This window comes from Anaerococcus kampingae, from assembly GCF_046365475.1.
Classification (GTDB): domain Bacteria; phylum Bacillota; class Clostridia; order Tissierellales; family Peptoniphilaceae; genus Anaerococcus; species Anaerococcus kampingae.
Genome location: NZ_JBGMEF010000017.1, coordinates 1 through 57671, shown reverse-complemented (window position 1 = coordinate 57671; position 57671 = coordinate 1). Strand labels below are relative to the sequence as shown.

Here is a 57671-nt window from a genome sequence, read left to right as displayed (position 1 = left end):
AAGATGGGACTTTTAGTCCTTCTAAGCGGGCTTTCATCCCTTACAGGAATTGTCTTTGGGATTTTTATTGGAGTTTCAAATAAAAAGTCAATCGAGTTTAAGATAAATCTAGGCATAGCCATATCCATGCTTATGAGCTTTTTGGCAGGCATGATGATGTCTGATATGAAAATTATAATTGAAGAAAAAATCCCTATTATAAATAGGATAAATCCCGTAGCTCTTGTAACAGATGCTATCTATGCCCTCTATTATTATGAAGAAACTGGTAGATTTTATCAAAATATAATCTATCTTGGCTTGGTGACCCTGGCCCTAATCTTAGGATCTATGTATTTTATGCGAGGTAAAGAATATGAGAGTCTTTAAAAATTATTTTAAGCTTGCAGCAGGCCACAAATTTGCCATAATCCTTTACTCAGCTATCTTTGGCCTCCTTCTGATTTTTTCGACAAGGTCTGTTAAGAGAGATTTTTATGTAAGTGTAAAACCTGACATTTACATAAATGATGAGGCTGAGACTGACTTATCAAGGGCCTTAGTAGCCTATCTTGATAAAAACACCATGATAAGGGAAATGGATGAAGACCTAGTTGAAGATAAGCTCTTTTACCAGATGATAAACGCAGCTGTCGTGATTCCTAAAGATTTTGACCAAACTAGGAAGCTAGACTTTAAAAATGCCCCAAATGATATGTATGGGATGGCTGTAAAGGAGAATATCAATCAATTTTTAAACCAGGTGGCCTCTTATGAAAGGGCAGGTTTTGAGAAAGCTCAAGCAATTGACTTTGCAAGTAAGGATTTGGATAAGAAGATAGAAGTGGATTTAAAGGATAAGAATAAGGTTAAAAACAAAGATGATTCCCTCTTTTATTTTAACTTTTTAAATTATCTTATCTTATCACAAGTAATTCTTATAGTTTCAACTATAGTTAAAATTTATAAGAAATCTACTATTGCCATGAGAAATGAGGTCTCTGCCATGTCAAAGGCTAGGATGAATTTGGAATTAATTCTGGGCCATATAGTGACAGGCATCGGAGTTTGGCTATTTTATGTCATTCTTTTTGCCCTAATCTACAAGTACGATTTTAAGGCAAGTCACACCAACCTCATGCTCTTAAACTCTTTGATCTTTACCATTACTGTCGTAGCCATGGCTGTTATGCTTGCAAATCTTATAGTAAGTGAAAATATAATGTCGGCTATCATGCAGGTGGTGGGCTTGGGTTCGTCATTTTTGTGCGGAGCCTTTGTCCCTCAGGAATTTTTGTCAAAGACTGCTTTAAATATAGGAAAAATCTTACCTTCTTATTATTATATAAAAAATAATAATATGCTAATAGAAAATCCAGCCCTAAGCACAATTCTGCCCAATATGGGAATAATGCTTGCCTTTGCCCTAACCTTTGTCTTAATGAGCTTGATTTTTAGGCCAAAAGCTAAAAGAAAGGTTTCTGACCTAGGATAAAATAAATACAGATTTTGACTCTGGCCTATGCCAGGGTCTTTTTTGTTAAAGAAAATCCATAAGAAGTGTAATTTATTAGCAAAAAGAAGTAGGATATTATTAGGAGTGAGAATATGAATTTTTTAGATAATTTTATTACATCTCTTATGTTAATAAGAGTCACAGATGTTATTGATATTGCAATTATAGCCTTTGTTGTTTATAAGCTTTTTTCCTTGCTTAGAAACACCCGTGCTGAGCAGGTTTTATATGGACTTATCTTTGTCCTAATTTTCGCCTCTATTGCTGATATGCTCAACCTAAATACGGTTTCCTGGGTTATGAACCAGTTTTTAACTGTATCTTTGGTATTTATTATCGTAGTCTTTCAGCCTGAGCTTAGGACTGGTCTTGAGAGGATTGGTAGGGGTAGGTCTATCTTTGGATCTGAGAAAAATATGAGAAATGAGGATTCTATCAAGGAAATAGTTTCTGCAATGAGCTCCCTTTCTCGTCAAAAAATTGGAGCCCTAGTTGTCCTTGAAAGGGAAGTAGGACTTTCTGATATAATTGAGTCAGGAACCATGCTTGAGGCAGATATTTCTAGTGAACTACTTATAAATATTTTTATACCAAACACCCCTCTCCACGATGGGGCAGTTATTATTAGAAAAAACACAATCACAGCAGCAGCCTGCTACTTGCCACTTTCCCAATCCAATACCATTGCCAAGGAGCTTGGCACTAGGCACAGGGCGGCTATAGGCATTACAGAAAAGTCTGATGCGGTTGTAATCATAGTTTCAGAGGAGACAGGCAATATATCTGTAGCTGAAAATGGTGTAATCAACAGATATTTTGATGAAGAATCTCTAACAATTAGACTAAGAAATGAAATCAGCGAAAAGGGGCTAAAAAAAGATGAATAGCTTTCTAGAAAAACTCAAAAAATTTGACGATAAAAGCGATAATAAACTGATAATCCTATCAATTATAGTGGCTGTAGTGATGTGGACCTTTGTCACAACTTCAACCAATCCAACAGCAAATAGGACTTTTAGAAACCTTCCGCTTATTATACAAAACCAGGATAAGCTTGAAGATAATGGCTACACCATTGTCAGCAAGGATGAGGCAAACACTGTATCAGTCAGGCTAACAGGCTCAAGAAATAACCTTATAGGCCTTGACCAATCTGATATTCAAGCCTCAATAAATGTTGCAAATGTCAAAGAAGGCATTAACTCCCTCGATGTAAACATTGATACTCCAACAGGAATCTATGTCGACCACATAGACCCAAAGAGTATAAACCTTAATATCCAAAGGATAATTACAAAGTCAATGCCAGTAAATATTGTCATAGATGATAAGTTAAAAGATGGCAAACTTGTCGAGGTAAATGAACAAAGGCCAAAGGAAATACAGATTTCAGGACCAGAATCTATAATAAATAAGGTCGACAGAATCGAAGCTTACATCAATGATGCCGAATATCTGGATGGCAAAATTCATAATGTAAATGTCAATGTCCTTGATAAGGGCGGAAAGACAGTTGAAGGAGTTGACCTAGACCATAAGGATATCAACCTTTCCTTCCTAGTTTATGAAACAAAAAAAGTAAAGGTAGAACTAAAGGTAAGGGGTGAACTTGCCGAGGGATATCAAGCAAGCCTTAAGACCCTAAGGCCTGATCAGATTGTAATAAAGGGCCAAAGCCTTAAAAATATAAGTAAAATCTCAACCTTCCCAGTAAATGTATCAAACATCAAGGCCAGCAAGTCCGGAGAAGTAAAACTAGATTTACCAGATGGTGTAGAAGTTTATGATGGGGAAGATGTTATAAATTACAGGATAGATGTAAATAAGAAAGATAGTTCCGAGGATGAATAAGGGATTTATCTTAAAAAGCCTAGAAGAAGCTGGCTTTAAAGCCTATCTTGTGGGAGGTTGCCTTAGAGATGAAATAATGGGTAAGCCTTCATCAGATGTAGACATAGCAACGACTGCAAGGCCAGATCAGATTAAGGAAGTCTTTAAGAATTTTACCCTAGTTGATATTGGCAAGAAGTTTGGAACAATCAAGGTTCTTGCAGGATTTGATGAGTATGAGATAACAACTTTAAGGTCCGACTCAATCTATTTAGACAAGAGAAGGCCTGTAGCTGTATCCTTTACTGATGATATTTATGAAGATTTGGCCCGCAGGGACTTTACCATAAATGCTATGGCTAAAAGGAGTGGAGAAATAATCGACCCTTTTGACGGAAGGACTGATATAAAAAACAAGATAATACGAGCTGTTGGCAATCCTAAAGAGAGGATTGAAGAAGATTACCTGAGGGCCCTTAGGGCAGTTAGGTTTGCAACTTGTCTTGATTTTACAATCGAGGATAGTCTAAAAAAGGCCATAATAGAAAAACAAGCGAATATTGAATTTATTTCAAAAGAGCGAATTGCAAGTGAGATAAATAAAATTTTGCTAGCTGATAATCCAGTTTATGGGATAAGACTCTTAGAAGAATTGGGTCTACTTGCTAAGATTTTCCCAGAACTATATAGAACTATCGGCTTTGACCAACATTCGCCCCACCACTACCTAGATGTCTATGAACATAGCCTAGAAGTCTTAAGAAATACAAAAAAAGACCTAATAACAAGGCTTGCCGCCATCTTTCACGATACAGGCAAGGTAGATTGCTTTTTTCTTGATGAAAAGGGCAATGGGAGATTTTTTGTCCATCAAGACCTGTCCGCAGACCATGCCATTGCAAGGCTTAGAGATTTAAAATATTCCAAAAAGCTTATAGGATCTGTAGAAAACCTTATTAGAAGGCATATGGATGCGGCCAATACCTATACAGAAAAGTCTATCAAAAGGCTTCTAAGAAAACTTGGTAAGGAAGACCTCTTAAGGCTCCTTGACTTGCAAAAGGCTGATAAGCTTGCAACAGTCCACAAGGACCTAGCAAATATAAATAAGGCCCACGAGCTTTTAAAAAATCTAGAAAAAGAGGACCTGGTCCTTAAAAGGTCGGATTTAGCAGTAAATGGCAAGGACTTAATAAAACTCGGTTACAAAGAAGGAAGGGCCTTGGGCGATTTGCTTAAATTAATAGAAGAAAATGTTCTTGAGGAAAAACTTTCTAATAATAAGTCCGCAATCCTTAAATTTATAAGAGAAATGGGCTAGTTTCTTGATAGCTAGATAAAAATGTAGTATATTATTTCAATGAGTATGAACTTTCACGGAGGAGAAAATGACAGAATTAAAATCACACGAAAATAACATAGCTAAATTTGAATTTAATGTAGCTTATGATGACTTTAAAAAAGCAACTGACACAGTATATAAGAGAAATAAGAAAAGATATAGAATAGACGGTTTCAGACCAGGCCATGTTCCAAGAAGAGTTCTTGAAAAAATGTACGGCCCAGAAATCTTCTACGATGATGCTATCCAAATAGTATTCCCAGAACCATACGAAAAGGCAGTAGAAGAATTAGGTCTAGAAGTAATCGACCAACCATCAGTAGACTTAGATGATATCGAAGAAGGCAAAGACATCACCTTCAAGGTAGAAGTAGAAACAAAACCACACCCAGAACTAGGTGATTACAATAATCTTGTAATAGAAGAAGTATCTGGTGAAGTAACTGAAGAAGATGTAAACCACGAATTATCTCACCAACAAGAAGAAAATGCTAGACTTATCTCAGTAGAAGATAGGGGAGCAAAAGAAGGTGACAAGGTAAATATAGACTTTGATGGCTACCTAGATGATGAAGAATTTGAAGGTGGCAAGGCAGAAGACTATGACCTAGTAATAGGCTCAAACACCTTTATCGAAGGCTTTGAAGACCAAATAATCGGTCACAAGGTAGGAGATAAGTTTGAAATCAACGTAACCTTCCCAGAAGATTACCAAGCAAAAGAATTCCAAGGCAAGGATGCTAAATTTGTCGTTGAAATCAACTCAATCACAGAAAAACAACTTCCAGAACTTGACGATGAATTTGCAAAAGACATCTCAGAATTCGATACACTTGAAGAACTTAAAAACAACCTAAAAGAAAAGCTAGCAGATGATAAGAAATCTTTTGCTGAAAGCCAAATGCAAAACCAAGCAGTAGCAGCTCTAGTAGAAGTAAGTGAAGTTAGCGCTCCAAAATCAATGGTAGACAGAGAAATCGACTTTGACCTTCAAAATCTAGATCAAAGACTTCAACAAATGGGTCTAACACTTTCTCAATATATTGAAATGACAAAGATGGATATCAACGCTATCCGTGACCAATATAGAGAAGGTGCTGAAGCTAGAGTTAAGGCAAATCTTGTAATAGATGAACTTGCTATCAAAGAAGGTATCGAAGTATCTGATGAAGAAAAAGAAGAAGAATTAAAAGAAACAGCTAAAAACTACGGTGTAGATGATTTTGAAAAATTCAAAGAAATCTTTGCTAAAAATGTTTCTGATGAGACTCTAGAAGAAAATATCAAGAGAAGAAAGGCTGTAGAATTACTAGTAAGTAAGGCTAAGGCTCTTCCTCATGAAGAATACCACAAACACGTAGAGGAAAACAAAGAAGCAAAATAATTAACCTAGTTTTAAGCTGAATATAAGGAAAATCCTTATAAAGGAGGCTTTATGTTAGCTAAAAATTATTTAGTACCAACAGTAGTAGAACAAACAAACAGAGGCGAAAGAGCCTATGATATATATTCAAGACTTCTCAAGGATAGGATAATTTTCCTATCTGGAGAGGTACGTGATGAGGTAAGTGATATAATAATTGCCCAACTTCTATTTTTAGAAAGTGAAGATCCAAACAAGGACATACATTTTTATATCAACTCCCCAGGCGGCGTTGTAACAAGCGGCCTTGCAATTTATGACACAATGAACTACATCAAGCCAGATGTATCAACAATCTGCATAGGTCAAGCAGCATCAATGGGAGCAGTACTTCTATCTTCAGGAGCCAAGGGCAAGAGATTTTCTCTACCTAACTCCAACATCATGATCCACCAACCATCAGGTGGGGCCCAAGGTCAAGCGTCAGATATAGTTATCCAAGCTGAGCAAATCCTAAAAATTAAGGCTAACCTTAATAGGATTCTAGAAGAAAATACTGGCAAAGACCTTGCCCAAATAGAGAAAGATACAGACAGGGACTTTGCCATGAGTGCACAAGAAGCCCTAGAATATGGTCTAATAGATAAAGTTATAGAAAGTAATAAGTAATATGGCAGAAATGGACAAAACGCAAGTGAGATGTTCTTTTTGTGGTAAAGATTCTAGCCAAGTAAAGAGGATAATTGCCGGAGCAAATGGCTATATATGCAATGAATGCGTGGAACTTTGCTCGGAAATTATCGAGGGTGAAGAAAATGCTATGAATGATTTTACCTTTGATTTTGAATTATCAAAACCAAGGGAGATCAAAGACTACCTTGACCAATATGTAATAGGCCAAGAAGAAGCCAAAAAAACCCTATCAGTAGCAGTCTACAACCACTACAAAAGAATTACATCCAATGTTGAAGATACGGATGTAGAATTACAAAAATCAAATATTTTAATGCTTGGACCAACAGGTTCTGGTAAGACCCTCCTTGCCCAAACCCTAGCCAAAAAGTTAAATGTGCCATTTGCAATAGCAGATGCTACAAGCCTTACCGAAGCAGGTTATGTGGGTGAGGATGTAGAAAATATTATCCTAAAACTAGTCCAAGCAGCTGATTATGACATAGAAGCGGCTGAAATTGGAATAATCTATGTAGACGAGATAGATAAGATTACTAGAAAAAGTGAAAACCCATCTATAACCCGTGATGTAAGTGGGGAAGGTGTCCAACAAGCTCTTCTAAAGCTAATAGAAGGCACAGAAGCCAATGTCCCTCCACAAGGAGGCAGGAAGCACCCATCTCAAGAATATATCAGGGTAGATACCACCAATATTCTCTTTATCCTAGGTGGGGCCTTTGAAGGCATAGGGGATATTATAAACCAAAGACAAGTCGATAAGACCATCGGCTTTGGGGCAGATATTTCCAAAAGAGAAAAGACAGACCTAAGCCTAGTCAACACCGAAGACTTGCTCAAATTTGGTCTTATACCAGAATTTATCGGTAGGGTGCCAATAATAGTAAGCCTTGATGCCCTAGATGAAGATTCCCTAGTGAGAATCCTAAAAGAGCCTAAAAACTCAGTCATCAAGCAATATCAAAAGCTGTTTGACCTTGATAATGTCAAGTTAAGCTTTGAAGATGATGCTATTGAGGCTATAGCAAAAAAGGCAATAGAGCAAAAAACAGGAGCTAGGGGCCTTAGGACCATACTTGAAAATCTCCTCCTCGATGTGATGTTTGACATACCATCCAGGAATGAAATAAAAGAAGTTCTAGTAACCAAAGAAGCTATAGATGATCCTAGCAAGCTAGAATACAAAAAGAAATAAGAGTAAAATTGGGGAATGCTAGTCATTTCCCTTTTTAAACGTAAGGAAGATTTATGAAAGAAACATATAAAATAACACAAGAAAACTTAGCATTGGTGCCACTTAGAGGCTACTGGGTAATGCCTACTACTATGCTTAATTTTGATTGCGCTAGGTCCATCTCAAAAAATGCTGTTGAAAATGCTAAGCTAAACAACGAAGATATATTTTTACTAAATCAAAAGGACATATTCGATGACAATCCTAAGCAAGATGGCCTTTACGAATATGGAATAGTTGCGACCATAAAAGAAACCTTCACCATGCCAAATGGTGAAATTAGAGTCTTTGTCCAGGCAAGAGGTGTGGGTAAGCTTGAAAAACTAAAGGTCGCTGAGGGATTTTTGAGAAGTGATGTCGAAGTTTACGAATACCTAGAAGAAAACCAGGAAGACACCGACACCTTACAAGCCCTCAAAAAACTCCTCCTAGAAGATTTTAAGGAATATGTCTCAATTAACGAAGATATCATGGATGAGATATCCTATGGCATGGTAGAAGTTGAAAATTACCACAGACTAGTAGATTTAATTAGCTTTCACCTAGACCTTTCTCCAAAGGAATACTATCAGCTTTTAAGTGAGCTTGATATTACTGAAAGGATGAAATTCCTCCACAGGACAATTGATAAGGAGATCGAGCTTAAAAACCTAGGTCTAGAAATTGAAAAGGAAGTAACTGACAATATCAACAAGTCCCAAAAGGAATACTACCTTAGGGAGAAGATGGATGTTTTAAAGAAGGAACTCAACCAAACAACAGGTCAGGCAGAAAATGAAGTGGACGAATTCCGCCAAAAAATTGCCAAGATTAAGTTTGATAAGGAAAGCAAGAAATCCCTAAATAAAGACCTAGATAGACTTGACTCCATACCAGAGATGAGCCCAGACTATGGGGTGATTATTTCTTACCTAGACTTTGTGGTAGGCCTACCTTGGAATAAAAAATCTAAGGAAAGCCTTGATATCAAAAAGGCAAGCCAAATCCTAGATACAGACCACTACGGCCTTGAAGATGTCAAGGAAAGAATCATAGAATCAATTGCCGTAAGGATTAAAAATAAATCTGTAAAGGGGTCAATAATCTGTCTTGTAGGCCCTCCAGGAGTGGGTAAAACATCTATTGCCAAGTCTGTAGCCCGTGCCCTAAATCGTGAATTTGTTTCAATGAGGCTCGGCGGTGTGACAGATGAATCAGAAATTAGAGGCCATAGGAGGACCTATGTAGGAGCTATGGCAGGTAGGGTTTTAGCCAATATCAACAGGGTAGGGGTTAAAAATCCAGTCTTCCTCTTAGATGAGATTGATAAATTAGGATCAGATTTTAGGGGAGACCCATCATCAGCCCTTCTTGAAGTCCTAGACCCTGAACAAAATGATAAATTTATCGACCGCTACCTAGACATTCCTTTTGACCTATCAGATGTATTTTTCCTAACCACAGCCAATGACATCAACGAAATCCCAGATGCCCTCTACGATAGGCTTGAAATCATCGAGCTATCAGGCTACACCATGGGTGAGAAGATGAACATTGCCAAGAAATACCTAATCGCCAAGCAAATGAAAAACACAGGCCTAAGCGATGAAGAGCTTGCTCTATCAGACAATGTTATAGAAAAAATCATTAAAAACTATACCAGAGAAGCTGGTGTTAGGGAGCTAGAAAGGCTAATTGGCAAGATTTGCCGTAGGGCAGTCAAGGAAATCCTAGAAGGTAAGAAGTCTGTCAGAGTTACTATGAATAATTACAGCAAATACCTGGGCCGTGAGAAATTTATAGACGATCACATATCTAAGGAAGAAAAGATAGGCGTTGTAAATGGCCTAGCTTGGACATCTGTGGGTGGTACTATGCTTACAGTTGAGGCCAATGTTATGGAAGGTAAGGGCCATGTAGAATTTACAGGCTCTCTTGGAGATGTCATGAAAGAATCTGGCCAAGCAGCTATTGTCTACATCAGGTCAAATGCTGACAAGCTTGGTATTAAAGATAAGTTTTATGAAGATAAGGACATCCACGTCCACGTTCCAGAAGGGGCAACACCAAAAGATGGTCCATCAGCAGGTATAACCATGACCACAGCTATCACCTCTGCTCTCACAGGCAAGAAGGTGAGAAATAACCTAGCCATGACAGGGGAGGTCACAATCACAGGTGATGTCCTAGCTATAGGCGGCCTTAAGGAAAAGGCCCTAGCAGCCTATTCTTATGGGGTCACAAATGTTATAATTCCAAAGGATAACGAGAGAGATACAGAAGATATACCAAAGGAAATCAGGGATAAGATTAACTTCATCCCAGTTTCAAATGTCTCAGAAGTCATAGAAAGAGCCCTCATATGAAGATAAAAGACATAGAATTAGAACAAGTTGCAGGTTTTAAGAGCCAATGGCCAAATGATGATTTGGCAGAAATTGCCTTTGTTGGTAGGTCAAATGTCGGTAAGTCCTCCTTTATCAATTCCTTTTCAAATAGGAAGGCCATTGCCAAGACCAGTTCTAAACCAGGCAAGACCAGAACAATCAATTTTTATAGGGTAAACAATGCCTTTAGGCTGGTAGACTTGCCAGGCTATGGCTATGCCAAGGTCTCCAAAGCCGAAAAAGCCAAGTGGGATAAGCTAATAAATGAATACCTCCACGAGAGGGAAAATCTCAAAGAGGTCTTCCTCTTGGTAGATATCCGCCATGAGCCAACAGCCTTGGATAAGCAAATGTATGATTGGATCCTAGAATCAGGCTACATGGGCTTTGTGATCGCAACCAAGTTTGACAAAATAAAAAAGGGCCAGGTCCAAAAACACCTAAAACAAGTCCAAAAAACCCTAGGCATAGAAGATGAGGGCTTAATCTTTGCCTACTCATCAGAAACCAAACATAACAAGGACGTCCTAGAAGAGCAAGTTGAAGTAATAATAAATGCCTAGTTAGTAAAACTCATCTCAATTAGTGAATTGATGGGATAAGCCCAGAAAGAAGCGAAAGGGTAGAAAAATTATAATAAATCAAGAAGGCTCCGGCCTTCTTTTTTTGTATTAGCAGAAAAAAGTGGGTATAAATATAAAAAGTAAGAAGAAAAGAAAGGAAATCTTATGGCTAGGAATTTATCTAATAAACAAAAAAATACATATTTAGGACTTATGCTTATCATGTACATCTTGATGGTCGGTGTAGTTTATGAAGTAAGGGTCTATGATACTTGGTACCTATTTGTAGCTACCCTAGTTTGGTCAGTTATAGCTTTATTTTACCAAAAAAGCCTAGGTATCAAATTTAATAAGGAAGCAAATTATTATTTAGAAAGCATTGATAAAAAATATAAGTATCTATTTTATGGGTCATTTGCCCTCATGGGTCTTGCTATCTCATTTTCTGTAAGCTTGAGCATTAAATTTTTAAACTTATTAGTAATAGCTGCGTGCTACCAGCTTTATATGACCAAAAAGATGCTTGATTATGCATACTAAAAAGTAGGTGATTTTAATTTCACCTACTTTTTTGATGTTTTATTTTGCTGAAAGAGTAAATTCTTCCACCTTTTCGTAGTTTCCGTCTGTTTCTTTGCCAGATTCTTGATTTCTTTTTGACCTTGATAGGCTAAAGTCTATTTCCCTGCCATCTTTTATCTCATCTAAGCTAAGGTCTGAGAAGTCTTTATTGTAGATAAAGGTAAATACTCCATCAGAAACTGTCCTTAGGTCAAGTTCGATTTTTTTGCCGTCCTTGTCGACTCCCTCAAGTTCGTAAACATAATTTGGATCAAGACCTTCAATTACTGCGGTCATGGTGATTGGGTTTAGCTTCATTAGTCTGATATTAGCTCCGTTTTCAAGCTTGTAATCCTTGGCTAAGACTTTATTTTCCTTATTAACTATATTTGAGCTTGCTTTGATTGATACAACCTCGCTAGCTGTTCCGTTTGATATATATAGGTCAATATCAGCCTGGTCTAATTCAGGAAAAACCTTATCAAAATCGGTCATTGATTCTGAAACAAAGGCCTTGCCATCGTCTGACATGCCTGTTGATCCACTTGAACCCCAAGCCTTGTAAGTCTCGCCGTTTATTACAACTTTGTAGATACTTGCTGTTTCATTTGATTCTTCTATGCTTTTTCCTTTTGGATCCATAAGAATAGTTGAGTAAATCTTGTTATCTTCTATTACAAGATTTTCAAGAACGATAGATTGATCACCTATTTCTATTGGCTTGTGAAGTTCTGTCACATATTTATAGGACTCAGGGCTTGCCCCGATTGTTTCCATCATGGTGACTTTTATGTCTGTGAAGGCCTTGGAAACTTGAGCCCTTACAGGAGGAACGGTAAGGCCTGCCGCAAGAAGTAAGGCTGCAGCCACTGCAATATATTTTTTCTTTGAATTTTTCTTATAAGATTTTGCCATTTTATATAAAGACTCCTTTTCTATATCATTTAATTTATATTCTTCGCTTTCAAATTCTAAATTATTAATTTCATCATAAACATTTTTCATTTTGAATCTCCTTCCTTATTTTTTTCTTACCTCTTGAAACCCTGTTGTAGAGATTTTCCTTTGATATGTCGTAGATTTTAGCCACTTCGTCGTAGGAGAAGCCCTCTATAAATAATTTCCTAAAAATTTCTCTATCCCTTTCATCAAGGACCTTAAGAATTTCATCTGTATTATCTAGGTAAATCTCATCATCATCTTCTAGATAATTTGAGATTTCATCTAAATTTACGCTTTTATGCCTTATTTCCTTTCTTAGGGCATCGATGGCCTTGTATCTAGCCACACCTGCGCACCAATTCTTAAAGGATGACTTTTCTGGGTCAAAGGATCCTATATTATCCCAGACTGCTAGGACTGCTTCATTTAAGACTTCCATCCTCAGATTATCATTAAAGGTCAAGACCTTGTAGATAGATGCTTTCATTACCGGGCCGTAGGTGTCGATGAAGATTCTAAGGTACTTTTCGTTTTTATTTTTAATTCCCTTTATTATTTTTAAATCATCCATCATTGCCTCCTTCACCTATATATTCGTACTAACCTTGCCTTTTCTATCATGATTTGTAAAAAAACAATTGTTTATTTATTCTACCTGCCTTATAAATTTATGCATTTAAGCATAAATTTAGGGTTTTATTAAATATTTATAAAAAATGCTTTAACTAATTATTTCAAAGCCTTGCACAAAAAGTAAATCTTTACTATAATATTAGCATAATACATATAAAGGAGACAATATGAATAAAAGTAAAACGTTAGCATTATTGTTATCACTATCTATGCTTTTTTCTGCTTGTGGATCTAACACAGCTGATAAGAAGGCAGGAGATAATCAAGATACTAAGGTAGAAGAGAGTGCAGGTAAGGAAACTGGAGAAGGAACTGCAGCAGGTATGAATGGAGACCTAAAGGCTGTTGTTACATTCGATGGAGATAAGATTGCAAAAATCGACCTTACTCACGAAGAGACAGAAGGTCTTGGAGATAAGGCAGCTGACAAGCTTGTTGAAGAAATTATAGCTAATAACTCTATCAATGTAGATACAGTTTCAGGTGCTACAGTTACATCTACTGCTCTTATAGAAGCTGTTAAGGCTGCTATAGAAGCAAGCGGTAGGGATGTTAAAAACTACGAAGGCCAAGTTGAAAAGGCCAAGGGCGAAACTACAGAAAAAGATGTAGACGTAGTAGTAGTCGGTGGTGGTGGTGCAGGTTTTGCAGCAGCAGTATCTGCCAAGGAAGCAGGAGCAAATGTAGTCCTACTTGAAAAACTATCAGCAGTTGGTGGTAATACCCTAATTTCTGGTGGTGAATACGCAGCCCCAGCCAATGAACTTCAAGAAAAAGAAGGCATCGAAGATAGTAAGGAAAAATTTGCAGAAGACGTAGAAAAAGCTGGTGGTAACCCAGAATTAATCAAGGTCCTAGCAGATAAGGCTACAGAAGATGCTTACTGGTTAAGAGATGACATAGGAGTTAAGTGGTTAGATTCACTAATGTTCTTTGGTGGTCACTCAGTAAAAAGATCTCTAATACCAGCAGCCCACACAGGTAACGAGCTAATCAAAAATTACACAAAGAAATGCCAAGAGCTTGGCATAGATGTAATTACAGAAGCAGACGTAAAAGAAATCTTAGCTAAAGACGGAAAGGTTTGTGGTGTAAAGGCTGAAACAAAAGATGGCGAACTTGTAGTAAATGCTAAGTCAGTAGTCCTTGCAAGTGGTGGTTTTGGTGCAAATGCTGAAATGTGCTACGAAAATGACAAGGAAGTTGACGAACACGTCCTATCAACAAACTCACCAGGAGCAACAGGTGATGGTATCACTATGGCTGAAAAACTAGGTGCAGACACAGTAGATATGGATAAGATCCAACTTTACCCAGTATGTGACGTAGAAACAGGAAAACTTCTATACTGCGGCGATACAAGACTAGTTGGTGGAGCTTTATTAGTAAATAAAGAAGGTAAGAGATTTGTAGAAGAGCTAGGTACCAGAAGAGAAATCTCAATGGCAATCAAGGCTCAAACAGACTATGTAGGCTATGTTCTTTGGGATGAAACATCAAACGAAAAGACAGGCACCATGGCATCAAACCCAGAAGAAGCAAAATCACTCTTTGACAGAGGCCTAATGGTAAAAGCAGACACTCTAGAAGAATTAGCTGACCACTTTGGCATAGACAAGGATGCCTTACTAGAAACAGTAAAAACCTTCAACGAAAACTCAGCCAAGGAAGAAGACCCAGATTTCAACCTAAGAATGCTAGGCTGGCAAGTAAAGGATGCGCCATTCTACATGATGAAGGCAGCTCCAGCAGTTCACCACACAATGGGTGGTCTAAAAATCAACACAGAAGCAAAAGTCCTAAACAAAGACGGACAATGGATAGAAGGCCTATACGCAGCAGGCGAAGTAACAGGCGGTATCCACGGCGAAAACAGACTAGGATCTGTAGCAATGACAGACATCACAGTATTTGGTAAGATAGCAGGCGAAAACGCAGCAGCAAATGCCAAAAACTAAGAAAATATCAAGAGAAGTCCCTCGGGGCTTCTTTTTTTATGACAAATCATTTAAGTCCAACATGCAAAGATTGCAAAAAATTGTTTAACCCTGCGAGCTAATAGGTATATATAAGATAGGATTAAGAATAAAGTTGGAGGAATTATGATAAATACAGAAGTTAGAAATAAAGTTGGACTGATATATCTAGATAGTCCAGAGACCCTCAATGCCATAAATGGTCAAATGGTCGATGAAATATATGAAGCCCTTAAAAAATTTGAAGAAGATAAAGAAATAAGGGCAATCCTTTTTGATTCTCATGCAGAAAAGGGTCTATCAGCAGGTGGAGACCTAAAAGAAATTTACTATAATTATCTTACAAATGATGAAGCACCTAAGAAGGAAGAATTTTTCAAAAAGGAATTTGACCTTAATAAATACATCATGGATTATCCAAAGCCAATCATAAGCCACTGGTTTGGCATAACCATGGGCGGGGGAATTGGCCTTACCATCCATTCTGACCTAATCATAGCAGATGAAACAACAAACTGGGCCATGCCAGAAACAAGCTTAGGCTTTGTGCCAGATGTATCTGTAGGCTACTATATATCAAGGCTTGACAGGGCCCTTGGCCAATATGTCGGCCTAATAGGATCAAGGCTATATCCAATAGATTTGGTAAAAAACGACCTTGCCCACATCCTAATAAATCATAAAGATTATCAAGAGATTTTAGAAATAATAGTAAGATTATCAGAAACAAGCGAAGATTTAATAAGGGACATAAAGAATGAAATTTCAGGCTTTGCCATAAAAGAAGGCACCAGCCCAAATATAGAAAATGAGGCCAAGATAAAGACCCACTTCGCTAAAGATTCTGTAGAAGAAATCGTAGCTAGCCTTAAAGAAGCTGATGATGATTTTGCAAGAGAAAGCCTAGAAGTCCTAGAATCAAGAGACCCCTTCATGGTTAAGGTCCAATTTGAAAAATATTTCCTAGGCAAAAAATTAACCCGCAAGGAGACAATCGACCTAGACCTAGATATAATCAGATACGGCCTAAAGACAGGCGCTATCAAAGAAGGCATCAGGGCCAAACTAATAGATAAGGACAATGAAGCAGTCTGGCCAGTATCAAGCCTTGCTGATGTAGATGAGAAAGAAGTAAAAAATCTTCTTAGAATAAAATAAGCACCAAAAAAGCGAGGAATTAAATCCTCGCTTTCAATGTTATATAATTAAGCTTCTATAGAGTTTTCCCATAGGCCGTGGATATTGCAGTAGCTTAGGGCATAAACTTCGCCAGCTTTTTCTGTTTGGATGCTTACTTCTACTTCTGGAATTGAGAAGACTTCATCTTCGCCATGAGCCTTAAATTCATAAGAACCAACTTCAATTGGGAATTTAGCTCCTTCAGCCTTGAAGAACACTTTGATCCAAGCGATATGGTGTTCAAGTGTATTTGGATGGGCAATTTCTTCACCTACAAATGCCTTGATGTGAAGTAGGTTGCCTTCTCTTTTAGCTTCTAGAAAAGGAACGTGTTTTTCAGCTTTCCAATCTGCAGTTTGAACTGTTTCGGTTAATTTCATATTATCCTCCATAAATTTACGTAATATCGTGTATTAAATATATACCCTTGCTGATAATTTGTAAACATATATTTATAATAAATTTCCTTTAACAAATAATATAAATATAAGAATAAATGAATTTTTAGCTAATTAACTTATTTTTGTGCTATAATATAAGTAAGTGATAAACTAAATTGTAAGAATGTCCTTATTTGATTTAAGTAAGAGAATTCTAGATAGAAAAGGAGTGAAAATGAAGGTATTAATAGTAGTGGATTTACAAAATGATTTTATAGATGAGGCACTCGGCAATGCTGGCAATGACGCAATAGTTGAACCTATTGATAGGCTAGTAGAAAATTTTGATGGGGAAGTTATCTTTACCAGAGATACCCACGATGATGATTACCTAGCTAGCCTTGAAGGCAAGCACCTTCCAGTAAGCCACTGTATAAGGGGGACTTGCGGCTGGCAAGTAAGAATTGACACCAGGGGCAAAAAAATCATAGATAAGCCATCCTTCGGCTCTTATGAGCTTGTGGAATATCTAGAAAACTTAAATAAAAAAGAAAAAATTGACCAGATTTATATGGTTGGAATTTGTACAGATATTTGCGTGATTTCCAACGCCCTTATGATCAAAAATGCCCTTCTTGATACAGAAGTCACAGTCATAGAAGACCTCTGCAAGGCCACAAGCGAAGCAGCCCACCAAACAGCCATAGATGCCATGAAATCTTGCCAGGTTAATATAATAAAATCCCAAGACCTTTAAAAATAAAAAGCTTAAGCAAAATCTCCTGCTTAAGCTTTTATTTTTATGATTTTTAGACCCTATAATTGGGTACTTTTATAAGAAGATAGTTTTTGCATAAAATTTTTATGAAAAATAAGGAGAGTAAGATGACATTTAGAGATGATTTTTTGTGGGGAGGAGCAACAGCTGCTAACCAATGCGAAGGAGCCTATGATGTAGATGGCAGGGGTCTTGCCAATGTTGATCTTTGCCCTGTGGGAGAAGACAGGGTCGCTGTAATTACAGGCAGAAAAAAGATGTTAGAATTTGATGATGACCACTTTTATCCAGCCAAGGAATCTATAGACATGTATCACAGATACAAGGAAGATATAGCCCTTTTTGCTGAAATGGGCTTTGGAGTTTATAGGTTTTCTATAGGATGGACAAGAATTTTCCCAAAGGGCGATGAAGAAAAGCCAAATGAAGCAGGTCTAAAGTTTTATGAAGACCTCATAGATGAATGCCTAAAATATAATATAGAACCTCTAATTACCATAACCCATTTCGATTTTCCAATGCATCTAATCCAAGAATATGGGGGCTGGAGAAATAGAAAAGTTGTCGATTTTTATCAAAATCTCGTAAGGACAATCTTTACAAGATTTAAGGGCAAGGTCAAATACTACCTAACCTTTAACGAAATAAATGTAATCCTTGCAGCACCATTTATGGGAGCAGGCTTATGCTTTGAAGAGGGTGAAGACGTTGAAAAGACCATGTACCAAGCCATCCATAACGAGTTCTTGGCAAGCGCCTATGCTACAAAAATTGCACACGAAATAGATCCAGAGATAAAAGTAGGTTGCATGCTAAATTCAGGAACAATTTATCCTGCTACATCCAACCCAAAAGACATATTCCATGCACAAAAGACAGCCAGAGATAATTATTTCTTCACAGATGTACAAGTAAGGGGCTATTATCCAACTTATAAACTAAGAGAGCTTGAAAGAAAAGGAATCTTGCCAGAAATAACAGAAGAAGATAAGAAAATCCTAAGGGAAAATCCGGTAGATTTTGTATCAATATCCTATTACACCACAAAAACAGTAAGTGCTGACAAAGATATCAAGCTTTCAGAATCCAACCTACAAATTACAGTAGATAATCCATACCTAGAAAAAACCGAATGGGGTTGGCAAGTAGATCCACAAGGTTTTAGGACAACCATAAACGAAATCTATGACAGGTATCAAAAGCCAATATTTGTAGTAGAAAACGGCCTAGGAGCTGTCGATAGGGCTGATGAAAATGGCTATGTGAATGATGATTATAGGATAGACTTTTTAAGAGACCATATCAAGGCCATGAAAGATGCGGTAGAACTTGATGGAGCAGATGTCATAGGATACACAACTTGAGGACCAATAGATTTAGTATCAGCATCCACTGGTGAAATGAGTAAGAGATACGGCTTTATCTATGTAGACCGTGATGATTACGGCAAGGGCAGTCTCAAGAGAACTAAGAAAAAATCATTTGATTGGTACAAAAAAGTCATAGGATCAAACGGCGAGGACCTTGACTAATGTATTTAGTTTTTGATGTAGGCGGCACCCACAGCAAATATGCCCTGATGGATGACAAAGCCGAAATTAAAGAAAGGGGAAAATTTGACACAGTAAGGACAAATAGAGAAGACTTTGTCGAATCCCTAGAAAATATTGTAGACAAATACAAGGACCAAATAAGTGGTATAGGCCTATCCATGCCAGGCTTTATAGATTCAGAAAAAGGTTTTATGGTAAATGGAGGCAGCCTTTCTTATATCAAAAATTGGCCAATAGTTGATGAATTAAGCAAGAGATTTGGCAAAGTTGTGACAGTAGAAAATGATGCTAGGTGCGCGGCCCTAGCTGAATATTGGCAAGGAAATCTCAAAGCCTATAAGAACTCTGTGACCCTAGTCTTAGGAACAGGAATAGGCGGGGCAATCATGATAGATGGAAAGATCTACAGGGGAAGTGACCTAATAGCAGGAGAATTATCCTTTATCCTTACAAATATTATGGCAGAAAGAAAAATGGAAAATTCTATGTGTGCCATAGCAAGTGTGCCTCAAATGGTGGGAAAAGTGGTAGAAAGGCTAAATTTAGCAAAAGAAAATGCAAATGGGGAATATGTATACTCCCTTGCAGAAAATGGCGATGAAGTAGCCCTAGAAGAAATAAGGGCCTACCTATCAATCATAGCCTTTTTGATCTATAACCTAAACCTAGTCCTAAACCCAGAAATCTTTGCCATAGGCGGAGGCATAAGCAGGCAAGAATTGACCCATACAATCCTAAAAGAAGAGCTAGAAAAAATCTACGACTCAATGGGACTTGACCTAAAGGTACCAAAGCTAACAAATTGCAAATTTTTCAACGACGCCAACCTCATAGGCGCTCTTTATAAACATATAAAAAATTAAAAACAAAAACGGAGTTAGGCCTTGGCTTAGCTCTATTTTTATGCCACAGGATTTGCTTATATATTAAAATAAATTTAAAGGGGGATATTAAAAGAAAGTTAATGGGGGATATTAAAGCAAACTTAAAAGAGAATATACAAGTATTAATAATACAAGATAGACTAAGACTATCCTTAAAGTTACTTCAATACCTATTAAATTAAATCGGGACATTTTAAGATAATTTGATATATATATAAGCAGGGAGAATATTATATAATAAAGTTAAGAAATCGTAAACAGAGGAGAAATCATAACTGAAAACTTAACAGCTACTGGCAATATCGACCCAGATTAGTCGATAGACATAAGCCAGGAAGCTAATTTTATATGGGTCATAGCCAATAAATTAAGGGGCGTCTATATACCTGACAAATACGGGAATGTCATCATCCAAATGACAATAATTAGGAGATTTGAATTCGTCCTTGAGCCGACTAAGGATGAAATTTTTAAAGACTACAAGGAAGAGTAGCAATAAAAATGCAATTTGTAGGAAAGGAGTATGGGCAAGGGTTTATGTTAAAAATAGAATCTAAAATACAAGAAAAAGTCATGTCTTTAGTGTATTGTGTATTTTTTCTCTTTACTTTTAGCTCTTCATAGCCTTGTGACTTGTATGCATTTACCCATCTTTTTACTATTTCCTGATGAGAAAGTTTATATTTTTAGATAAAGATTTATATGAGATATTTGTTTCTAAATATTCCTTTGCTACTTTTATTTTAAATTCTGTGCTATATTTTGCCATTAAAAAATTTACCTCCTTTGGTTAGTTTTTTGGTCTAACTTTTCGGGTCAGTACATTTTCGGGCTAGCTTTATTTTTTTCTTAGTTTAAGGCAGTAGATTATATATTTGAAAGGAACCAGTCTTATATGCTATAATGAAAGTGATAATTGATATCATGCGATAAAAGAAGGCCTTTAACTGTTACTTTATACAAGACTATATTGATAGGTCATTTGGGCTTCTTCTTGATGTTTTTGGGAGATATGACCTTATATTATGATCCTAATGATTATGATGGCAAGCCCTATTTACACCCATATTTCTTTTGATTCTCACTCCCCTTGTTGATAGATTTCCAAAGGGTTTGAATATGATTATTCGCGGTGGTTGGTTTAACTTAATATATTTTGTTTACTACCTAACCTTATTGATAAACTATACTAATATGAATTTATAAGCTTATAAGTCAGGGATTAAATTTATTATTTACAGGAGAAAATTTATGAAAAAATTAAATTTTATTGATAACAAGAAAACAAAAGCTGACTACAAAAACTGGGTTCCTGAAAGCTTGTTAAGGAATTTAATACTTGCAAGCCTCGTGGCTTTTATCCTGTTTATAGCCCTGGGTGTCAGTGATTTTGTACTTAGCGGAAGAACTCGTCTTATCTTTGCCATTATTCTTGGATATGCAACGCTGAAACTTACTTTTTTTGCAATTTGGATGAGATTACTATATAGGGCTTTTGATTACAATGGAAAAAGAAAGCTTGCCAAAATAATTATAGAAAAGACTGCAGCTTATGTAAAAATTCCTGATGGTGGACTTGGACTTGACGTAGGATGTGGTAGTGGAGCTCTTACTATAGCTTGTGCAAAGAGAAATCCAAAGGCGACCATGGTGGGCTGTGACATATGGAAAGGTTCATATAAAACTGAATTTTCTAAAGAACTCTGTAAAAATAATGCAAAATTAGAGGGAGTAGAAAATGTGAGATTTGAAGAAGGAAATGCAGTGGATCTTCCTTTTGAAGATGAAAGTTTTGATGCAGTAACAAGTAACTACGTTTATCACAATATAAGTGGGAAAAACAAACAAAAACTTTTACTGGAGACATTGCGTGTGCTAAAAAAAGGTGGAGTTTTTGTCATCCATGATCTGATGAGCAAGTCAAGATACGGAGATATGAATAAATTTATCGAAAAGCTTAAAAAAGATGGCTACGAAGATGTGCAATTAATTGATACAACAAAGGGGCTTTTTATGGGTCACAAAGAAGCCTTATTCTTGGGACTTTACGGCTCAACTCTTCTTATTGGGAGAAAATAAAATTGTATATAAATTATTAGACAAATTTAGAAAGTTGATAGGGTGTGCAAGATGAAATACAAAGCTTTTTATTTCTTATTATTTAAAGGTCCAATGAAGAAAGTTCTTACAGAAAAGTATGATAAAGTATATAGTTCAGAAATTATTAAGAAGAGTAAAAAAATTTATCGAAAATTAATAGAAGAGGCAGATGATATCGGCGATGACAATCCAATGGCATACAATGAGATGTTCGCCCTTGTCTTTGTTGCTCCATATATAGCAAGTGAGAAAAAAATTTCACCAGAAATCATTCAAGAGATGATGCGAAGAACTCTTTATTCTTTTAAATGGTATTTTTCCTTAGTCAACCTCAACACTAAGATAGGAAAACAGGCCAATAAGAAAAATATTCTTAAGTATTACAAGTGGTATACAGCAGAAAAAGAAAAGCTCTATCCTACATCCTTTAAGGTTGATTTTGTGGGAGAACCCTATGAGGGTGCTTGTTATTATAGAATTACACGCTGTCCCATTTGTGCTTACACAAAGAAGCTGGGTGTCGATGAATTAATGCCCCTATTTTGTGAGCTTGATGAGCTTATGATAAGTCTTGAGCATGGAATACTTCACAGAAAAGATACCATAGCAAATGGAGCAGATTGTTGTGATTATTTTATTACAGGCGATAGAGAATAAAGTTAAGTTACAAAAATAAGTATTGGTAAAAACTTATAAATGATTATTAATGAAGGTGTGAAATGAGTTTGACTTATAAAATTGCATCAGAAATAGTAAGACTTCTTGGGGTCAAAAAATGTTTTAAAGAACAAGGATCAGATGCTTGAGTATGCAAAGGTAGAAAATGCAAAGGCAGTATTTGAAGGAATGGGCCACGGACAATTTCTCCACGAACACCCTCAAGAATACGCTAAGAAACTAAAAAACTTTTTAGAAAATAAATAAGGAGAATATTATGGATATAACAAGAGCAATATTAGATGGAATTGCAATGGCTGCTATCTTTAACGGTTCAGTGGCAGCTTTTGTACTGATTAACCCAAGATTTTTCTTCGATTCTTATCCAAAGGCAATTCAAAATTCGGCTCCAGTAAAAATGACAAAGGGAGAAAAAAGAATAAATTTCATACTTACATATGTAATTTCAATAATATGTTTGATATATGGAGTGGCCTCTCTTTTACATACGGGAACAAGAGGACTTAGAGATCTTTTCTGGATGAGCTATATTCAGTGGATAATATTAAACTTTGGAGATTTCCTTTTGTTGGATATACTTTTATTCCAAGGAAAGTACAAGGATAGGATAGTCATACCAGGCACAGAAGGGCATGAGGACTACAAATTTGGAAATTGGATGAAACATTTGGCCATTAAGGAACATTTTATCTTGATGCCATTACTAATTCCAACAGTATCCATAGTCCAAGCTTGGCTAGTGGTGTTACTGGGATTATAAAATAAATTTGATTAAGAAATCTCGAGGAGAAAAATTTGGAAATTAGAAAAATATCAAAATCAGATTTAGAAGAATTAGCAAAGTTAATGGTAGATGTCTATAATGGTCCACCTTGGAATGATAAATGGACAGCAGAAACAGCCCTAGAATCTTTAACCGATATTTCAGATTTTCCTAAATTTTTTGGCAATCTAATTGTCGATGGAAATAAAATAATTGGTGCAATAATTGGTCATATAAGAAGATATGCGACTGAATCAACTTTTTATATTGATGAGTTTTTCATTTCTGAAGAATATAGGGGGACAGGTCTGGCAAAAAAACTTTATCAAACAAGTATAAAAGAATTGCAGGAAAGAGGTATAAGCGGTGCATTTTTCACTACTTTAAAAAATTCTCGAGCCTATAATTTTTATGTAAAACAAGGCGCTTGGGATTTGAAAGATTCTTCATGCTTCTACCATAAATTTTTCTAAAGGTAATTTAAAAATATAAGATGTTTTGAAGCAAGGATAGGCAGGGCCGAGAGCTGGCCTTTCACCTATATTCCATGAAGCAAGCCATCGAGGAGGGCTTTATCATCGATGTCCTCCAGTAATATGTGACCTATGAAACCATGAATATGGGTAGGGGAAGCCTAGGGTCTGATAATAAGAAAAAGCTTTCTGAAATAATTGATGATATAAATGCTAGGACTGGGTTGAATCTGGATGTGGATGAGGCATCAAGGGCTATCATGCAGATTAGGGACCTGATGATGAGGTCTGATGACCTTAGAAAGTCAGCGAGAAATAATAGCGAGGATGACTTTAGATTTTCCTTCTATTCTGATGTAGAAGATGCCTTGATTGCTGGCTTTGACCAAAATAGGGATTTTTATAGCTTGCTTTTGGACAATAAGGATATACAAAAAGAGGTCTTGGGACTATTTATACCAGGCCTTTATAAGAATTTGAGGCAGGATAATATTTAGGAGGGCTTATGAAATTAGAAGTGTGTATTGATTCTTATGATTCGATGATTTCAGCTGTAGTGGCTGGGGCTGATAGGGTTGAGATTTGTTCAGCTCTTGACCTTGATGGTCTTACTCCATCGGTGGGTCTTGTGAGGATGTGTGAGCCTTATGATATTGAAAAATATGTGATGATTAGACCTCGTCCTGGGCATTTTACCTATGATGGGCTAGAGCTTGCCCAGATGAAGGAGGAGATTATGGCCTTTAAGGATATGAAGATCCACGGCTTTGTCTTTGGTGTCCTTGATGCTGATGGCAAAATTGACATAGAAACTATGAAAGAACTTGTTTATCTGGCCTATCCAAAGTCTGTGGCCTTTCACAGGGCCTTTGATTATTCAATTGGTGGGGAAGATCAGGTTGAGGACTTAATTAAGATGGGAGTTGAGCGAATTCTTACATCTGGCAAGAAGCCTAAGGCTATAGATGGCTTAGATTTAATAAGAGATTTGCAAGAAAAATACGGTGACAAAATCGAAATTATGGCTGGTTCTGGAATAAATTCTTCAAATATCAAGGAGATTTACGAAAAAACTGGGATTGAGTCTTTCCATATGTCAGCTAGAGATTATTACCAAACAGAGACCTCCTATAATAATTTTGGAGGGGCTTTTTCTGATTATTCTTATGCGGTCGGGATAGAAATTGAGATGGCGAGGGAAGTTCTCGATTCTCTTTAAAAATTTTTTCCTTTTTGTGACCTAGGTCATAGTAAGTTTTTATATTTTTGATAAAATTATTATAGAAACGTTGAGTAGAATAGATTGAAAGGAAAAATAATGATTAAAGATAGTAAGATTATATTAATTGGTGATGGAGCTGTTGGTTCATCTTTTGCCTATGCTGCTACCCTTTGGGGTATCGGCAGAGAGCTTGGAATTATAGATATCAATGAGGATAAGGCTGAGGGAGATGCCATGGACTTATCTGATGTTTTAAGTTTTGCAAGACCTAAGAAGATTTATAAGGCTAACTATAGCGATTGTGCTGATGCTGAGCTTGTTGTAATTACAGCAGGTGCACCACAAAAACCAGGCGAAACTCGTCTAGACCTTGTAGATAAGAATTTGAAGATTTTTAAGGATATGATTGGCAAGATTAAGGATTCAGGATTTGAAGGAATCTACCTAGTAGCTGCTAACCCTGTTGATATCCTAACTTACGCTACCTGGAAATATTCAGGTGCAGACTGCAACAAGGTTATAGGATCTGGTACAAGCCTTGATACATCTAGGTTTAAGAAGGAAATAGCCAAGCTTGTTGGTATCGATCCAAGAAGTGTGGATACCTATATCCTAGGTGAGCACGGAGATACAGAATTCCCTGTTTGGAGCCATACAAATATAGGTGGCCTTCCACTATACGAATGGGTGTCTAAGCATTCGCAAGTCGATGAGATGGAGCTATTAGCTACTTTCGATAAGGTTAAAAATGCAGCCTATGAGATCATTAATAAGAAGGGGGCAACCTTCTACGGAATAGGAGCAGCCCTAGCCCGCCTAGCACAAGCTATAATTAATGATGAAAAGGCAGTTTACTCAACATCATCCTATCTTGATGGTGAATATGGCCAAAAGGATATCTATATAGGAGTGCCAACAGTAATCGGCAAGGATGGTGCAAAATGGGTAATCGACGTGCCTTTAACAGATACAGAGCAAGAAAGAATGGACAAGTCTGCAGCTACCCTAAGAAAGGTAATGGAGGATGCAGGCCTATACGATTAATAGGCTCATTAGTCTATGAAAATAGCCATAGCCAAGCTATGACTGGCAAATCCCACAAATACATTTAACTAAATATTAACTACTATTACACTATTAACCCTAGCTTGGCTAGGGTTTTCTTTATATTCTTTTTTATAAAATCTAATTTTTTAAAAATATTTTTCTTCTTGGACTTTTGGCTTAAATTAGGACTTTTTTTCAATAATAGATAAATATTTTTATTTTATTAATTATAAATCATATTATTTCAAAACTTGAATATTATGTTGGTAGGTGTATTATATAGCCAGGACATGAAAAATATATTTTAAGATATATAAGTTAAGACCTATTATTTCTTAAAAGATGGCTTAAAAACATTTACAATATTAAGTTTCTTAATAAAGTGTAAATAATATATTATGAATCATAACTTATTAAGTGCCTTTTACTAGTAGGAATATTTCATAAAAGCCAATTTTAAAGAATCTTTAGGTCTTAGCTTGTGGCTGAATTATTTAGTCCGAATTTAGAAAGGAAGTTAGAAATGAAAAAAATATCTAAATTTATTTCCTATCATCCAAGATTAGTTTTACTTATTATGACCTTATTGCTCATTCCTTCTTGGATAGGATATAAGTCTACTGGTGTCAATTATGATATCTTGTCATATTTGCCAGCTGATCTAGAGTCCACCCAGGGCCAGGAAATCTTGGATAAGGATTTTAAAAATGCTGCTACGGGCATGCTAATCCTTAAGGGGACTGACCATGATGCGGATGTGCTTAAAAATGAAATCCTTAAGATTGATGGGGTGGAGGATGTAATTTCCAAGTCTTCTATACTTGGCGATACGGTTCCAAATGAATTTTTGCCAGATGAAATCAGGGATGCCTTTTATGCGGAGGATTCTACCCTGCTTATGGTTAAATTTTCTGAATCATCTTCATCTATAAGGACTATGGAGGCTATTGATGCCATAAAGAGCCTTGAGTCTAAGGAAAAATACCTAAGCGGGATTTCTTCTTTGGTTAAGGATACTAAGGATTTGATTGATAAGGAAACTCCAATCTATGTGGCTCTTGCTGTTGCACTTGCCCTTGTGGTCTTATCCTTTGCCAACGAATCAACTATTATCCCATTTTTGTTTATGCTAAATATTGGCTATGCGATTTTGTATAACTTTGGGACCAACTTATTCCTTGGGGAAATTTCCTATATTACCAAGGCTATTGCAGCTGTTTTGCAGCTGGCTGTTACTACAGACTATTCGATTTTCCTCTATCACAGGTATGTAGAAAAGAAGAGGAAAAATGAAAGCAAAAACGAGGCTATGGCCAAGGCCATTGATTCAACCCTTGCGTCTATCTTTGCCTCATCCCTTACTACCTTTGCAGGATTTTTGGTCCTCTTACTTATGCAATTAGGCCTTGGTAAAGATATTGGCTTGGTAATGAGTAAGGGCGTACTTTTGGGCCTTATTTCAACAGTAGTTGTCTTACCACCAATGATTTTGATGGCAGAAAAACTTGTAAATAGGTTTAACCACAAGGTCTACCTACCTAGTTTTGAAAGAACAGCCAATTTTACAATTAAAAATAGGAAGAAACTCTTCATAGTATTTTTGCTCTTGTTCCTACCAGCTATCTACGGGTCAAGGAATACCGACCTTTACTACAACTTAGATAGGTCTCTCCCTCAAGATTTGGATTCAATAGTTGCGCTAAATAAGATGAAAAAGGACTACAAGATGGCTTCAAGCCACTTTATAGTAGTAAAAGATGACCTATCAAAGACATCTGTTAATTCCATGATTGAAGAAATTGAAAATGTGGATGGGGTTAACAATGTACTTAGTATAAATTCTATGACAGGCCTAACCCTACCTAGCGAATATTTACCAGATAAGCTTAAGAAGAATTTTGAGCAAGCTGGCTATCAGATGATAATGGTAAATTCCAAATATCAGACAGCCTCAGATGAGGTAAATAAGCAAATTTCAGCTATAGATAAGATTGTAAAGGCCCATGACCCAGAGGGCAAGCTCACTGGTGAAGCAGTTCTTACAAAGGATTTGACAATATTATCAGACAGGGACTTTAAAATGGTAAATATCGTATCAATCGCAGTGGTATTTTTAATCATTGCCCTAGTCTTTAAGTCACTTGCAATTCCAATAGTTTTGATTGCTGCAATTGAGTTAGCTATTTTTATAAATATGGGAATCCCATTTTATTTTGGCCACACCATCCCATTTATTACATCGATAATTATAGGGGTAGTTCAATTAGGTTCAACCATTGACTATTCAATCCTGATGATGGATAGGTTCCTCTTTGAATATAAAAAGCACAGAAATCTCGAAAAGGCCCTCGACCTTTCAGTCAGGGAAACTTCAAAATCAATTGTTACATCAGCCCTAGCCTTTTTTGCGGCGACAATTGGCGTTGGTATCTATTCAAAAATGGAGATTGTTTCGACTATTTGTATTTTCTTGGCAAGGGGTGCGATAATTTCAATGCTTGTAATTATTATCTTCCTACCAGCATTAATTGGAATCACCCTTCCATTTATAGAAAAAACTACTAAAGGATTAAAGAAAGGAAATGAAAATGAATAAAAAATTTACAAAGGCCCTTGCAGTTTTAAGCGTAAGCGCAATCCTTGGAGGTAATATAGCTTACGCTGCTGAGCCTAAGGCTAGCAAAAATGAAACAGTTTATGTAAGCAAGGAAGCAGGGGAGATTAAAGATAAGACTGTTTCTGTTTGGATAAATAAGGATGAGAAGGCCAAGCTTAAGGATAAATCAGACCTTAAGGATATCAAAAATCTAGAGACCGATGAGAAAATCGAGGCCAAGGATGGCCAGATTGACATAGATAGTGATGTCAAAGACTTTTATTACCAAGGTAAGACTGACAAGGACTTGCCAGTGGATGTGGAAATAAAATACCAACTTGACGGTAAGGATATAACTTATAAGGACCTAGATGGAAAATCAGGTAAGCTAAAAATCACCATAAGTGCCCATAATAAAGTAAAATCTAGCCTTAAGTCAGGAAAAATTATCTATTCACCTTACCTAGTTGCAAGTGAGATGACCTTTGCTGATGACCAGGTTAAAAATATTAAGGCTGATTCTGCAAAGATTATAAAAGATGGGAAAAACCAGATAGTTACAGGCATCCTAACACCTGGAATGAGGGATAATTTCGATGGAATACTTGATGGAGACAAGCTCGATAAGTTTAAAGATGAGATTGAAATTGAAATGGAAGTTGAAAATTTCAAGCCAAGCGAGGCCTATCTTGTAATTACCAATGAAATTTTCCAAGATGGCAAGACTTTGGATTCCCTTGATGACCTTGATCAAGGGATAGGGGAATTAACAGCAAATGCAGGCAAACTAGTCGATGCATCAGCTAAGCTTAAGGATGGATCAGCTAGCCTAAATCAAGGTCTAGGAGACCTTGCAGGTGGAGCTGATAAGCTAGCAAATGGTTCCCAAAGATTAAAGGATGGCTTTGATCAGATGAGTGGTGCCTTTGCAGGTCTTCCAGAAAAGATTGGCCCAATGCAAGAAGCCATAAGCGCCCTAAATAATGGAGGGGCAAGGCTAAATGCAGGCCTTGGCCAATATACAGGAGGAGTTGCTGAGGTAAATTCAAATATGACCGCCCTCTTAGAAGGGGCTGATGGCCTAAATCAAGGGGCCAATGACCTAGATGCTGGAATTAAGGATCTTAGCCAGGGCCTTGTAAGTATGAAAGAAAAAATATCTGAAGGATCTGATGGAAATGATTTGGCAGAATTTGCTAAGGGCATCAAGACCCTAAAGGCAGGAATCGATGATTTTAGCCAAAAAATAGATCCTATGGCTGATTCCTTAAATAAGTTAAGTGCTGGCTTAGAAGAGGCAAGCAAGTCTCAAGTGAGTCTTGCAGGAGGTCTTGAAAAACTAAATGAGGCAAGCCAAAATGCCCCATCTAGTCAAGCAACTCTAGCAAGTATAAATGAAAAGGCGTCTGCTCTTGAAAATCAAATAGCAAGCCTTGAATCGAAAAACCTTGACGGGTCATTGACAGGAGAGATAGAAAGCCTAAGAGCCATCCAAAGTGGACTTTATAAAGATGCTACAAATCTTACTGCAAGTGCCAAGGCAAATGCCAGTATCTCAGCTGGTTTAAATCAATTAAGTCAATCATCAAATGACCTTACATCAGGTCTGGGCAAATTAAATCAAGGATTAGCAGAGATGGCAAGTCAAGTAAATTCTTCTAAGGAAGACTTAAACCAGGCATCAGATGCTCTAGGAGCAGGACTTGCCAAGCTTGACCAAGGCTTAGAAAAAAGCGACTTGATGAAATTAGCTGAGGCCTTCGACCAATTAGACCAGGGACTTTCTAAATTAAAGGCAGGTTCCGAGAAATTAGCAGCAGGTACCAGTAGGAATAAGGAAGGTGTAGAAAAACTTGCCCAAGCCTTAAATCTTCTTGATTCAAAATCAGAAGAATTAAAGACAGGCTCAGAACAATTGGCAGGTGGTCTAAGTGAATTTAATGAAAGATCTAAGGCCCTAAAAGACCTAACATCTATAAATGACAAGGCCTTAAATCCAATGGCCCAAGGCCTAAACGACCTAAATAAAGGAATCCTGGACCTAAGAGCAGGAGCCTTAAAATTAAAAGAAGGATCTGACACCTATAAGGCAAAATATGACGAATTTGACTCAGGCCTTAGAAGATATAAGGCAGAAGGCATAGATAAATTAGAAGAAAAGACTGGCGATTTAGACAAGGCCAAAGAAGTCCTAGACCAAATGTCAAACCTTGCTAGGAAAAATAATTCAATCTCAGGCACAAGTAATGAATTTGAAACCAGATCAAGGATTATAGAAAAGATTAGATAAGAAAATTAATGTTGAAAAACAAGGGATTTGTTATATAATAATACCAAGAGAAGCCACCTCTTACAAAGCAGAGTAATTGAGTAACACAAATTCACAAAAAAGACCCTAGCTGGTGACTAGGGTCTTTTTAATTATTTGTCCATAGAATCTGATATCTTGCTTGTTAAAAGCAGAATTAGGCCTACAAACAATGGAAAATAAAAATTTTCCCATAGTAATTGAGTTAACATGAACTCACCTCCCTCCACCTAAATAATATATGGTGTTAGGCAAGTTTATTATATCATATCTTGATAAAAGTAGACAATAAGTAAGCTTGAAAAATGGGGGATTTGTTATATAATAATACCAAGAGAAGCCACCTCTTACAAAGCAAATGATGGTAGTCGTGATTAGACTCACGAAAAAAGACACTAGGCCTAAACTAGTGTCTTTTTGATTTAATTGTCCATAGAATCTAAAATCTTGCTTGCTAGAAGCAGGATTAGACCTACAAACAACGGAAAATAAAAATTTTCCCAAATGATGGTTGTCATTATAGACTCACCTCCCTCCACCTAAAAATATAGGGTGTTAGGCAAGTTTATTATATCATATCTTGATAAAAGTAGACAATAAGTAAGCTTGAAAAATGGAGGATTTGTTATATAATAATACCAAGAGAAGCCACCTCTTACAAAGCAAAGTATAAGAGTAGTGATATAACTCACTAAAAAATACCCCAGCTGCAATCTGGGGTATTTTTTGTTATTATTTGTTCATAGAATCCCAATACTTGCTTACAAAAAGCAGGATTAGTCCCACGAACAATGGAAAATAGAAATTTTCCCAAAGTATAAGAGTTAGCATTATAACTCACCTCCCTCCACCTAAAAAATATAGGGTGTTAGGCAAATTTGTTATATCATATTTATATATTTAAACACAAAAAAGCTGGTTAAGGTTATTTTTCTTACCAGCTTTTAATTTTTATTCTCCTACAAAGGTGATTTTGCCTTCTTCTAGTTTCGCAATTCTTGCTAGGGAATAGATATCAACTCCCATTTCTTCTACAAGGGCCCTACCATCTGAGAATGACTTTTCTACAACTATACCTAGTCCTACAGGGTTGGCGCCTGCTTGTCTGCAAAGAGCTACCATGCCTTTGGCTGCTTGACCATTAGCTAGGAAGTCATCGATCATGAGGATGTTTTCTCCTTCTTTTAAGAAGTTTTTATCTACTATTAGCTCATTTGTGACTTGTTTGGTAAATGAATATACGCTTGAGTGGTAGACATCTTCACTTGTTGTGAGAGATTGTTTTTTTCTTGCAAAAACACAGTTTACTTCTAGTTCTAGGGCTGTGGCAAGGGCTGGAGCAATACCAGATGATTCAACAGTTAGGACCTTATCGATGTTTTTGTCTTTAAAGTAGGCAGCAAACTCTTCTCCCATTTTATGTATAAGTTTGGCATCTATCTGTTGGTTTAAAAATGAATCTACCTTTAGTATGTTTGGACCAATAACAATTCCGTCTTTGAGAATTCTTTCTTCTAGTTCTTTCATCATATCTCCTTATCATATCAAATCAATATTTGTAAGCTTTTTATAATTATAATTCTTTTCTAAAATTAGTCAATTTTTGAGAAGTTATGATTGTTTTTGATTGACTTTGAATGAATTTGATGTTATAATATTAACATGATATTAGAAAAAAGATTAGATCTTATAATTTCAACCCTCAAGAAAGAGGAGAAGGTATCAAATAAGGTCCTAACTGAAAAGCTTAAGGTAAGCGAGTCTACTCTTAGGCGTGACTTAGATTATTTACAAAAGCAAGGCAAGATAAGAAGAGTGCATGGAGGTGCAGTTCTTAATATCAATCCTAGCGAGCTAAATTATCTTGACAATGAAAGGGTCCACACCAAGGAGAAGGCAGCAATTGCCAAAAAGGCGGGAGGCCTTATAGGAGATGCCAAATTTATTTATTTAGATGCTGGTTCTACCTGCCATCAAATCCTTGACTATCTGGATATGACAATGGATATAAAGATAGTAACAAATGGTCTTATGCATGTAGAAAAGCTGATTTCTAAAAATATCCCAACCCTCATTCTAGAAGGGGAGATAAAGCCATCAACTATGGTGATAACAGGGATTAAGACCTTAGAATCCATAAGCTCTTACAATTTTGACCTAGCCTTTATTGGGGCCAATGGTTATGATGAGGAGGGCTTTTATACAGCAGATACTAATGAGGCTGTAGTTAAGGCAAAGGCAATAGAAAATGCGACTAGGGCCTATGTCTTGGCAGATTCTTCTAAGGAAAATATCAAGTACTTTGCAAGGATAGCAAAAAGGGAAGATGTAGAACTAATAAGGGAGGAAGGATGATTTACACAATTACGACAAATCCATCAATTGACTATATCATGAGATTTGATAAGTTTAGCGATGGGGCCACAATCAGGGCTTATGAAGATGAAAAATATCCTGGTGGCAAGGGGATTATGGCAAGTAAAATCCTCAAAAACCTCGGAGAAGACCCTATAAATCTGGGTTTTGTGGGTGGTTTTATTGGAGAATATATAGCAAGTGGTGTAAGAGACTTGGGTCTTAAGGAAAAATTTGTAAGGATTGCAGACAATTCAAGGATCAATGTCAAATTAAAATATGACCACGAAACAGAAATAAATGCCAAGGGCCCAAACATTTCCAAGGAAGAAGTGGAAGAATTTTTTACAAGCCTTAAGGAAATTAGTGGAGATGACATAATAGTTATCTCAGGCTCCCTTCCATATAGCCTTGATGAAGATTTTTATAAAAAGGTCATAGAGGCTACAGGGGCAAAATTTACCATAGATATAGCTGATAAGAGGGTGCTTGATTATCTAAAATACAAGCCACTTCTAATTAAGCCTAACAAGGAAGAGCTTGGTAAGATTTTTGAAACAGAAATCACCGATGAAAATATGGTTAAATACGCCAAAAAGCTCAACCAGCTTGGGGCGCAAAATGTAATAGTTTCTCTAGGAGCGGAAGGGTCTATCTTTGTAGATGATAATATCGCCCTAAGAGCTAAACCTATCAAAGGAAAGCTTGTAAATTCAGTAGGTTCTGGAGATAGTATGGTGGGAGGTTTCGTCTACGGACTTGTAAATGCTTACGATAAGACAGATGCCTATAAGCTTGCAGCAGCCTGTGGAAGCGCAACAGCATTTAGTCCTGATATAGCTGAAAGGACAATGATTAACAATATTTTAAGGGAAATAGAGGTAGAAGAAATTGGAAATTAGAGATTTACTAAAAAAGGATCTGATGATCCTAGACTTAAAAGCAGACAGTAAGGAAGCTGCTATCGATGAAATCGCAGCAAAGTTTTTTGAAAAAGGCTATGTAAAAAGTGCAGAAGACTTTGCAGCTGGCCTTAGAGAAAGAGAAGCCCAAGGCTCAACAGCTCTTGGAGAATCAGTAGCCATCCCTCACAGCAAAAACGCAACAGTAATAGAACCTGCAGTTCTCTTTGCTAGAAAAATCGGAGGACTTGATTACGATGCCCTTGATGGGGAGGCGACAGAAATATTTTTTGCAATAGCAGCTCCAGACGGGGAAAATAACCTCCATGTTGCAACACTTGCAGAATTATCAAAGATGATAATGAAAAATGGTTTTATCGCTGACCTTAAGAAGGTAGAAAATCCTGAAGATGTATATGGAGTGATTGATAAATATTCAGAAGCTAAAAAAGAAGAAGTCGTTGAAGCTTCTCCAGCTGATAAAAAAGCTTGCCATATCCTAGCTGTAACAGCTTGTCCAAATGGTATTGCCCACACCTACATGGCCCAAGAAGCCCTAGAAAAGGCAGCTAAGGCTAAGGGAGCAAATATCAAGGTAGAAACAAATGGATCTGATGGAATCAAAAATAGACTCACCCAAGCAGAAATAGATGCGGCTGATGTTATAATAATTGCAGCAGATAAAAAGGTAGAAACAGCCAGATTTAACGGCAAAAAGCTAATCCAAAGACCAGTATCAGATGGGATTAGAAAGGCAGATGAGTTAATTGACCAGGCCCTAGCAGGCAAGGCCAATATTTATCATGAAGAAGGCGGAGCCAGCCAAGAATACGCCGAAGAGAGCCAATCTCTTGGACAAAAAATCTACGGAGACCTCATGAATGGTATTAGCCATATGCTACCATTTGTAATCGGTGGTGGAATCCTAATGGCTATCTCCTTCCTAATAGAAAGATTTGCAGGCAATGAATCAGTGGTCTTCACCTTCCTAAATGGACTTGGTGGAGATGCTTTCAATTTCCTAATTCCAATCCTTGCAGGCTATATAGCCTACTCAATAGCTGACAGACCAGGTCTAATGCCAGGTATGGTTGCAGGACTTATGGCAAGCCGTGGAGCAGGCTTTATTGGCGGACTAATCGGAGGTTTTATAGCAGGTTATGTAGTAAACTTCCTTAAGAAAGCTTGTAAAAACCTACCAAAGACCGTAGAAGGTCTAAAACCAATGCTTATCTACCCAGTTCTTGGCCTATTTATAGTTGGGGCAATCATGTTCTTTGTAATAGATCCAATTTTTACTGGAATAAACACAGCTATCAATAACTGGCTAACAGGACTTGGCGGAGCAAACATGGTAATCCTTGGTGCCCTCCTTGCAGCAATGATGGCAGCAGACATGGGTGGCCCAATCAACAAGGCAGCCTACGCCTTTGCAATCGGAGCCTTCACAGACACAGGCATTGGAACCTTCATGGCAGCAGTAATGGTAGGCGGCATGGTACCACCAATTGCCATAGCAATAGCAACAACTTTCTTCAAGAATAAATTCAACGAAGAACAAAAGAAGACAACAATTACTAACTATATCCTAGGTGCATCCTTCATCACAGAAGGAGCAATCCCATTTGCAGCAGCTGAGCCACAAACAGTCCTTCCATCATGTATAGCAGGATCAGCCCTTGCTGGTGCTATAGTAGGATATTTCGGAGTAAGCGCTCCAGCCCCACACGGAGGAATCTTCATCCTTCCAGCAATGTCAAGCCTAAACCAAGCCCTACTCTTTGTAGGTGCAGTAGTAATAGGCGCTGTAGTTGGCGGCCTAATCCTTGGAGCAATCAAGAAAAAACCAGAATAATAAGCTAGCTAAGCTTTTAAATCATTAATAATATTGACGGATTTTTAAAAAGTCTAAGATAGGAAAAAGACGAGGAATGAAAATGTCCTCGTCTTTTTATAATAAATTTTATTTTTCGATTGTCATTGCGTTGATTTGGTCACATGCTTGCCATACTGGTGTGATGACATCAAAGCCTTTAATCCTGTTTGAATATCCTGTGTGGAATACATTTGAATATAGTGGGATTTCTGGTAGGTAGTCGTTATACCATTTTTGGAATTCTTCCCATTTATCTAGGTAGCCTTCTTTGTCAGATGGATCTGTTTTTCTTAAACTTGCAGTTACTTCATCAGCCTTTGGATCGTTAACCTTGCTTCTGTTAAATGGTCCTTCTGATGAGTAGTAGAACCATGGGTCAAATGGTGTAGCAAAGTCTGAAGCCATTGAAAAAGCTGTATATTGTGCATCTTCTTTTGGGAAACTCAAATAATCCATTAGGGTTGAGAATGAGCCTGCTGTCACATTATATTCCATACCAGCTTGCTTAGCATTTGGAGGAAGTTGGTTTGATATTAGGGTTGTAATTGGTGATTGTTCTGCTCCATATTGGTTAACAACGAGCTTGTTTCCATTCTCGTCATACCTATAATAGTCGAAGCCGTCTTGGTTTTTGTTAAATTCATCTAGTGCTTTTGCCTTATCCCATGGACTCTTGCCGTCTTTTTCGAACTTGTAAGGAGTTTTGTCTAATAATTCATTTGCCTTATCAATATTTAAAATCCAGTTTGTAAGTTTTTCTTGTAAATCTGCTCCTCTTTCCTTATACATCCATTGGCTTTGGCCATACATACCATTTGTTACTACACCATAACCACCTAGGAAGGCTTGAACAAATTCGTTCCTGTCCATTAAGCTTGCTATAGCTTGTCTTACTTCCTTGTATTTAGTTGCTCCTCTGTCTGTTAAAAAGATTATATTTCCATAACCATTTCTTTCATAAGAAGATAAGCCTATTTTTCCAGCCTCTTGTGCTTTTTTGAGTTGGGCAATTTTCCCACCATCAGTTTCAGCTTCCCAAATGTCGATGTCGCCATTTTCTAGTAGGTCTGGGCCTATATTTCTATTTACCAATTGAACTATGATGTGAGGTATGCTAGCTTTTTGGCCTTTGAAATTGCCTTGGTAATTCTCATTAAGGTCAAGTTTAACCATGTTATTTTCAAATTTATTGAACTTGTAAGGACCGCAAGTTACTGCAGGATTAAACCTGTAATCGCTTGTTTCTTTTATCATGGCTTCTTCAATTAGAAGTCTTGTTGGGTCAACATCTCCGCTTTTACGAGCTTCGAGGTCTTTTTCTTTTTGATCTAATTCTTCTTTAGCTTTTTTGTAATCTTCGCTTTCCTTATCCTCTCCTTCATTATCTTTGTCAAAGTTTTCTTTTAGGAGGGCAATTTGATTATCTATAGATTTTTTGTAATTTTCTTTGTCCTTGTCAGTCACTTGGTAACCTTCTTTAACAACAAGTTTCTTGCCATCTTTTGATACAGCCAAGTTTTGACCAATATAGTGAAGAGGTGTTGGGCCTGCATTAGATAAGGCTTGGGCTTCAAAATATGGTAATTGTGAAGCATCAACTGTGATAGAGAAAGTATAATCATCAATCTTTTCTAGACCTTCAAATGAGTCTGTATCACCCTTTTTGAAAGCCTCGAATCCCTTAAGAGAATCACCACCAACATTTAAAGAGCCTGTAAGAGTGTTAAAGTCCTTATCAGATTCTAGTAGGATTCCAAAAAGATAATCATCAGCTGTGATAGGCTCGCCATCTGACCATTTCAAATCTTTTTTGATTGTGTATTTGGTGGTCATAGACCCATCTTTATTCTTGATGAGCTCAGGTTCTTTTTCTAGGGCTGCGGTATTTGTTTGGAACTGACCATATTCATCTATAACATAACAATTATAGCCATTATTTCCTTCAATACCCATAAACTTTCTAACATTTACATCATTAGCGTCATTATTGTAGCCTTGGATGAAGTCTCCATTAATAGTGCTAACACCCAAAACTATGGTATCATCAGCTGTCTGCTTTTCAAAATCATCAAGATTTTCTTTTTGACCATCCTCTAAAGGTTGGGCATTCTTGTTTTCCTCTTGTCCACTTGCCCCATTTCCCGCATCGTTTGTAGAATTTGAATTGGATCCACAAGCCGAAAGACTTAGGACTAAAGCCAAAGCCAATAGGGATGAATAAAGTTTTTTGTTTTTCATACTAACCTTCCTTTTATCTATGTATATTTTATAAATATTTAAAACTCTACTCTCATTATTCATTCGGGTCAAAGATTTTTGTATATATATTAATTTTCTTTTTTAAATTTAGTAGATTTCTAGGTTTGGCAATATCAGGATAAAGGACTTTGCACTTTCGGTTTTTTCTTTTCCTAAAGTGTTTATATTCATCTTTTATTCGCATTCTTATCTTGGTATTTATAATATGTTTGTATATAAATATATTTATATAGATTTTTTAATTTTTAAGTAAAAGTTAATCTTGATTAATTTACTAGGTCTTGTATAATCTAAATATAATAAATTGACATGAAAAAGAAGAGAATATATAAGCGAGTATTACAGAGAAAGTTAGGTAGCTGAGATAACTATATGAGCAATATATTTATGCATCTTTGAGTCGGGTAGGCGAAAATAGTAGCTTATCACAGGTTCGCCTGTTATAGCGAGCGGAGTTATTTGACTCCCATGAGCTTTTCTATTTATAGAAAAGGAAGAAAGGTGGAAACACGATTGCACTCGTCCTTTATTTGGGGACGGGATTTTTTTTACTCAATTTATGATGGTTTGTTGCAATAATCCTCCATTGAGAGGTGAATTTATAGAAAGGTGATATATGAAATATTTAGCAGTAGCAGTAGTCTTGGCTTTGTTTTTTGGCCTAAGTCTACTTAAAAAACGTGGATCAAAATTTTCCACGAGGGTAATTTTAGGTTCAATCCTAGGTCTAGGAGTAGGATTTATCTTTAAGGGAGAAACAGAACTTGTGGGAATCTTTGGAGAAATCTATGCCAACCTCCTCTTTGCCCTTGTAATTCCCCTACTTTTGACATCTGTTATAAAGGTGGTGGTATCAAGCGAAAATTTGGCTAAACTCAAGAGTTTAGGTCTAAAGACAGTTGGAATTTTAAGTCTTCACAATGTCCTAGGCTCTCTAATTGGTCTTGTTTTAGCCCTTGCCTTCTCCATTGGCAGTGGGGCAAATATTCCTTTACCAGAAGCGGCAGAAGCCAAGGAAGTACCAAGCTTTGCAGAAGCAGTGGTAGGATTTTTCCCAAAAAACGTTATAGATGATGCAGGAAATGGTAGGGTTATACCAATAATTGTCTTTGCTGTTTTAATCGGACTTGCAGTTTTACAATTAATAGAACATGGTAAGGAAGAAGAAACTAAGCCATTTGTAGCCTTTATCGATTCATTTTCTGAGGTAATCAATAGGCTAATCGGTTTTGTCACAGACTTTACCCCATATGCAGTCCTTTCCCTAATAGCAAGGGCTGTGGCAAGGATAGACTACACAGCTATTAAGCCTTTGGTCTTTATCCTGCTTCTAACTTATCTGGCAAGTGCGATCCACTCCTTTGTGACAACTGGAGCCCTTTTAAGCATCTTTGCCAAGGTAAACCCAGTCCACTTTTTCAAAAAGCACTTCCCAGTCCAAACCATAGCCTTCACCACCCAGTCATCAGTAGGAACAATTCCTGCCAATGTCGCAAACCTTGAAGAAGAACAAGGTGTGGCAGAAGAAATAGCATCCTTTGTAGCCCCAATTGGAGCAACCATGGGCATGCCAGGATGTGCAGGCTTTTGGCCAGTAATGACAGCAGTTCTTACAGCCAATGTCCTAGGCCTTAATTGGGGAATATCAAATTACGCAAGCCTTGTAATAGTAGCCCTTCTTGTATCCCTAGGCACAGTAGGAGTTCCAGGCACAGCCACAATCTCCACAACAGCAGTCTTTGCAGCTATGGGCCTACCAATAGAAATGGTAGTAATTCTTTCCCCAATCTCATCTTTAGCAGACATGGGTAGAACTGCTACAAATGTAACAGCAGCAGCCTCCTCAGCAGTAATTGTTGCAGCAAGTGAAGGCAAGCTTGATAGGGAAAAATATAATAAATAAGAAAAAGCTATTGCGGGAATTTTAAATCCTGCAATAGCTTTTTTAAAAATTCTTAAACAATTATTAATTGAACGGCGTGTTTTTCAAGCATTTCAATAGTTTTTCTTTCAATATTATCATCAGTAATTACTATATCAATCTTATCTATATCTCCTATTTTAAAGTTGGCTGCCTTGTAAAACTTTGAAGAGTCACATACAAGGATGTTTTTGCTAGTAGATTCATTAATCATGTACTGATTAATCTCAACCTCATCCATAAGAGAAGTTGTAAGTTTTCCGTCAGGTGTAACACCCGAAATACCTATAATTGTAATGTCAGATGCCAGATTTTTAAGGTTGTTAAGAGAAGAGTCCTTGCTATGTACTAAATTTAAAACAAGATCAAGAAAATACTCATCATACAAGGGACAAATAGATAAAGTAGCAGATAATGTTGTAAACAGACAATTTAAGGCAAGTAAACCAAATGAATTATGGCTAATAGATGTAATAGAGTTCAGAATAAAGTGTAAGGAAGAAAAACTCTATCTATAACCAATATTAGACCTATACAACAGTGAAATAATAAGCTATACCTTAAGTTATCACTCAACACTAGAATTAACAAATATAATGCTAAATAAGGCTTTACAGAAGACAAAAAATAAAACTAACCTAATGATACACTCAGACCAAGGATTCCATTATCAACATAGTTCTTGGACTAAAAAACTAGAAAAAATGAATATTAAGCAAAGTATGTCAAGAAAGGGGAATTGCTTAGATAATTCTCCTATGGAGAACTTCTTTGGAATACTAAAACAAGAAATGTTTTATGGTGAGGATTTTAAAAGTTATGACAATTTGATAAATGAGATTGAAAAATATATTAAATTGTACAATGAAGATAGGATTAAAACAAATTTAAACGGAATGTCCCCTGTTATGTACAGATTACATTTCGCTTAAGATATAATTAAATTATTCCGTGTTTACGGGTTCAGGTCATATATCCTGCATCTTATTTTGTTTTGTAAATTTAATTAATCTTTACTTGGTTAAATTTTATCACCTAATCCACAAGGTATAATAATTAATAAGAATAGATATTGAAAAATGCCAAGTATTCGTAAATTCTTTTCCTGGAGCATTACTGATTTATTTACAATATAATATTAAAGTAGAAATAGACTGATTTTAACAAAAATTTAACAAATGTAAAACAGTTGACAATTGAAAAGTATCATGCTATACTTAGTACAAGACCTAGATTATGTGTGTAGGAGGTGAGGAAAAAAGTTATAGGTTTTAGAAGGATAGAAAACGATTGTATTTACTAGGAATCGAAATTCAATATGTTGAAGTGAGCTTAATTATGTAGAAAGTATTGTTAAGGAGAAGATATGGATATTTTATCAAGATTTGCCGAGCATTTTATAGGTATATTTCAAGCTGGCGGAGAAACCTTTATGGGTTTTGTTACAGGAATAATACCTCTTATAGTATGTTTGATGACATTTGTATCAGCCATTATAAAAATGGTTGGTGAAGACAAAGTTAATTCATTTATGAAGAAGATAACTGATAATATTATTTTAAGATACTCAATATTTCCATTAGTTGCAGTATTTGTTCTTGCAAACCCAATGTGCTATTCATTTATTAGATTTGCTAGAGAAAAATATAAACCAGCTGTATATGACTCAATGGTTTCTTTTGTACACCCAATCACTGGTCTATTTCCACACGCTAATGGTGGTGAGCTTTTCGTTTATTTAGGTATAGCCGAAGGTTTTAGGAAATTGGGCATGTCTCAAGGTGGACTAGCTATTAGATATTTCATAGCCGGTTTAATTGTTATCCTAATTAGGGGTATTGTAACAGAAAAATTGACAATTTACTTAGCTAATAGACAAGGTGTTGATTTAGATGCTATCGATAATGGAGGGGAAAATGACTAATTTCAAAACTATAAAAATTGTAAAGGGTAGGGGAGGCTTTGGCGGCCCATTAGTATTAAAACCTACTGAAGAGAAAAAATATGTTATTTCCGTAACAGGTGGTGGAATCGACCCTGTAGCTCAAAAAATTGCTGATTTATCTGGTGCTATTGCAGTAGATCAGTTTAAAAATCCGGTTGATAAGAGTGAAACTTTTGTAGCTGTTATTGACTGTGGAGGTAACTCGAGAGTTGGTACATATCCAAGATTGGGTATACCAACTGTTGACATTAAAATGCAAGGCCCAGCAGGTCCGTTAGCCAAGTTTATAACTGAGGATATTTTCGTTTCAGGTGTTAAACCAACTGATATTTCAATAGTTGACGATGTCCTAGCAGATGTTGAAGAAGTGGTTGCAGAAGAAAAAGAACCTGCGAAAGAAACAAAAGCCGAAAGTCATGAGGCTCCTAGAGTAGAAAATAAGCCTGAAAAAGTTGGTGGTATAAGGGGCATCATAGATAAAGTTGGTAGGGCTGCTGGAAACTTTACAACTCTTTTCTACCAATCAGGCAGGGAGACTATTGATAACGTAATAAAAAATATTTTGCCTTTTATGGCTTTTATAGCTACTATAATAGGAATAATTAACTATACAGGAGTTGGTGATACTATCGCTAAGGCCTTGGTTCCATTATCTACAAACATAGTAGGTTTGCTAGTAATAGGTCTAATAGTTGGTCTACCTTTCCTATCACCACTTATTGCACCAGGTGCAGTTATGGCAGCTATAGTCGGTACTCTTATAGGCCAACAAATTGGTAGTGGAGCAATCCCTCCATCATTTGCCTTACCAGCACTCTTTGCTATTAATGGTCAGGTAGGTTGTGACTTTATACCAGTTGGTCTAACCCTAGGTGATGCAGACCCTAAAACTGTAACTATAGGTACACCAGCGGTTTTATTTTCAAGGTTAATCACCTCTCCAATAGGGGTTTTAGTAGGCTTCTTATTATCTTTTGGTTTGTAAAGGAGAAATTTTGGATTATAAATTTTATGCTCTCACAAAGAAGGGTGTTTTAGATCAGTTTGAAGGAAGTTTAGCGCATTTGGAAGATGATGAACTTCTTGTAAAGCAAATGGCCTGCAATATTTGCACTACTGATTATCAACAATGGCAAGGAAAAAGAGAACATCAAGGCTATCCTATGGCAGGAGGTCATGAATGTACAGGTGTGGTTGTTGATAAGGGAAGTATGGTTGGGGACTCTTTCAATGTAGGAGACCATGTCGCAGTAGTCTATGACTACTGCGGCGTATGTGATTCTTGTAAGCAGGGTTATATAACTAATTGCGAAAATATTAAACAGTTTGGTAAAAATTATTCTGAGAAGTTCTATGGGATATTTGGATTTTCTACATACTTTAAGAGAAAAGCCAAATCCTTTGTAAAAGTATCTGAAAATTTAGATTTTTCTGAAGCTGCTTTTGTAGAACCCTTGTCTTCTATAATTGCTGGTATCGATAAGTTGGATATAAGGCCGGAAGATACTGTTCTTGTTATAGGTAGTGGGACTATGGGCATATTAAATGCCTTGTATGTAAAAAGCCTTGGCTGTAAAGTTATCTTGTCTGGTACTAATGATGAGAAAAACAAAATAGCCAGGGAAATGGGATTAGGAACCTTAAATCCTAAAAAAATTGATCTGACAGAACAAATATTAAAAATAAATAGTGGAAAACTCGCTGATATCGCCATTGTCGCTGCTGGAAGCTCTAGTGCAAATAAGCAAGCCTTAGAAAATACAAAACAGTATGATGCACAAATCCTATTTTATGCAGCAGGATATCCGGCACCTGAATTAAATATAAGTTCGAATGATATACATTACAGGAGGATAAGTCTTGTTGGGGCTTATGGTTCAAAGCTTTATGACTTCAATAGGGCTGCCACTACGCTTTCTAGCGGAAAAATAGATGTTAGCAAGTTAGTTGAAGCAAGGTATAAGTTTGAAGATATAGGCAAAGCTTTTGAAAAAGCTTCGACTAAGGGTAGTTTTAGAGTATCAGTATTGTTAAATGAGGAATAATTATGAAAAAGTGTTTGATATATGCTGATTTATTTATCACAGCAGAGATGATGAAAGAGGGCTTCAAACCTCTTGAAGATTGTGGATATGAGCTTGATATCAAAAAATGGTACCACGATAGTTTAGAAGACTTACAAGATGATAATATAATCCTTGAGCATAAGGGGAGTGAAGCGGTAGATTTACCAGCAAATCTAAAAGAAAATCTTGAAGACTATGAAATTATAATAACTCAGTTTGCACCTATAGGCAAAGAAATAATCGATAAAGCTAAGAATTTGAAAATACTCGGAGTTCTTAGAGCTGGTACAGAAAATATTTGTAAAGAGTATGCAGAATCAAAAGGCATACGAGTGTTTAACACAATGGGACGTAGCAATATTTCAGTATCAGAATACACTGTAGGAATGATGATTGCAGAATCAAGAAATATATCTCGTTCTAACTATAGTTTAAAAAATGGATTTTGGAGAAAAGAATACCCAAACGGTGTATTACCATTATCTATAAGATCATCAGTAATAGGATTAATTGGATTTGGCTCAATAGGTAGACAGGTAGCAAATTTGTTAAAGTCCTTTGGATCAAAAATAATAGTATATGATAAATATTTAGACAATATTGAAGGATATGAGCAAGTCAGCAAGGATGAGCTATTAAGAAGGGCTGATATTATATCAATGCATGCTAGGCTTACTGCAGAGACAAAAAACTTATTGGACTATGAAGACTTTGATAAAATGAAAAAGTCAGCTATTGTAATAAATACAGCAAGAAGTGGTCTTATTAATGAAAAAGCCCTTGTAGATGCTTTGAAAAATAAGAAGATTTCTTCTGCGGCAGTGGATGTATATGATGTAGAACCCCTACCTAAAGACCATCCTTATATGTCCTTAGATAATATTACTATCACTAGTCATATAGCAGGATCGACTTTAGATAATTTCAAAAATTCACCAGATATTTTAGTAAAGGATATATTGAAAGAAATTAATGAATAAAATAATATTTATTTTAATAATAATATTTATTTTACAAGTATTATTAAGATGGAGACAAGTAAAATATTATAATGATAAAGTAAGAGAGATATACCATCTCCATAAGAATGGTTATATGGGAATAGGGATGGATAAGGGTAGGTTTCATGGGAGAAATATAGTTGTAATCGTAGTCGGAATAGATTCTCGTATAAAGGAAGCAGAAATCTTATCTGGAATAAGCGTTTTTGCAAAGTTTAGAACAATGAAAGATCTTCTTGGAGCAGACATAAATATGATTGAAGGTAAGAAATCATATAGGCAATATAGCAAATCTATCAATAACGCCATAGATCAAATCAGAAGAGAAAAGAATAAGTGAATTTATCATTATACTAAATCTCTGTATCTATAAGCCCGATTTCCTTGTAAGTTAGGAGAAAGGGCTTTTAAAATCTGAAATAATTTTACATTAGCAAAAACATTTGACAATTGTAAAAATATGGGTTATAATCTAATTAGAAAGTTGATAAACAAATAGGAGGAAATTATGACAGTTTATGATCAATTAAGACAAAGGGAAGCTGAAGGAAATCCTATAAAAGTAGGAGTTATCGGGGCTGGTCAAATGGGAAGAGGAATGGTTGCACAAATTTCGACAATTCCTGGAATGATAGTTACAGCTATCAGTGATTTGAATATCGATGCTGCAAATAAGGCAAAAGAGGCCTTCAATAAGGCAGCTGCTAAGAAAGTAGACATCCTAACAAGTCAAGATTTCAAAGATGTAGTTAATTGTGATGATGTTGAAATCGTTGTTGAAGCAACGGGAGTCCCTGAAGTAGGAGCAAAGGTATGTTTGGAATGCCTTCTAGCTCACAAAAATATTGTTTTATTAAATGTAGAAATAGATATAACAATTGGATCAATAATGCATAAACTATTTAAATCTGCAGGACTAGTATATACTGGATCAGAAGGTGACGAACCAGCTGAGACTGTTAAACTATACGAGTTTGCTAAATCAATGGGAATGGAAGTTCTTGTAGCTGGAAAAGGAAAGAATAATAAACTAAAGGTTCACGCTAATCCAGATACAGCAAGAGAAGAAGCTGAAGGTAAAAATATGAACCCTCATATGCTCGCTGCTTTTCAAGATGGAACAAAAACAATGGCTGAGATGAACTTATTATCAAATGCGATTGGATTTAAGCCAGATGTTGCAGGTATGCATGGTATTGCAGGAGACCTAGACAGCACAGTTGAGCAATTAAAGACAAAAGAAGAGGGCGGAGTTCTTAATAATTATGAATGTGTTGAATATGTTGATGGTCTAGCACCTGGTGTATTTGTAATAGTTAAGGGCCAAAATGATGGTGTTAAGGAAGAGCTTAACTATTTGATGAAAAAAGGTGATAGAGATAGACATATCCTATACAGACCATTCCACTTAGCATCACTTGAAACACCTATTACAGTTGCTAAGGCAGCTATGAATAAGGACCACTCAATTGTTCCTCTAGGAGCTCCAGTTTCAGATACCGTTGCCTTTACTAAGAAAGCAATCAAAAAAGGTGAGAGAATAGATGGTATTGGTGGTTATTGTGTTAGGGGTCTTCTAGAAACACATGAAGCATGTTTAGAAGGTAAACACATTCCTATCGGTCTAATAGCAGGCAACACTATAGCCAAGGAAGATATACCAGCAGATTCTTATTTAACTTATGATAATACAGAAGTTGATACAAGCACAACTGTATACAAATTAAGAAAATTGCAAGACGAATTTATTGGATAATAAGGTTTTATATCTAAATAAAGTTCAATATTATAAAAGGTCATAGCTTTTCTATTTTAAAAGTCTATGGCCTTTTAAAAAATAAAGGAAAGATTATGATTTTTAACTCAAAAGAAATACTGCTAAAAGCGAAGGAACAAAAATTTGCTGTACCAGCAACTAATTTTATAGATTTAAATTCTGCTAGAGTATATGTTAAGACTGCTGAAGAACAATCATTGCCATTAATTTTAGCTTATGCACAATCTCATAAGGATATATTGAGCCTAGAAGAAGCGGCAAGTATTGGAAAATATTTAGCGGAAAGTTCATCAACACCTGTGGTTTTACATCTAGATCATGGGGAAGATAAAGAAACTATCTTTAAAGCTATAGATTTAGGTTTTAGCTCAGTAATGATAGATGCTTCAAGTGAAAAGTTTGAAAAAAACATTGAAATAACAAGGGAAATTGTTGATTATGCTAGGGGAAAAAATGTAACTGTTGAAGCAGAGTTAGGCCATGTAGGAGCAAACGATACTTCAGAATCATATGAGGTTACTGATTCTATTTATACAGAAGTAGATGATGTAATTGAGTTTGTTGAAAGAACAGACGTTGATTCTCTAGCCATATCTATCGGAACAGCTCATGGTTTATATAAAGGAACTCCTAAAATTAACTTTGAACGCTTGGTTGCTATCGATAAAATAGTGGATATTCCATTAGTCTTGCATGGTGGATCTTCATCTGGAGATGAAAACTTACACAAATGTGCAGTCAGTGGTATATCAAAAATTAATATATATACCGACTTTATTACAGCAGCCTACAAAGCAATAAATAACAAAAATTTTGAAAATTATATTGAAATGAAAAATGCTGCAGACAAGGCTATGAAGGAAGTCCTCCTTCATTACTATAAAGTTTTTAATACTAAATCCATAGTATTATAAGGAGAAAAAATGAAGGAAAAAATTATAAGAAAACCGTTCTTTATATTCAACCCGAAATCATATTTGAATGGAAAAGAATTATATGAATTGACAGAAGTTGCTGAAGAACTTGCTACTAAATATAAGGACAAGGCTTCTATCTTAGTCACTGGTCCCTTTATTGATTTGGCCAATATGGTAAAACTATGCAAAAATGCTCATATATCTGCCCAACACTTAGACGAAATAGAACCAGGTAGGGGAATGGGTCATATTTCTGTAAAATCAGTCAGTGATATTGGTGTGAAGGCCGCTTTCCTAAACCATGCTGAACATCAGTTGACCTTAGCTAAATTGACAAAAGTTATAGACAAGTGCAAGGAGTACGATATTGAAACAGTCGTATGTGCTGATAGTCTAGCAGAGGCTAGATCTATTGCTGTTTTAAAACCAGATGTAATTCTCTGCGAGCCAACAGAATTAATCGGCACCGGAAAGGTAAGTGACGATAGCTATATAGAAGAAACAAATAGAGCTATAAGGGAAATAGATGACAGCATTTTGATAATGCAAGCGGCTGGAATAAGCACACCTGATGATGTTTACAGGACTATATCCTTAGGAGCTGATGGAACAGGATGCACAAGCGGAATAGTCAAGGCTGAAAATCCAAAACAAATGTTAATAGACATGGTTGATGCCCTTGTTAGAGCATATGAAAGTAGGAGTAACTGATGGCTTTTATAAAGACAATAAAATTAAAATCTAATGGTAAGAGTGCTAGTTATATCAATATAACTGAAGAGGTAAAGGAAGCGATAAAAGAAAGCGGAGTTAAGGACGGATTATGCGCAGTAATAAGCCCACACACCACTTGTTCCGTATTTTTTGAAGAATTTGCTCATGATATTGATGAAAATGGAGTTGAATCCTTACAAGAAGACTTAAACAATGCACTAAGAAAAATAATTCCAGATCATACCAGCAAAGACACCTATATTTATCCTGGCGAAGAACATTATAAGGCTGTCGAATCTTGGCCTAATGCTGCCGATTATCTACCAAATGGCGATAGGACAGCTTTATGGAACGGAGATGCTCATTTAAAGTCAACAATATTAGGGTCAAGCGAAACCTTTGCCATAGAGGACTATAAGCTATCTGTTGGGGTAACAGGCTATATTTATTTCGTAGACTTTGATACAACAAGAGCTAGGGATAGGAAATGCAAGGTAGTAATCTTAGATTAATCCTATATTAATTTAGAAAATTTATAATAAGACTTGATCCATTGTAATCGAGTATAAAAAACCTCCTGATTTTATCTATAAGACAAAATCAGGAGGTTTTTTTATACTAAAAAAATAATTTTCAGTGAGAAAAACCACTCAGGAAAAATCAGTCATGAATCACCTTAATAGCAATTTATAAAATGTTTACTAGGAAATTAAAATGTTTGCTAATTCATAGTCAATGATTAGGGTGGTAATAATATTTTTATTTATTAAGGCCTTTATAGCTTCAGATTTTTGATGACCAGTTGCAAGCACAACTACTTCAGGGATATTTTTGAGATCATATATACTTATCCCTATAAATTTTTCAGAGGCTGGGGTAATAATTTCCTCGGCATCCTTATTGAATAAAGATGTTACAATATCACCAACTGCATGATTTTTTTTGAGTATTTTTATATCTTCGTCGGACAGGTATTTCAATTTTTGGTAGGTAGATTTGTTAAGTGGATTTCCAACACCAACAATAGCTAAGTCAACTTTTTTAGCCTCATCAATGGCAGTCTTCACCATATGTGAATTTATTAACATTTCTTTTTGTTCTAAACTTTCAGCCTTAACAGGGGAATAAATAAAACTCATTCCACAAGAATATTTCCTAGACAAGGTAAAACATAAGTGGTTAGAGTGCAAAGCTTCGTCATTTAATTCTACTCCTCCCATTAATGGAGTTATGCCCTTGAAATTAGTTTTTATATAGTTAGCGCTTTTAACATACTCATAAACAGTAGACCCGAAACCAACACCTATTTTTATATTAAAATCTTTTTTGCTTTCGATATAATTGGCGCACAAAATACCTACTTCTTTTTTGCTGTAAGTAGAATCTTCTTTTGATACTAAAACATGAGGGATATTGTATTTTTTCTTTATCGCATTTGAAATGTTAATAGTATCTTTATTAATTTTCATTATAGAAATTTTAACAATTCCCTTATCCTTAGCTTCTTGGAGCAAGGCGGCAACTGTGGGTCTGGAAATATTTAGTTTTTTTGCTATATAAGTTTGAGTACAATTTTGTTCGTAAAATAATGAGGCAACCTCAATTAATAATTCTAATCTTTTTGTCATAATAATATCTATCTCTCCAAGATTATTATAGCACAAAATAAAAATAAAGAAAAGTTTACAAAAGTAAATTAGTTTACATTTGAAAAAACAAAACGTTTGCAGTACAATTGTATTATGAAATAAAAGGAGGAATTATGAAAATAAATATTGTTCAAATTGGAGAGTTTGTGCATGATTTTAAAGCTGAGAATATTTTTATCTTATTTGGAACAGGTGCACCACCAGAATTAGTTGATTTTAGTATAATCATTGATTTTGATAAAAAAGAAGATGGTCTATACTTCAGGGAAGGAAGTAAGTTTATTATCCATGGCAAAGAATATGTTGTAAAGAAGGTTGGTTCGATGGCCAACGATAATTTCCATAAATTAGGCCATGTAGCTGTATACCTAAATGATCAAGCAGAACTATTACCAGGTTCTATTATGATGTCACCAGCAGTATACCCTGATTTTAATGTAGGGGATAGCTTTGAATTAATATATTAATTTTAATAATTTGTTAATAACAAAGGAGTAAAAATGAAATTTTTCTTAGATACAGCAAATGTAGATCAAATAAAAAGAATAAACGACCTAGGCCTTTGTGATGGGGTAACAACCAATCCATCCCTAATCAACAAAGAAGGCAGAGACTTCAAAGAAGTAGTAACAGAAATAGCTTCCTTCGTAGACGGACCAATCTCAGCTGAAGTAACAAGCTATGATTATGAAAATATGGTCAAAGAAGCAAGATATATAGCCACTTGGGCAGACAATATAGTAGTAAAAATCCCAATGACAGAAGATGGCCTAAAGGCAGTAAATACCCTATCAAAAGAAGGAATCAAAACCAACTGCACCCTAATATTTTCAGTAAGCCAAGGCCTCATGGCAGCCAAGGCAGGAGCCACCTACATCTCACCATTTGTAGGAAGAATCGATGATATGGGAGAAGATGGAATAAGACTAATAAGAGAACTTAGAGAAGTCCTAGACATCTATGGCCTAGAAAGTGAAATAATAGCAGCATCAATAAGAACCAACAAACATCTAGAAGGCTCAGCCCTAGCAGGTGCTCACATAGCAACAATCCCAGGCTCAATCTTTGAAAAACTATGGTCTCACCCACTCACAGATGCAGGCATAGCAAGCTTCAAAAAAGACTGGGAAGCATTTGAAAATAGAGGAAAATAGGTAAAATATGACAGCAAACAAAGATATAAAAGCAATAGCAGCCATAAGAAGCCTATCCCTAGCCCAGATAGAAAAGGCAAACAGCGGCCACCCAGGCATCTGCATGGGAGCAGCCCCAATGATTTATTCTTTATGGAATAAATATCTGAATGTAAATCCAAAAAATCCATCATACTTCAATAGAGATAGGTTTGTCCTATCAGCAGGCCACGGCTCAGCCCTACTTTACTCAATGATCCACCTAGCAGGCTACAAGCTTCCAATGGAAGATCTTAAAAACTTTAGGCAAATAGGATCAAAGGCCCCAGGCCATCCAGAAAGACTAGACACAGAAGGAGTAGAAGTAACAACAGGCCCACTTGGTCAAGGAATAGCAAATGCTGTAGGCATGGCCCTAGCAGAAAAACACATGGCAGCTGTCTTCAACAAAGAAGATTATCCAGTAATAGACCACAAAACCTACTGCTTATGTGGGGACGGAGACCTAATGGAAGGCGTATCCTACGAGGCGATGAGCCTGGCAGGTCACTTAAAATTGTCAAAATTAGTAGTACTCTATGACTCAAATGACATCTGCCTAGATGGAAAACTAAATACATCCTTCTCAGAAAATGTAGAAGCAAGAGTCAAGGCCCAAGGCTGGAACTATATAAAAGTAGAAGATGGCGAAGATTTAGAAGCAATAGGCAAGGCCATAGAAAAAGCCAACAGCCAAGATGAAAAACCAAGCCTAATAGAAATAAAAACAATCATAGGCTATGGTTCATCAAAGCAAGGCACAAACAAGGTCCACGGGGCACCCCTAGGTGGCGACGACTTTGCCAAGGCCAAAGAATTTTATAAATGGGAAAACAAGGACTTTGAAATCCCAGAAGAAATTTATGAGACCTTCAAAGAAGGCCTAGGCCAGAGAGGCCTAGAAGCTAACAAGGCCTGGGATGATTTAATGGAAGCCTATAAAAAAGCCTATCCAGAAGCTTATCAATCTCTAATAAATGGTATAGAAAGAAAATTAGACGATAATTTCTTTGACAAGATAAGAAAATATAGGTCAGAAGATAAGGCCCTAGCATCAAGAGCATCGGGTGGAGAAATCCTCCAAGACCTAGCCAAAAATAACCAAAATATCTGGGGAGGATCAGCAGACCTCTTCTCATCAAATAAGACAGATATAGTCGGATCACCATCCTTTAAAGACGACCCAGCAGGAAGAAATGTCTGGTATGGAGTAAGAGAATTTGCCATGGCAGCTATAGGCAACGGAATCATGGCCCATGGGGGAAGCTTCCACCATGTATCAACCTTCTTCGTATTTGTAGACTATGTAAAGGCAGCCCTAAGGCTATCAGCCCTATCCAAACTACCTCTAACCTACGTCTTTACCCACGACTCAGTAGCAGTAGGCGAAGATGGACCAACCCATGAACCAATAGAACAACTGGCCATGCTAAGGTCAATACCAAATGTAATCGACCTAAGACCAGCAGATGCCAACGAGGTAAGGCTAGCTTGGAAAATAGCCCTAGAAAGTAAGGAAAGCCCAACAGTCATAGCACTATCAAGACAAAATCTAGAAAATCTAAAGGCAACAGAAAGACTAGAATCAATCGATAAGGGTGCCTACATCATAAAAGAAGCAAGCAAGGAAAATCCAGACGGAATCTTTATAGGAACAGGTTCAGAAGTAGCCCTAGCCATCAAGGCAGCAGAAGCCCTCGAAAAAGAAGGCCAAGCCATCAGAGTAATATCAATGCCATCAATGACCCTCTTTAGAAAACAAGATGCTGCTTACAAAGAAGCCCTCCTTCCAAAAGAAGTGAAAAATAGGGTATCTATTGAAATGGCTTCATCTTTTGGTTGGGCAGAATGGACCGGAGATAAGGGACTAAATATTGCCATAGATGACTTTGGAATCTCAGGCCCTGGTAACTTAGTTGCAGAAAAACTAGGCTTTAGTGTAGAAAATATTGTCGAAAAATATAAGGAAAAATATTTATAGCCCTATCAAAATGACCTTAACCCCAAAATCCGCAAGGCGGATGGAGGGGTTTTTCCTTTATAATGAAAAAATCTCATCCTAGCATATAATTATATAAATGAAAGAGAGGATTTATGAATAAAAGTGCAATTTTACATTTAAGTGAAAGCTTTATGGCCTATGCCATAGGTGAAGACGAACTAAATATAAGGTTGAGGGCTGGTAGGGAAGATGAAGTCGATGTAAGCCTGCTTTACACATACAAATTTGACTACCCGCACAGCTGGCAGGAAGCTAATATGGAGAAGACCTTTGTCGATGAGCTTTTTGCTTACTATGAGATAAATATAAAAATAAAAGATAAGAGATTTGCCTATATTTTCAAAATAGAAGAAGCTAATAAGACTTATTACCTAAGTGAATATGGACTCGAAGAGACTTATGATCTTGATAATTTTTACTTCACATCATTTCATATGCCATATATCAACGAGGCAGATATTTTTAAGCCAGTCGAATGGATGAGGGATGCTGTATTTTATCAGATTTTTGTCGAGAGATTTAATAGGGGGAATTTTGACAAAGATGATACCTATATCAATCAAAAATGGCTAGACTTGCCATCTCCAAAGTCTTTTGCAGGTGGCGACCTTAGGGGAATTACTGAAAAACTAGGCTATATTAAAGAATTGGGTATCAACTGCCTTTATCTGACTCCGATTTTTAAGTCACCGACCAACCACAAGTACGATATAATTGATTATTTTGAAATTGATCCGCATTTTGGTGATAAAAAAGACTTTAAAAAGCTTGTTAATAAGGCCCACGACCTGGGTATAAGAATTGTCCTAGATGCAGTTTTTAACCACATGTCCCACCTAAATCCTATCTTTATAGATGTGAGGGAAAAGGGAGAAAAATCTAAATATTACGATTGGTTTTATATTGATGGAGATGCGGCTGATATAGAAAAGATAAATTACCAGACCTTTGCCCATGTTTATAATATGCCCAAGCTTAGGACTTCAAATAAGGAGGTTCAAGATTATTTAATAAAGGTAGGCAAGTATTGGATTGAGGAGTTTCACATAGATGGGTGGAGACTTGATGTGTCAGATGAGGTTAGTCATGATTTTTGGAAGAGATTTCGTAAGGAAATCAAAAGTGCCAAGGCTGACGCTGTAATAATTGGTGAAAATTGGCACAACGCTGAGACTTTCCTAAGAGGTGATGAATTTGATTCTATAATGAATTATGCCTTTAGTAAAATAAGCCTTGATTATTTTACTAAAAAGATTGATGCAAAGAAAGCAAGTGATTGTTTTAATATGGTTCAGATGAGAAATAGAAATCAGGCAAACATGATGATGCTAAATCTACTTGATACCCATGATACACCTAGATTTATTACAGAAATAAATGGGTCTAGGGATAAACATTTGGCAGCGATAGCTTTAAGCGTTGTGTATATGGGAGCTAACTTAGTCTATTATGGAACAGAAATTGGCCTAGAAGGCAAGGGAGACCCAGATTGCAGGAGATCTTTCCCTTGGATTAGTCTAGAAAAAAACATATCCTATCTGGAAAAAATCAAGGAAATCCTAAATATAAAGGGCCACAGGGCCATAAGAGATGGTAAGATTAAAATTTCAAGCAAGGATGATATTTTATTAGTAGAAAGATTTGATAGTGAAAATAAGCTAAGCCTTGCTATAAATTTAGGCGATGATCTAGATTTTGACCTAGGCGATTCAAATATTCTAGCAGCTAATAAGTATGAGGATAAAAAGTTAGGAGAAAATTCCTTTGTAATTTGGGACTAAGGTAAAATTATTTTATTTTTTAAAAGATAGGCTTAGGCTTGTCTTTTTTCTTTGCCTAGAAAAGGTAAGATTAATAATTAATAAGATAAAAAATAAGGAGTATTTATGGAAAATGATCTAAGCCCTGATAAAATTTTACCAAGGGCGATTGATACTTATTGGAAAAAATCTCAAATGCCGATCAAGAAAACAATGATTTTATCCTTTTTTGCAGGCGTTTTTATAAGCCTAGCGGCAGTGGCTTCTAGCCTTGCCTCAGCCCACTTGCTTGCAAGTTCTGAGACCTTGCCTATGGGTAAATTTATCCAAGGCCTTGTCTTTACACCAGGTCTAATCTTTGTCATGGTCGCAGGCGGTGAGCTTTTTACTGGCAATTGCCTGATGGTCTTTGCTCTCTTGGACAAAAAAACCACCCTTAAGACCATGCTAAAATCATGGCTTTTAGTTTATTTGGGAAATTTTGTAGGAGCCCTTTTTATAGTGATTCTGCTCGCCCAATCTGGTCAATGGCTACTGGGAGATGGCCTTGTTGGAGCAAGGACAATTTTAATAGCCCAGGCAAAAATAGACTTATCCTTTAGTCAGGCCCTTATCCTGGGGATTTTGGCCAATTTTTTGGTATGCTTGGGTGTTTGGATGGGACTTGGAGCCAAATCTTATGGGTCAAAGGCCATAGCTGGATTTTTCCCAGTGCTAATATTTGTTCTTTCAGGTTTTGAACATAGCATTGCCAATATGTATTATATACCAGCAGGAATTATGGCTAAAAATATAGGAAGTCTTGCGGCAAAATCTGGCCTTGGTCGACAGGCTCTAGCTAGTCTTAATTTGTATAACATGGTTGTTAAAAATCTCTTGCCAGTTACACTTGGCAATATTATAGGTGGGGTCATCCTTGTTGGATTTTTGTACTTTTTAGCCTATAGGAAAGAGGCTTGATATGGAAAAAGACATAATATTAACTAGGAGATTCTACCACAAAATTCCAGAACCAGGATGGATGGAATTTAAAACTACAATCAATATCATCAAGGATTTGAAAAAACTAGGCATTAGTGATATTAAATATGGCAAGCAAATCCACAAGGAAGATTTGATTTTTGGTAGGCCAGGACCTGACAAGATTAAAGCCTATTTGGATAAGCTTGATATCAGGGCAGATTTTGACATCTCTGAAATTTTGATGGGCTATACAGGCCTTATTGCCACAATAGTTAGCCAAAAACCAGGAAAGACCTTTGCCTTTCGTTTTGATATCGATGCCATGCCAATAAGTGAAAGCAATGATAAATTTCACAAGCCTTATAGGGAGGGCTTTGCATCTGAAAACCCCAAAGCTATGCATGCCTGTGGCCACGATGGCCACCTAGCTATGGGAATATTTCTTGGCAAATGGCTTATGGAAAATAAGAAAAATTTAAGGGGTAAGTATATTTTGATTTTTCAACCAGGAGAAGAGGGCCTAAGAGGGGCCAAATCTCTTAGCCAAGCAAAAGAGCTTGACCAGGTAGATTACTTTTTTGCAGGCCATTTGGGAATGGGTCTTCCTTCAGGCAAGCTTGGAGTTGGAACTACAGGCTTTCTAGCATCTAGCAAACTTGATGTGGAATTTACCGGCCACTCTTCCCATGCAGCAGCCCTACCAGAAGAGGGGAAAAATGCCAATCTATCCGCAGCTTCTGCCCTTTTAAACCTAGAAAGTCTTGCCCAAAATTCTAAGGGAATGGCAAGGATAAATGTTGGAGTAATAAGGGGAGGAAGGGCAAGAAATTCTATATCTGATAAGGCCGTCCTTGAACTTGAAACTAGGGGAGCAAGCGGCGAAATTAATGATTTCCTTGTAAAAAGGGCCATTCAAGTAATAAAGGGTTCAGCCATCCAATACGACCTAGCCTATGAGATAAAAATTGCAGGCCAAGCCCCATCTATAGATAAGCCTGCTTATGAATTTTATGAAAAAATCGAATCCTTATTAAAATCCAAAGGCTTTGATACAATAAAAAGTCCAGATTTTAAGGCAAGTGAAGATGTTTGCTATTATATAAATAAGGTAAATGCCAATGGAGGTTCTGCCATCCACTTTATCTTTGGATCAAATCTTGCAGCAGGCCACCACAACAAGTCCTTTGATTTTGACGAACAAAGCTTAATAATGGGATTAGAAGTCTATAAGGAGCTTATTAGAAATTTAAATTAATTTTAGGGGCTTGGCCCCTAAAAACCCCTCTTTATTATCCAAGATAATATTATTATTTACTATTTTTCTTCGTAATGGCATCTCATAATGAATTATTGTCATCAAGCTGATGACTTCGCCAAAGGGGGAGAGCCAAGGGAACGTTCCGCATGTTATGGTACCCCCAAAAAGTTGTAGCTCA

Annotated in this window: 54 protein-coding genes and 2 pseudogenes (1 of these 56 running past the window's edge); 48 read left to right on the top strand and 8 right to left on the bottom strand. The window is 36.5% G+C overall.

What is annotated here, in order from left to right; translation table 11 throughout:
- From ACCQ42_RS03710 to ACCQ42_RS03660, 11 genes are all read left to right on the top strand, one after another.
- Window positions 1-369 carry the final stretch of an ABC transporter permease gene (locus tag ACCQ42_RS03710; protein WP_410035423.1) on the top strand. Its footprint begins 729 nt before the window's first position, so the window shows 369 of its 1098 coding nt (coding positions 730-1098); the start codon falls outside the window, past its left edge; its stop codon occupies window positions 367-369.
- Entirely contained in the window at window positions 356-1474 is a 1119-nt protein-coding gene (locus tag ACCQ42_RS03705) for an ABC transporter permease (RefSeq protein ID WP_410035422.1), read from the top strand. Before ACCQ42_RS03710 ends, ACCQ42_RS03705 begins: the two co-directional genes overlap by 14 nt.
- Before the next feature lie 113 nt (window positions 1475-1587).
- Window positions 1588-2382, top strand: a complete 795-nt coding sequence (gene cdaA, locus ACCQ42_RS03700) for a diadenylate cyclase CdaA (RefSeq protein WP_106461626.1) — start codon at window positions 1588-1590, stop codon at window positions 2380-2382.
- The gene (locus tag ACCQ42_RS03695; RefSeq protein WP_265214142.1) at window positions 2375-3346 is read left to right on the top strand and encodes a CdaR family protein; all 972 of its coding nucleotides are present in this window, start codon (window positions 2375-2377) and stop codon (window positions 3344-3346) included. The genes cdaA and ACCQ42_RS03695 overlap by 8 nt, the downstream gene beginning before the upstream one ends.
- On the top strand, window positions 3339-4646 hold the full coding sequence (locus ACCQ42_RS03690; RefSeq protein WP_410035421.1) for a CCA tRNA nucleotidyltransferase: 1308 nt from the start codon (window positions 3339-3341) through the stop codon (window positions 4644-4646). Before ACCQ42_RS03695 ends, ACCQ42_RS03690 begins: the two co-directional genes overlap by 8 nt.
- A gap of 67 nt (window positions 4647-4713) precedes the next feature.
- A complete protein-coding gene (gene tig / locus ACCQ42_RS03685) occupies window positions 4714-6051 on the top strand; it encodes a trigger factor (protein WP_106461631.1) in 1338 nt (445 codons plus the stop codon).
- Window positions 6052-6102: 51 nt separating this feature from the next.
- On the top strand, window positions 6103-6699 hold the full coding sequence (gene clpP, locus ACCQ42_RS03680) for an ATP-dependent Clp endopeptidase proteolytic subunit ClpP (RefSeq protein WP_410035420.1): 597 nt from the start codon (window positions 6103-6105) through the stop codon (window positions 6697-6699).
- Window position 6700: 1 nt separating this feature from the next.
- Complete coding sequence (gene clpX / locus ACCQ42_RS03675; RefSeq protein WP_410035419.1) at window positions 6701-7915, top strand: ATP-dependent Clp protease ATP-binding subunit ClpX; 1215 nt, start codon at window positions 6701-6703, stop codon at window positions 7913-7915.
- Between the two features lie 53 nt (window positions 7916-7968).
- The gene (lon, locus tag ACCQ42_RS03670) at window positions 7969-10299 is read left to right on the top strand and encodes an endopeptidase La (protein ID WP_410035418.1); all 2331 of its coding nucleotides are present in this window, start codon (window positions 7969-7971) and stop codon (window positions 10297-10299) included.
- Window positions 10296-10883 carry a ribosome biogenesis GTP-binding protein YihA/YsxC gene (gene yihA / locus ACCQ42_RS03665; protein ID WP_311531124.1) on the top strand — a complete coding sequence of 196 codons (588 nt, stop codon included), beginning with the start codon at window positions 10296-10298 and terminating at the stop codon, window positions 10881-10883. Before lon ends, yihA begins: the two co-directional genes overlap by 4 nt.
- A 165-nt stretch (window positions 10884-11048) precedes the next feature.
- Window positions 11049-11423, top strand: a complete 375-nt coding sequence (locus tag ACCQ42_RS03660; protein ID WP_311531123.1) for a hypothetical protein — start codon at window positions 11049-11051, stop codon at window positions 11421-11423.
- A gap of 39 nt (window positions 11424-11462) precedes the next feature.
- Here the strand turns inward: ACCQ42_RS03660 and ACCQ42_RS03655 are convergent, their stop codons facing one another.
- On the bottom strand, window positions 11463-12449 hold the full coding sequence (locus ACCQ42_RS03655) for a hypothetical protein (protein ID WP_410035417.1): 987 nt from the start codon (window positions 12447-12449) through the stop codon (window positions 11463-11465).
- The gene (locus ACCQ42_RS03650) at window positions 12433-12957 is read right to left on the bottom strand and encodes a sigma-70 family RNA polymerase sigma factor (protein WP_410035416.1); all 525 of its coding nucleotides are present in this window, start codon (window positions 12955-12957) and stop codon (window positions 12433-12435) included. The genes ACCQ42_RS03655 and ACCQ42_RS03650 overlap by 17 nt, the downstream gene beginning before the upstream one ends.
- 229 nt (window positions 12958-13186) lie before the next feature.
- Here ACCQ42_RS03650 and ACCQ42_RS03645 point away from each other — a divergent pair, with 229 nt between their 5' ends.
- Both ACCQ42_RS03645 and ACCQ42_RS03640 read left to right on the top strand, forming a co-directional pair.
- On the top strand, window positions 13187-14977 hold the full coding sequence (locus tag ACCQ42_RS03645; protein WP_410035415.1) for a flavocytochrome c: 1791 nt from the start codon (window positions 13187-13189) through the stop codon (window positions 14975-14977).
- Window positions 14978-15121: 144 nt separating this feature from the next.
- On the top strand, window positions 15122-16153 hold the full coding sequence (locus tag ACCQ42_RS03640) for an enoyl-CoA hydratase/isomerase family protein (RefSeq protein WP_311531119.1): 1032 nt from the start codon (window positions 15122-15124) through the stop codon (window positions 16151-16153).
- A gap of 47 nt (window positions 16154-16200) precedes the next feature.
- Here the strand turns inward: ACCQ42_RS03640 and ACCQ42_RS03635 are convergent, their stop codons facing one another.
- Window positions 16201-16554, bottom strand: a complete 354-nt coding sequence (locus tag ACCQ42_RS03635; RefSeq protein ID WP_265215250.1) for a desulfoferrodoxin family protein — start codon at window positions 16552-16554, stop codon at window positions 16201-16203.
- 235 nt (window positions 16555-16789) lie between these two features.
- On the opposite strand from ACCQ42_RS03635, the gene ACCQ42_RS03630 reads away from it, so the two are divergent.
- From ACCQ42_RS03630 to ACCQ42_RS03565, 14 genes and pseudogenes are all read left to right on the top strand, one after another.
- The gene (locus ACCQ42_RS03630; RefSeq protein ID WP_410035414.1) at window positions 16790-17311 is read left to right on the top strand and encodes a cysteine hydrolase family protein; all 522 of its coding nucleotides are present in this window, start codon (window positions 16790-16792) and stop codon (window positions 17309-17311) included.
- A 107-nt stretch (window positions 17312-17418) separates the two neighbouring features.
- A pseudogene (locus ACCQ42_RS03625) lies at window positions 17419-18864 on the top strand (6-phospho-beta-glucosidase).
- A complete protein-coding gene (locus ACCQ42_RS03620; protein WP_410035413.1) occupies window positions 18864-19748 on the top strand; it encodes an ROK family protein in 885 nt (294 codons plus the stop codon). Before ACCQ42_RS03625 ends, ACCQ42_RS03620 begins: the two are co-directional and overlap by 1 nt.
- Before the next feature lie 340 nt (window positions 19749-20088).
- A complete protein-coding gene (locus ACCQ42_RS03615; RefSeq protein WP_311531154.1) occupies window positions 20089-20262 on the top strand; it encodes a type I restriction-modification system subunit M N-terminal domain-containing protein in 174 nt (57 codons plus the stop codon).
- A 758-nt stretch (window positions 20263-21020) separates the two neighbouring features.
- A complete protein-coding gene (locus tag ACCQ42_RS03610; protein ID WP_410035412.1) occupies window positions 21021-21848 on the top strand; it encodes a class I SAM-dependent methyltransferase in 828 nt (275 codons plus the stop codon).
- 51 nt (window positions 21849-21899) lie between these two features.
- Window positions 21900-22526: an L-2-amino-thiazoline-4-carboxylic acid hydrolase gene (locus ACCQ42_RS03605; RefSeq protein WP_311531113.1), complete on the top strand. Its 627-nt coding sequence runs from the start codon at window positions 21900-21902 to the stop codon at window positions 22524-22526.
- Between the two features lie 171 nt (window positions 22527-22697).
- A pseudogene (locus ACCQ42_RS03600) lies at window positions 22698-22793 on the top strand (alpha/beta fold hydrolase); the annotation flags it as partial.
- A 10-nt stretch (window positions 22794-22803) separates the two neighbouring features.
- The gene (locus tag ACCQ42_RS03595; protein ID WP_410035410.1) at window positions 22804-23307 is read left to right on the top strand and encodes a hypothetical protein; all 504 of its coding nucleotides are present in this window, start codon (window positions 22804-22806) and stop codon (window positions 23305-23307) included.
- 35 nt (window positions 23308-23342) lie between these two features.
- Window positions 23343-23783 (top strand): GNAT family N-acetyltransferase, encoded by a 441-nt coding sequence (locus ACCQ42_RS03590; RefSeq protein WP_265215233.1) that lies wholly within the window; start codon window positions 23343-23345, stop codon window positions 23781-23783.
- A 140-nt stretch (window positions 23784-23923) separates the two neighbouring features.
- Window positions 23924-24280: a hypothetical protein gene (locus tag ACCQ42_RS03585; protein ID WP_265237291.1), complete on the top strand. Its 357-nt coding sequence runs from the start codon at window positions 23924-23926 to the stop codon at window positions 24278-24280.
- 8 nt (window positions 24281-24288) lie between these two features.
- Window positions 24289-25002, top strand: coding sequence for a copper homeostasis protein CutC (locus ACCQ42_RS03580; protein ID WP_410035409.1), 714 nt, complete (start codon window positions 24289-24291; stop codon window positions 25000-25002).
- A gap of 102 nt (window positions 25003-25104) precedes the next feature.
- Entirely contained in the window at window positions 25105-26049 is a 945-nt protein-coding gene (locus ACCQ42_RS03575) for an L-lactate dehydrogenase (RefSeq protein ID WP_410035438.1), read from the top strand.
- A gap of 526 nt (window positions 26050-26575) precedes the next feature.
- The gene (locus ACCQ42_RS03570; protein WP_410035407.1) at window positions 26576-28648 is read left to right on the top strand and encodes an efflux RND transporter permease subunit; all 2073 of its coding nucleotides are present in this window, start codon (window positions 26576-26578) and stop codon (window positions 28646-28648) included.
- Complete coding sequence (locus tag ACCQ42_RS03565; protein WP_410035406.1) at window positions 28641-30938, top strand: hypothetical protein; 2298 nt, start codon at window positions 28641-28643, stop codon at window positions 30936-30938. The genes ACCQ42_RS03570 and ACCQ42_RS03565 overlap by 8 nt, the downstream gene beginning before the upstream one ends.
- Window positions 30939-31907: 969 nt before the next feature.
- Here the strand turns inward: ACCQ42_RS03565 and ACCQ42_RS03560 are convergent.
- On the bottom strand, window positions 31908-32483 hold the full coding sequence (locus ACCQ42_RS03560) for a xanthine phosphoribosyltransferase (RefSeq protein ID WP_265237300.1): 576 nt from the start codon (window positions 32481-32483) through the stop codon (window positions 31908-31910).
- 135 nt (window positions 32484-32618) lie between these two features.
- On the opposite strand from ACCQ42_RS03560, the gene ACCQ42_RS03555 reads away from it, so the two are divergent.
- The 3 genes from ACCQ42_RS03555 to ACCQ42_RS03545 are packed head-to-tail and all read left to right on the top strand — an operon-like array spanning window position 32619 to window position 36068.
- Complete coding sequence (locus ACCQ42_RS03555; RefSeq protein ID WP_265237302.1) at window positions 32619-33311, top strand: DeoR/GlpR family DNA-binding transcription regulator; 693 nt, start codon at window positions 32619-32621, stop codon at window positions 33309-33311.
- Entirely contained in the window at window positions 33308-34213 is a 906-nt protein-coding gene (gene pfkB, locus ACCQ42_RS03550) for a 1-phosphofructokinase (RefSeq protein WP_410035405.1), read from the top strand. Before ACCQ42_RS03555 ends, pfkB begins: the two co-directional genes overlap by 4 nt.
- The gene (locus tag ACCQ42_RS03545) at window positions 34203-36068 is read left to right on the top strand and encodes a PTS fructose transporter subunit IIABC (RefSeq protein WP_410035404.1); all 1866 of its coding nucleotides are present in this window, start codon (window positions 34203-34205) and stop codon (window positions 36066-36068) included. Before pfkB ends, ACCQ42_RS03545 begins: the two co-directional genes overlap by 11 nt.
- Before the next feature lie 108 nt (window positions 36069-36176).
- Here ACCQ42_RS03545 and ACCQ42_RS03540 read toward each other — a convergent pair whose 3' ends face one another.
- On the bottom strand, window positions 36177-38327 hold the full coding sequence (locus tag ACCQ42_RS03540; protein WP_410035403.1) for an ABC transporter substrate-binding protein: 2151 nt from the start codon (window positions 38325-38327) through the stop codon (window positions 36177-36179).
- 637 nt (window positions 38328-38964) lie between these two features.
- Between ACCQ42_RS03540 and ACCQ42_RS03535 the strand changes: the two genes are divergently transcribed.
- Window positions 38965-40251: a dicarboxylate/amino acid:cation symporter gene (locus ACCQ42_RS03535; RefSeq protein ID WP_410035402.1), complete on the top strand. Its 1287-nt coding sequence runs from the start codon at window positions 38965-38967 to the stop codon at window positions 40249-40251.
- 52 nt (window positions 40252-40303) lie between these two features.
- Here ACCQ42_RS03535 and ACCQ42_RS03530 read toward each other — a convergent pair whose 3' ends face one another.
- Window positions 40304-40657, bottom strand: coding sequence for a DeoR/GlpR family DNA-binding transcription regulator (locus ACCQ42_RS03530; RefSeq protein ID WP_410035401.1), 354 nt, complete (start codon window positions 40655-40657; stop codon window positions 40304-40306).
- Here ACCQ42_RS03530 and ACCQ42_RS03525 point away from each other — a divergent pair.
- From ACCQ42_RS03525 to ACCQ42_RS03475, 11 genes are all read left to right on the top strand, one after another.
- Window positions 40566-40787: a hypothetical protein gene (locus ACCQ42_RS03525; RefSeq protein WP_410035439.1), complete on the top strand. Its 222-nt coding sequence runs from the start codon at window positions 40566-40568 to the stop codon at window positions 40785-40787. The genes ACCQ42_RS03530 and ACCQ42_RS03525 overlap by 92 nt on opposite strands.
- Window positions 40788-40790: 3 nt before the next feature.
- Window positions 40791-41201: a transposase gene (locus ACCQ42_RS03520; protein ID WP_410035437.1), complete on the top strand. Its 411-nt coding sequence runs from the start codon at window positions 40791-40793 to the stop codon at window positions 41199-41201.
- Window positions 41202-41635: 434 nt separating this feature from the next.
- A complete protein-coding gene (gene srlA, locus ACCQ42_RS03515) occupies window positions 41636-42193 on the top strand; it encodes a PTS glucitol/sorbitol transporter subunit IIC (RefSeq protein WP_410035400.1) in 558 nt (185 codons plus the stop codon).
- On the top strand, window positions 42186-43199 hold the full coding sequence (srlE, locus tag ACCQ42_RS03510) for a PTS glucitol/sorbitol transporter subunit IIB (RefSeq protein ID WP_410035399.1): 1014 nt from the start codon (window positions 42186-42188) through the stop codon (window positions 43197-43199). The genes srlA and srlE overlap by 8 nt, the downstream gene beginning before the upstream one ends.
- 10 nt (window positions 43200-43209) lie before the next feature.
- A complete protein-coding gene (locus tag ACCQ42_RS03505) occupies window positions 43210-44259 on the top strand; it encodes a zinc-dependent alcohol dehydrogenase (protein ID WP_410035398.1) in 1050 nt (349 codons plus the stop codon).
- A 2-nt stretch (window positions 44260-44261) separates the two neighbouring features.
- Entirely contained in the window at window positions 44262-45260 is a 999-nt protein-coding gene (locus tag ACCQ42_RS03500) for a 2-hydroxyacid dehydrogenase (RefSeq protein WP_410035397.1), read from the top strand.
- Window positions 45253-45621 carry a transcriptional regulator GutM gene (locus ACCQ42_RS03495; RefSeq protein WP_410035396.1) on the top strand — a complete coding sequence of 123 codons (369 nt, stop codon included), beginning with the start codon at window positions 45253-45255 and terminating at the stop codon, window positions 45619-45621. The genes ACCQ42_RS03500 and ACCQ42_RS03495 overlap by 8 nt, the downstream gene beginning before the upstream one ends.
- Window positions 45622-45789: 168 nt before the next feature.
- Entirely contained in the window at window positions 45790-47037 is a 1248-nt protein-coding gene (locus tag ACCQ42_RS03490; RefSeq protein WP_410035395.1) for an NAD(P)H-dependent oxidoreductase, read from the top strand.
- Window positions 47038-47132: 95 nt separating this feature from the next.
- A complete protein-coding gene (locus tag ACCQ42_RS03485) occupies window positions 47133-47972 on the top strand; it encodes a class II fructose-bisphosphate aldolase (protein WP_410035394.1) in 840 nt (279 codons plus the stop codon).
- Between the two features lie 9 nt (window positions 47973-47981).
- Window positions 47982-48686, top strand: a complete 705-nt coding sequence (locus ACCQ42_RS03480) for a triose-phosphate isomerase (protein WP_410035393.1) — start codon at window positions 47982-47984, stop codon at window positions 48684-48686.
- Window positions 48686-49201, top strand: coding sequence for a YjbQ family protein (locus ACCQ42_RS03475; RefSeq protein WP_410035392.1), 516 nt, complete (start codon window positions 48686-48688; stop codon window positions 49199-49201). Before ACCQ42_RS03480 ends, ACCQ42_RS03475 begins: the two co-directional genes overlap by 1 nt.
- A 189-nt stretch (window positions 49202-49390) precedes the next feature.
- Here ACCQ42_RS03475 and ACCQ42_RS03470 read toward each other — a convergent pair whose 3' ends face one another.
- Complete coding sequence (locus ACCQ42_RS03470) at window positions 49391-50317, bottom strand: sugar-binding transcriptional regulator (RefSeq protein WP_410035391.1); 927 nt, start codon at window positions 50315-50317, stop codon at window positions 49391-49393.
- A gap of 134 nt (window positions 50318-50451) precedes the next feature.
- Here ACCQ42_RS03470 and ACCQ42_RS03465 point away from each other — a divergent pair, with 134 nt between their 5' ends.
- The 6 genes from ACCQ42_RS03465 to ACCQ42_RS03440 all read left to right on the top strand — a co-directional run bounded on the left by ACCQ42_RS03465 (window position 50452) and on the right by ACCQ42_RS03440 (window position 57490).
- Window positions 50452-50805 (top strand): PTS glucitol/sorbitol transporter subunit IIA, encoded by a 354-nt coding sequence (locus ACCQ42_RS03465; RefSeq protein WP_410035390.1) that lies wholly within the window; start codon window positions 50452-50454, stop codon window positions 50803-50805.
- Between the two features lie 33 nt (window positions 50806-50838).
- A complete protein-coding gene (gene fsa / locus ACCQ42_RS03460) occupies window positions 50839-51492 on the top strand; it encodes a fructose-6-phosphate aldolase (protein WP_410035389.1) in 654 nt (217 codons plus the stop codon).
- Between the two features lie 7 nt (window positions 51493-51499).
- Window positions 51500-53491, top strand: a complete 1992-nt coding sequence (tkt, locus tag ACCQ42_RS03455) for a transketolase (protein WP_410035388.1) — start codon at window positions 51500-51502, stop codon at window positions 53489-53491.
- A gap of 113 nt (window positions 53492-53604) precedes the next feature.
- On the top strand, window positions 53605-55293 hold the full coding sequence (locus tag ACCQ42_RS03450) for a glycoside hydrolase family 13 protein (protein ID WP_410035387.1): 1689 nt from the start codon (window positions 53605-53607) through the stop codon (window positions 55291-55293).
- Between the two features lie 105 nt (window positions 55294-55398).
- Window positions 55399-56232 (top strand): formate/nitrite transporter family protein, encoded by an 834-nt coding sequence (locus tag ACCQ42_RS03445; protein WP_410035386.1) that lies wholly within the window; start codon window positions 55399-55401, stop codon window positions 56230-56232.
- 1 nt (window position 56233) lies between these two features.
- Window positions 56234-57490 (top strand): amidohydrolase, encoded by a 1257-nt coding sequence (locus ACCQ42_RS03440; RefSeq protein ID WP_410035385.1) that lies wholly within the window; start codon window positions 56234-56236, stop codon window positions 57488-57490.
- On the opposite strand, the gene ACCQ42_RS03435 is transcribed toward ACCQ42_RS03440, so the two are convergent.
- Window positions 57482-57671: hypothetical protein (locus ACCQ42_RS03435; protein WP_410035384.1), on the bottom strand; the 190-nt coding region annotated here is incomplete at its 5' end. The genes ACCQ42_RS03440 and ACCQ42_RS03435 overlap by 9 nt on opposite strands.

What these genes read in the sequence shown, in the direction of transcription:
- ACCQ42_RS03705 (WP_410035422.1), top strand. Translation starts at nt 356, where the DNA reads ATGAGAGTCTTTAAAAATTATTTTAAGCTTGCAGCAGGCCACAAATTT.
- cdaA (WP_106461626.1), top strand. Translation starts at nt 1,588, where the DNA reads ATGAATTTTTTAGATAATTTTATTACATCTCTTATGTTAATAAGAGTC.
- ACCQ42_RS03695 (WP_265214142.1), top strand. Translation starts at nt 2,375, where the DNA reads ATGAATAGCTTTCTAGAAAAACTCAAAAAATTTGACGATAAAAGCGAT.
- ACCQ42_RS03690 (WP_410035421.1), top strand. Translation starts at nt 3,339, where the DNA reads ATGAATAAGGGATTTATCTTAAAAAGCCTAGAAGAAGCTGGCTTTAAA.
- tig (WP_106461631.1), top strand. Translation starts at nt 4,714, where the DNA reads ATGACAGAATTAAAATCACACGAAAATAACATAGCTAAATTTGAATTT.
- clpP (WP_410035420.1), top strand. Translation starts at nt 6,103, where the DNA reads ATGTTAGCTAAAAATTATTTAGTACCAACAGTAGTAGAACAAACAAAC.
- clpX (WP_410035419.1), top strand. Translation starts at nt 6,701, where the DNA reads ATGGCAGAAATGGACAAAACGCAAGTGAGATGTTCTTTTTGTGGTAAA.
- lon (WP_410035418.1), top strand. Translation starts at nt 7,969, where the DNA reads ATGAAAGAAACATATAAAATAACACAAGAAAACTTAGCATTGGTGCCA.
- yihA (WP_311531124.1), top strand. Translation starts at nt 10,296, where the DNA reads ATGAAGATAAAAGACATAGAATTAGAACAAGTTGCAGGTTTTAAGAGC.
- ACCQ42_RS03660 (WP_311531123.1), top strand. Translation starts at nt 11,049, where the DNA reads ATGGCTAGGAATTTATCTAATAAACAAAAAAATACATATTTAGGACTT.
- ACCQ42_RS03655 (WP_410035417.1), bottom strand. Translation starts at nt 12,449, where the DNA reads ATGAAAAATGTTTATGATGAAATTAATAATTTAGAATTTGAAAGCGAA.
- ACCQ42_RS03650 (WP_410035416.1), bottom strand. Translation starts at nt 12,957, where the DNA reads ATGGATGATTTAAAAATAATAAAGGGAATTAAAAATAAAAACGAAAAG.
- ACCQ42_RS03645 (WP_410035415.1), top strand. Translation starts at nt 13,187, where the DNA reads ATGAATAAAAGTAAAACGTTAGCATTATTGTTATCACTATCTATGCTT.
- ACCQ42_RS03640 (WP_311531119.1), top strand. Translation starts at nt 15,122, where the DNA reads ATGATAAATACAGAAGTTAGAAATAAAGTTGGACTGATATATCTAGAT.
- ACCQ42_RS03635 (WP_265215250.1), bottom strand. Translation starts at nt 16,554, where the DNA reads ATGAAATTAACCGAAACAGTTCAAACTGCAGATTGGAAAGCTGAAAAA.
- ACCQ42_RS03630 (WP_410035414.1), top strand. Translation starts at nt 16,790, where the DNA reads ATGAAGGTATTAATAGTAGTGGATTTACAAAATGATTTTATAGATGAG.
- ACCQ42_RS03620 (WP_410035413.1), top strand. Translation starts at nt 18,864, where the DNA reads ATGTATTTAGTTTTTGATGTAGGCGGCACCCACAGCAAATATGCCCTG.
- ACCQ42_RS03610 (WP_410035412.1), top strand. Translation starts at nt 21,021, where the DNA reads ATGAAAAAATTAAATTTTATTGATAACAAGAAAACAAAAGCTGACTAC.
- ACCQ42_RS03605 (WP_311531113.1), top strand. Translation starts at nt 21,900, where the DNA reads ATGAAATACAAAGCTTTTTATTTCTTATTATTTAAAGGTCCAATGAAG.
- ACCQ42_RS03595 (WP_410035410.1), top strand. Translation starts at nt 22,804, where the DNA reads ATGGATATAACAAGAGCAATATTAGATGGAATTGCAATGGCTGCTATC.
- ACCQ42_RS03585 (WP_265237291.1), top strand. Translation starts at nt 23,924, where the DNA reads ATGAATATGGGTAGGGGAAGCCTAGGGTCTGATAATAAGAAAAAGCTT.
- ACCQ42_RS03580 (WP_410035409.1), top strand. Translation starts at nt 24,289, where the DNA reads ATGAAATTAGAAGTGTGTATTGATTCTTATGATTCGATGATTTCAGCT.
- ACCQ42_RS03570 (WP_410035407.1), top strand. Translation starts at nt 26,576, where the DNA reads ATGAAAAAAATATCTAAATTTATTTCCTATCATCCAAGATTAGTTTTA.
- ACCQ42_RS03565 (WP_410035406.1), top strand. Translation starts at nt 28,641, where the DNA reads ATGAATAAAAAATTTACAAAGGCCCTTGCAGTTTTAAGCGTAAGCGCA.
- ACCQ42_RS03560 (WP_265237300.1), bottom strand. Translation starts at nt 32,483, where the DNA reads ATGAAAGAACTAGAAGAAAGAATTCTCAAAGACGGAATTGTTATTGGT.
- ACCQ42_RS03555 (WP_265237302.1), top strand. Translation starts at nt 32,619, where the DNA reads ATGATATTAGAAAAAAGATTAGATCTTATAATTTCAACCCTCAAGAAA.
- pfkB (WP_410035405.1), top strand. Translation starts at nt 33,308, where the DNA reads ATGATTTACACAATTACGACAAATCCATCAATTGACTATATCATGAGA.
- ACCQ42_RS03540 (WP_410035403.1), bottom strand. Translation starts at nt 38,327, where the DNA reads ATGAAAAACAAAAAACTTTATTCATCCCTATTGGCTTTGGCTTTAGTC.
- ACCQ42_RS03535 (WP_410035402.1), top strand. Translation starts at nt 38,965, where the DNA reads ATGAAATATTTAGCAGTAGCAGTAGTCTTGGCTTTGTTTTTTGGCCTA.
- ACCQ42_RS03525 (WP_410035439.1), top strand. Translation starts at nt 40,566, where the DNA reads ATGTCAGATGCCAGATTTTTAAGGTTGTTAAGAGAAGAGTCCTTGCTA.
- srlA (WP_410035400.1), top strand. Translation starts at nt 41,636, where the DNA reads ATGGATATTTTATCAAGATTTGCCGAGCATTTTATAGGTATATTTCAA.
- srlE (WP_410035399.1), top strand. Translation starts at nt 42,186, where the DNA reads ATGACTAATTTCAAAACTATAAAAATTGTAAAGGGTAGGGGAGGCTTT.
- ACCQ42_RS03500 (WP_410035397.1), top strand. Translation starts at nt 44,262, where the DNA reads ATGAAAAAGTGTTTGATATATGCTGATTTATTTATCACAGCAGAGATG.
- ACCQ42_RS03495 (WP_410035396.1), top strand. Translation starts at nt 45,253, where the DNA reads ATGAATAAAATAATATTTATTTTAATAATAATATTTATTTTACAAGTA.
- ACCQ42_RS03490 (WP_410035395.1), top strand. Translation starts at nt 45,790, where the DNA reads ATGACAGTTTATGATCAATTAAGACAAAGGGAAGCTGAAGGAAATCCT.
- ACCQ42_RS03485 (WP_410035394.1), top strand. Translation starts at nt 47,133, where the DNA reads ATGATTTTTAACTCAAAAGAAATACTGCTAAAAGCGAAGGAACAAAAA.
- ACCQ42_RS03480 (WP_410035393.1), top strand. Translation starts at nt 47,982, where the DNA reads ATGAAGGAAAAAATTATAAGAAAACCGTTCTTTATATTCAACCCGAAA.
- ACCQ42_RS03475 (WP_410035392.1), top strand. Translation starts at nt 48,686, where the DNA reads ATGGCTTTTATAAAGACAATAAAATTAAAATCTAATGGTAAGAGTGCT.
- ACCQ42_RS03470 (WP_410035391.1), bottom strand. Translation starts at nt 50,317, where the DNA reads ATGACAAAAAGATTAGAATTATTAATTGAGGTTGCCTCATTATTTTAC.
- ACCQ42_RS03465 (WP_410035390.1), top strand. Translation starts at nt 50,452, where the DNA reads ATGAAAATAAATATTGTTCAAATTGGAGAGTTTGTGCATGATTTTAAA.
- fsa (WP_410035389.1), top strand. Translation starts at nt 50,839, where the DNA reads ATGAAATTTTTCTTAGATACAGCAAATGTAGATCAAATAAAAAGAATA.
- tkt (WP_410035388.1), top strand. Translation starts at nt 51,500, where the DNA reads ATGACAGCAAACAAAGATATAAAAGCAATAGCAGCCATAAGAAGCCTA.
- ACCQ42_RS03450 (WP_410035387.1), top strand. Translation starts at nt 53,605, where the DNA reads ATGAATAAAAGTGCAATTTTACATTTAAGTGAAAGCTTTATGGCCTAT.
- ACCQ42_RS03445 (WP_410035386.1), top strand. Translation starts at nt 55,399, where the DNA reads ATGGAAAATGATCTAAGCCCTGATAAAATTTTACCAAGGGCGATTGAT.
- ACCQ42_RS03440 (WP_410035385.1), top strand. Translation starts at nt 56,234, where the DNA reads ATGGAAAAAGACATAATATTAACTAGGAGATTCTACCACAAAATTCCA.